The 57,671-nt window shown below is 48.7% G+C and carries 53 protein-coding genes; 31 read left to right on the top strand and 22 right to left on the bottom strand.

Annotated elements, in window-relative coordinates; genetic code table 11:
- Positions 1–110: 110 nt before the first annotated feature.
- Both hflK and hflC read left to right on the top strand, forming a co-directional pair.
- Positions 111–1,217: an FtsH protease activity modulator HflK gene (gene hflK / locus KKE17_06395; GenBank protein ID MBU1709618.1), complete on the top strand. Its 1,107-nt coding sequence runs from the start codon at positions 111–113 to the stop codon at positions 1,215–1,217.
- A 143-nt stretch (positions 1,218–1,360) separates the two neighbouring features.
- Positions 1,361–2,296, top strand: a complete 936-nt coding sequence (gene hflC, locus KKE17_06390; GenBank protein MBU1709617.1) for a protease modulator HflC — start codon at positions 1,361–1,363, stop codon at positions 2,294–2,296.
- A 97-nt stretch (positions 2,297–2,393) separates the two neighbouring features.
- Here hflC and KKE17_06385 read toward each other — a convergent pair whose 3' ends face one another.
- Together KKE17_06385 and thiE are read right to left on the bottom strand one after the other, a co-directional pair.
- Entirely contained in the window at positions 2,394–3,077 is a 684-nt protein-coding gene (locus tag KKE17_06385) for a hypothetical protein (protein MBU1709616.1), read from the bottom strand.
- Between the two features lie 130 nt (positions 3,078–3,207).
- Positions 3,208–3,891: a thiamine phosphate synthase gene (gene thiE, locus KKE17_06380; protein MBU1709615.1), complete on the bottom strand. Its 684-nt coding sequence runs from the start codon at positions 3,889–3,891 to the stop codon at positions 3,208–3,210.
- A 199-nt stretch (positions 3,892–4,090) separates the two neighbouring features.
- On the opposite strand from thiE, the gene KKE17_06375 reads away from it, so the two are divergent.
- Both KKE17_06375 and KKE17_06370 read left to right on the top strand, forming a co-directional pair.
- Positions 4,091–5,407, top strand: coding sequence for a citrate synthase (locus KKE17_06375; protein ID MBU1709614.1), 1,317 nt, complete (start codon positions 4,091–4,093; stop codon positions 5,405–5,407).
- 247 nt (positions 5,408–5,654) lie between these two features.
- Entirely contained in the window at positions 5,655–6,605 is a 951-nt protein-coding gene (locus KKE17_06370; GenBank protein MBU1709613.1) for a hypothetical protein, read from the top strand.
- A 34-nt stretch (positions 6,606–6,639) separates the two neighbouring features.
- Here the strand turns inward: KKE17_06370 and KKE17_06365 are convergent, their stop codons facing one another.
- Entirely contained in the window at positions 6,640–6,843 is a 204-nt protein-coding gene (locus tag KKE17_06365; protein MBU1709612.1) for a hypothetical protein, read from the bottom strand.
- 586 nt (positions 6,844–7,429) lie between these two features.
- On the opposite strand from KKE17_06365, the gene KKE17_06360 reads away from it, so the two are divergent.
- Positions 7,430–8,734 (top strand): pyridoxal phosphate-dependent aminotransferase, encoded by a 1,305-nt coding sequence (locus tag KKE17_06360; protein ID MBU1709611.1) that lies wholly within the window; start codon positions 7,430–7,432, stop codon positions 8,732–8,734.
- A gap of 93 nt (positions 8,735–8,827) precedes the next feature.
- On the opposite strand, the gene KKE17_06355 is transcribed toward KKE17_06360, so the two are convergent.
- On the bottom strand, positions 8,828–9,658 hold the full coding sequence (locus tag KKE17_06355) for a carbonic anhydrase (GenBank protein ID MBU1709610.1): 831 nt from the start codon (positions 9,656–9,658) through the stop codon (positions 8,828–8,830).
- Between the two features lie 311 nt (positions 9,659–9,969).
- On the opposite strand from KKE17_06355, the gene KKE17_06350 reads away from it, so the two are divergent.
- From KKE17_06350 to trpS, 3 genes are all read left to right on the top strand, one after another.
- On the top strand, positions 9,970–10,524 hold the full coding sequence (locus KKE17_06350) for a nucleotide exchange factor GrpE (GenBank protein MBU1709609.1): 555 nt from the start codon (positions 9,970–9,972) through the stop codon (positions 10,522–10,524).
- Positions 10,525–10,652: 128 nt separating this feature from the next.
- Positions 10,653–12,566 (top strand): molecular chaperone DnaK, encoded by a 1,914-nt coding sequence (gene dnaK / locus KKE17_06345; GenBank protein MBU1709608.1) that lies wholly within the window; start codon positions 10,653–10,655, stop codon positions 12,564–12,566.
- A gap of 353 nt (positions 12,567–12,919) precedes the next feature.
- Positions 12,920–13,885: a tryptophan--tRNA ligase gene (trpS, locus tag KKE17_06340; GenBank protein ID MBU1709607.1), complete on the top strand. Its 966-nt coding sequence runs from the start codon at positions 12,920–12,922 to the stop codon at positions 13,883–13,885.
- Positions 13,886–14,015: 130 nt separating this feature from the next.
- Here trpS and KKE17_06335 read toward each other — a convergent pair whose 3' ends face one another.
- Positions 14,016–14,906, bottom strand: coding sequence for a LysR family transcriptional regulator (locus KKE17_06335; GenBank protein ID MBU1709606.1), 891 nt, complete (start codon positions 14,904–14,906; stop codon positions 14,016–14,018).
- Between the two features lie 180 nt (positions 14,907–15,086).
- Here KKE17_06335 and leuB point away from each other — a divergent pair, with 180 nt between their 5' ends.
- Positions 15,087–16,199: a 3-isopropylmalate dehydrogenase gene (gene leuB / locus KKE17_06330; protein ID MBU1709605.1), complete on the top strand. Its 1,113-nt coding sequence runs from the start codon at positions 15,087–15,089 to the stop codon at positions 16,197–16,199.
- 35 nt (positions 16,200–16,234) lie between these two features.
- Positions 16,235–16,789, top strand: coding sequence for a YbhB/YbcL family Raf kinase inhibitor-like protein (locus KKE17_06325; protein MBU1709604.1), 555 nt, complete (start codon positions 16,235–16,237; stop codon positions 16,787–16,789).
- A 73-nt stretch (positions 16,790–16,862) separates the two neighbouring features.
- Here the strand turns inward: KKE17_06325 and msrB are convergent, their stop codons facing one another.
- Positions 16,863–17,912: a peptide-methionine (R)-S-oxide reductase MsrB gene (msrB, locus tag KKE17_06320; GenBank protein MBU1709603.1), complete on the bottom strand. Its 1,050-nt coding sequence runs from the start codon at positions 17,910–17,912 to the stop codon at positions 16,863–16,865.
- Positions 17,913–18,414: 502 nt separating this feature from the next.
- On the opposite strand from msrB, the gene KKE17_06315 reads away from it, so the two are divergent.
- Positions 18,415–20,454 carry a PAS domain S-box protein gene (locus KKE17_06315; protein ID MBU1709602.1) on the top strand — a complete coding sequence of 680 codons (2,040 nt, stop codon included), beginning with the start codon at positions 18,415–18,417 and terminating at the stop codon, positions 20,452–20,454.
- Positions 20,455–20,488: 34 nt separating this feature from the next.
- Here the strand turns inward: KKE17_06315 and dinB are convergent, their stop codons facing one another.
- Positions 20,489–21,667: a DNA polymerase IV gene (gene dinB, locus KKE17_06310; GenBank protein ID MBU1709601.1), complete on the bottom strand. Its 1,179-nt coding sequence runs from the start codon at positions 21,665–21,667 to the stop codon at positions 20,489–20,491.
- Between the two features lie 479 nt (positions 21,668–22,146).
- Between dinB and KKE17_06305 the strand changes: the two genes are divergently transcribed.
- Together KKE17_06305 and KKE17_06300 are read left to right on the top strand one after the other, a co-directional pair.
- On the top strand, positions 22,147–23,121 hold the full coding sequence (locus KKE17_06305; GenBank protein MBU1709600.1) for a GGDEF domain-containing protein: 975 nt from the start codon (positions 22,147–22,149) through the stop codon (positions 23,119–23,121).
- A 318-nt stretch (positions 23,122–23,439) separates the two neighbouring features.
- The gene (locus KKE17_06300) at positions 23,440–24,627 is read left to right on the top strand and encodes a 3-phosphoglycerate dehydrogenase (GenBank protein MBU1709599.1); all 1,188 of its coding nucleotides are present in this window, start codon (positions 23,440–23,442) and stop codon (positions 24,625–24,627) included.
- An 11-nt stretch (positions 24,628–24,638) separates the two neighbouring features.
- Here KKE17_06300 and KKE17_06295 read toward each other — a convergent pair whose 3' ends face one another.
- Positions 24,639–25,784, bottom strand: coding sequence for a DUF3365 domain-containing protein (locus tag KKE17_06295; protein MBU1709598.1), 1,146 nt, complete (start codon positions 25,782–25,784; stop codon positions 24,639–24,641).
- Positions 25,785–25,979: 195 nt separating this feature from the next.
- Entirely contained in the window at positions 25,980–26,291 is a 312-nt protein-coding gene (locus KKE17_06290) for a septum formation initiator family protein (GenBank protein ID MBU1709597.1), read from the bottom strand.
- Between the two features lie 134 nt (positions 26,292–26,425).
- On the opposite strand from KKE17_06290, the gene KKE17_06285 reads away from it, so the two are divergent.
- On the top strand, positions 26,426–26,848 hold the full coding sequence (locus KKE17_06285; GenBank protein MBU1709596.1) for a DUF523 domain-containing protein: 423 nt from the start codon (positions 26,426–26,428) through the stop codon (positions 26,846–26,848).
- On the opposite strand, the gene KKE17_06280 is transcribed toward KKE17_06285, so the two are convergent.
- The 6 genes from KKE17_06280 to secD form a co-directional block, all read right to left on the bottom strand.
- On the bottom strand, positions 26,849–27,331 hold the full coding sequence (locus KKE17_06280) for a hypothetical protein (protein MBU1709595.1): 483 nt from the start codon (positions 27,329–27,331) through the stop codon (positions 26,849–26,851).
- An 83-nt stretch (positions 27,332–27,414) separates the two neighbouring features.
- Entirely contained in the window at positions 27,415–28,110 is a 696-nt protein-coding gene (locus tag KKE17_06275) for a twin-arginine translocase subunit TatC (GenBank protein MBU1709594.1), read from the bottom strand.
- 99 nt (positions 28,111–28,209) lie between these two features.
- Positions 28,210–29,037 (bottom strand): phosphoribosylformylglycinamidine synthase subunit PurQ, encoded by an 828-nt coding sequence (locus KKE17_06270; GenBank protein MBU1709593.1) that lies wholly within the window; start codon positions 29,035–29,037, stop codon positions 28,210–28,212.
- Positions 29,038–29,061: 24 nt separating this feature from the next.
- Positions 29,062–29,715, bottom strand: a complete 654-nt coding sequence (locus tag KKE17_06265; GenBank protein ID MBU1709592.1) for an HD domain-containing protein — start codon at positions 29,713–29,715, stop codon at positions 29,062–29,064.
- 79 nt (positions 29,716–29,794) lie between these two features.
- A complete protein-coding gene (locus tag KKE17_06260; protein ID MBU1709591.1) occupies positions 29,795–30,517 on the bottom strand; it encodes a YkgJ family cysteine cluster protein in 723 nt (240 codons plus the stop codon).
- A gap of 8 nt (positions 30,518–30,525) precedes the next feature.
- Positions 30,526–33,114, bottom strand: a complete 2,589-nt coding sequence (gene secD / locus KKE17_06255) for a protein translocase subunit SecD (GenBank protein ID MBU1709590.1) — start codon at positions 33,112–33,114, stop codon at positions 30,526–30,528.
- 512 nt (positions 33,115–33,626) lie between these two features.
- Here secD and KKE17_06250 point away from each other — a divergent pair.
- From KKE17_06250 to KKE17_06240, 3 genes are all read left to right on the top strand, one after another.
- On the top strand, positions 33,627–34,775 hold the full coding sequence (locus tag KKE17_06250) for a PilZ domain-containing protein (GenBank protein MBU1709589.1): 1,149 nt from the start codon (positions 33,627–33,629) through the stop codon (positions 34,773–34,775).
- 306 nt (positions 34,776–35,081) lie between these two features.
- Positions 35,082–35,543, top strand: coding sequence for a hemerythrin domain-containing protein (locus KKE17_06245; GenBank protein ID MBU1709588.1), 462 nt, complete (start codon positions 35,082–35,084; stop codon positions 35,541–35,543).
- A 108-nt stretch (positions 35,544–35,651) separates the two neighbouring features.
- Positions 35,652–35,966 carry a hypothetical protein gene (locus KKE17_06240; GenBank protein ID MBU1709587.1) on the top strand — a complete coding sequence of 105 codons (315 nt, stop codon included), beginning with the start codon at positions 35,652–35,654 and terminating at the stop codon, positions 35,964–35,966.
- Positions 35,967–36,003: 37 nt separating this feature from the next.
- Here KKE17_06240 and KKE17_06235 read toward each other — a convergent pair whose 3' ends face one another.
- Positions 36,004–36,687 (bottom strand): PAS domain S-box protein, encoded by a 684-nt coding sequence (locus tag KKE17_06235; protein ID MBU1709586.1) that lies wholly within the window; start codon positions 36,685–36,687, stop codon positions 36,004–36,006.
- Between the two features lie 220 nt (positions 36,688–36,907).
- On the opposite strand from KKE17_06235, the gene KKE17_06230 reads away from it, so the two are divergent.
- On the top strand, positions 36,908–37,822 hold the full coding sequence (locus KKE17_06230; protein ID MBU1709585.1) for a pirin family protein: 915 nt from the start codon (positions 36,908–36,910) through the stop codon (positions 37,820–37,822).
- A 61-nt stretch (positions 37,823–37,883) separates the two neighbouring features.
- A complete protein-coding gene (locus tag KKE17_06225) occupies positions 37,884–38,426 on the top strand; it encodes a hypothetical protein (protein MBU1709584.1) in 543 nt (180 codons plus the stop codon).
- Between the two features lie 100 nt (positions 38,427–38,526).
- Here KKE17_06225 and KKE17_06220 read toward each other — a convergent pair whose 3' ends face one another.
- The gene (locus KKE17_06220) at positions 38,527–39,774 is read right to left on the bottom strand and encodes a nucleoside:proton symporter (GenBank protein MBU1709583.1); all 1,248 of its coding nucleotides are present in this window, start codon (positions 39,772–39,774) and stop codon (positions 38,527–38,529) included.
- Positions 39,775–40,012: 238 nt separating this feature from the next.
- Between KKE17_06220 and rsfS the strand changes: the two genes are divergently transcribed.
- From rsfS to KKE17_06190, 6 genes are all read left to right on the top strand, one after another.
- Positions 40,013–40,420 carry a ribosome silencing factor gene (gene rsfS, locus KKE17_06215; GenBank protein ID MBU1709582.1) on the top strand — a complete coding sequence of 136 codons (408 nt, stop codon included), beginning with the start codon at positions 40,013–40,015 and terminating at the stop codon, positions 40,418–40,420.
- Positions 40,417–41,967: a 2,3-bisphosphoglycerate-independent phosphoglycerate mutase gene (gene gpmI, locus KKE17_06210; protein MBU1709581.1), complete on the top strand. Its 1,551-nt coding sequence runs from the start codon at positions 40,417–40,419 to the stop codon at positions 41,965–41,967. The genes rsfS and gpmI overlap by 4 nt, the downstream gene beginning before the upstream one ends.
- A gap of 131 nt (positions 41,968–42,098) precedes the next feature.
- Complete coding sequence (locus tag KKE17_06205; protein MBU1709580.1) at positions 42,099–43,490, top strand: threonine synthase; 1,392 nt, start codon at positions 42,099–42,101, stop codon at positions 43,488–43,490.
- A gap of 33 nt (positions 43,491–43,523) precedes the next feature.
- Complete coding sequence (locus KKE17_06200; GenBank protein ID MBU1709579.1) at positions 43,524–44,594, top strand: cyclic nucleotide-binding domain-containing protein; 1,071 nt, start codon at positions 43,524–43,526, stop codon at positions 44,592–44,594.
- A gap of 57 nt (positions 44,595–44,651) precedes the next feature.
- Entirely contained in the window at positions 44,652–45,482 is an 831-nt protein-coding gene (locus KKE17_06195) for a purine-nucleoside phosphorylase (protein ID MBU1709578.1), read from the top strand.
- A 268-nt stretch (positions 45,483–45,750) separates the two neighbouring features.
- Positions 45,751–47,160: a diadenylate cyclase gene (locus KKE17_06190; protein ID MBU1709577.1), complete on the top strand. Its 1,410-nt coding sequence runs from the start codon at positions 45,751–45,753 to the stop codon at positions 47,158–47,160.
- A 76-nt stretch (positions 47,161–47,236) separates the two neighbouring features.
- Here the strand turns inward: KKE17_06190 and KKE17_06185 are convergent, their stop codons facing one another.
- The 4 genes from KKE17_06185 to KKE17_06170 all read right to left on the bottom strand — a co-directional run bounded on the left by KKE17_06185 (position 47,237) and on the right by KKE17_06170 (position 49,260).
- Positions 47,237–47,770 carry an adenine phosphoribosyltransferase gene (locus tag KKE17_06185; protein MBU1709576.1) on the bottom strand — a complete coding sequence of 178 codons (534 nt, stop codon included), beginning with the start codon at positions 47,768–47,770 and terminating at the stop codon, positions 47,237–47,239.
- 14 nt (positions 47,771–47,784) lie between these two features.
- Positions 47,785–48,549 carry an S-methyl-5'-thioadenosine phosphorylase gene (mtnP, locus tag KKE17_06180; GenBank protein ID MBU1709575.1) on the bottom strand — a complete coding sequence of 255 codons (765 nt, stop codon included), beginning with the start codon at positions 48,547–48,549 and terminating at the stop codon, positions 47,785–47,787.
- Positions 48,550–48,792: 243 nt separating this feature from the next.
- Positions 48,793–48,975, bottom strand: a complete 183-nt coding sequence (locus KKE17_06175; GenBank protein ID MBU1709574.1) for a Rho termination factor N-terminal domain-containing protein — start codon at positions 48,973–48,975, stop codon at positions 48,793–48,795.
- Between the two features lie 45 nt (positions 48,976–49,020).
- Positions 49,021–49,260, bottom strand: coding sequence for a hypothetical protein (locus KKE17_06170; GenBank protein ID MBU1709573.1), 240 nt, complete (start codon positions 49,258–49,260; stop codon positions 49,021–49,023).
- A gap of 249 nt (positions 49,261–49,509) precedes the next feature.
- Between KKE17_06170 and clpB the strand changes: the two genes are divergently transcribed.
- The 3 genes from clpB to KKE17_06155 all read left to right on the top strand — a co-directional run bounded on the left by clpB (position 49,510) and on the right by KKE17_06155 (position 53,467).
- On the top strand, positions 49,510–52,101 hold the full coding sequence (gene clpB, locus KKE17_06165; protein MBU1709572.1) for an ATP-dependent chaperone ClpB: 2,592 nt from the start codon (positions 49,510–49,512) through the stop codon (positions 52,099–52,101).
- Positions 52,102–52,184: 83 nt separating this feature from the next.
- Positions 52,185–52,730: a C-GCAxxG-C-C family protein gene (locus tag KKE17_06160; GenBank protein ID MBU1709571.1), complete on the top strand. Its 546-nt coding sequence runs from the start codon at positions 52,185–52,187 to the stop codon at positions 52,728–52,730.
- Between the two features lie 260 nt (positions 52,731–52,990).
- A complete protein-coding gene (locus KKE17_06155; GenBank protein MBU1709570.1) occupies positions 52,991–53,467 on the top strand; it encodes a PilZ domain-containing protein in 477 nt (158 codons plus the stop codon).
- Positions 53,468–53,480: 13 nt separating this feature from the next.
- Here the strand turns inward: KKE17_06155 and asnS are convergent, their stop codons facing one another.
- Complete coding sequence (gene asnS / locus KKE17_06150) at positions 53,481–54,872, bottom strand: asparagine--tRNA ligase (GenBank protein ID MBU1709569.1); 1,392 nt, start codon at positions 54,870–54,872, stop codon at positions 53,481–53,483.
- Between the two features lie 156 nt (positions 54,873–55,028).
- Here asnS and KKE17_06145 point away from each other — a divergent pair, with 156 nt between their 5' ends.
- The 3 genes from KKE17_06145 to KKE17_06135 form a co-directional block, all read left to right on the top strand.
- On the top strand, positions 55,029–55,592 hold the full coding sequence (locus KKE17_06145) for an isochorismatase family protein (GenBank protein ID MBU1709568.1): 564 nt from the start codon (positions 55,029–55,031) through the stop codon (positions 55,590–55,592).
- A 196-nt stretch (positions 55,593–55,788) separates the two neighbouring features.
- The gene (locus KKE17_06140) at positions 55,789–56,841 is read left to right on the top strand and encodes a flagellar motor protein MotB (GenBank protein MBU1709567.1); all 1,053 of its coding nucleotides are present in this window, start codon (positions 55,789–55,791) and stop codon (positions 56,839–56,841) included.
- 23 nt (positions 56,842–56,864) lie between these two features.
- Positions 56,865–57,671, top strand: an 807-nt coding sequence (locus tag KKE17_06135) for a MotA/TolQ/ExbB proton channel family protein (protein MBU1709566.1), incomplete at its 3' end; no start/stop codon positions are given.

Below are 57,671 nucleotides of genomic sequence, written 5' to 3'. Positions count from 1 at the left end.
TATTTTCCGTCTAACCTAAGCGGACCGTTTGCGAAGTATACATTAATAATTTGCAGGACAGGTTCGATACAGAGAAATTTACATGAAATTTAATAAAAGAGGAAAAAGAAATGGCTTGGGATGACCAGAAAACACCATGGGATAAGAAGAGGCCCTCTTCTCCCGAAGACTTGATCGCGGCCCTGATCAAGAAGGTTAAAGACGCCTTTGACGGCGGCGGACAAGGCGGCGACGGCGGTGTGGGCGGTGGTTCGGACAACTCCGGAGGAGGCTCTCCTGCAGGTTTCATGGGCGACATCAAAAAAGTTATTGCTGTAGTGGTGGCTGTCTTATTGCTCTATGGGGTGTATGCCTGTTTTTATAAAATTGAGACGGGCTGGGAGGGTGTGGTCCTGCGTTTCGGCAAGTACAACCGCACCGCCTCTCCGGGGTTGAATTTCAAGCTGCCGATGATTGATACGCTGATCAAGGTGAATGTCGACAATGTCCGCAAGGAGGAATTCGGATTCCGTACCAGGACACCGGGCCAGAAGACCGTGTATGAGAAAAAAGGCTATGACATGGAATCCCTGATGCTTACCGGGGATAAAAACGTCATCGATGTGGAATGGATTGTTCAATACAAGGTGATGGATCCGGTCAACTTTATATTCAAGGTTCGCGATGTCCGGCAGGCGGTCCGCGATGCATCTGAGCAGGCGATCCGCCGGATTGTCGGCAATCAGGATTTTGATTATGTGCTCAGTAACCGAGTCATACTTGAGGCGGCCACCGCCAAAGAACTCCAGGGAGTGCTGGATCGTTATGAAAGCGGTGTGTATATCATGGAAGTGAAATTGCAGGACGTTAATCCCCCTGAGACGGTCAAACCCGCTTTCAACGAGGTGAATGAAGCGGATCAGGACATGAAGCGCCTGGTCAATGAAGCCGAGGAGACCTATAACCGGGTGATTCCCAAGGCGCGGGGCAGTGCAAAACAGACAATTGAGGAATCCTACGGATACTCGGTGGAGCGGGTGAATCGCGCCAAGGGCGAGACTGCCAGGTTTCTGGATATACTCAAGGAGTACACCGCTGCCAAGGACGTGACCCGGAAAAGGATGTATCTTGAAACCATGGTTGAAGTGATGCCGACGCTATCGGAAGTATATGTCATTGATGAAGACCAGAAATCTCTTTTGCCGCTTATGGATCTGACCGGCAAAAAAGCTAAATAGTGATGAAATCGTAATAAGACAGATTTCATCGACTTGCCTTGTAACCTGTTGATTTTGTCTGGTGGACCTTTTGCTGCAGCGACTTTTTACGAGTCCATTAAATAAGCTGTTAACAAGATTTAGTCAAAAAAGAGGATTAGCCTGTGAATAACATTTTTCGATATATAATTATTGCTCTGGTGATTGGTGTGGGAATGACGGTCTTGGACGGGTTTTACATTTTACCCGAAGGCATGCAGGCCGTGGTCACGGAATTCGGCAAACCTGTCGGGGAGCCAGCCACCGAGGCCGGCTTGAAATTCAAGACACCGCTTATTCAGAAAGTTACCTATTATGAAAAGAAAATACTTATCTGGGATGGTGATCCAAACCAGATACCGACAAACGATAAGACCTTTGTCTATCTTGATGTCACCGCAAGATGGCGGATTGCCGACCCCCTGAAGTTTCTCCAGGCGGTTAACAATGAGACCCGTGCGCAGACCATTCTTGATGATGTTATCGACTCTACGGTGCGGGGTCTGGTGAACAAGAACAACCTTGTTGAAATAATCAGGAGTTCGGATTGGGAACAGGGTGAAGCGGCCCAGAACAGGGTAGTGCGCGAGGAAGAAATTGAAACAATCACTCTGGGACGCGATAAAATTGCCAAAATGATCCATGAAGATGCATCAAAGGTGACGCCGAATTACGGCATCGAGCTTGTCGATGTCATGTTCAAGCGGGTGAATTACATTGATAGCGTCCGGCTTAAGGTTTATGAAAGAATGATTTCCGAGCGCAAAAGAATCGCTGCCGAGAAAAGGTCGTTGGGCGAGGGGCAGAAGGCGGAGATTCTCGGCAAGGTTGACCGCGAGCTCAAGGACATTACCTCCACTGCCAGTCGTGAGGCCTTGGAAATCAAGGGCAAGGCGGATGCCGGGGCGGCCCGCATTTATGCCGACGCGTATAATAAAGATCCGGAATTCTACGCGTTTTATAAATCCATGGAGAGCTATAAAACTGCGCTAGGTCCGAATACCAAGGTCATACTTACATCGGATTCAGAGTTCTACAAATATTTCAAGTCGATGAAATAAGCGGGTATTGTCTGTTGCGTCCAAAGTGCCTCAACGGAAGAATTTGCACGCAACAGGCGCCTCCATCCTGATACACTTTAGTAAGGTGAAAAAGCTGTCATTCTATTTCCGGAAGCTGTCCCGGATCTTTGATATAGGTCGGGTTCTGGTTTTTTGGATCAAAAACCACCCGGCCTTTTTCTTTGAGTTTTTCCAGCAACCGCTCAAGTTGCTGGTCTCCGGTCAGTAGATTCGTTCCCAGCGTTTCAAAACGGCAATTACATATGGTGAGCTGGCTGCCGCACCAGGGACAGACCTCCACCGGGCAGCCGAAAAAATGTAATTCACCTTCAGCCGTGTGGCATACCGGACAGAGCGCCTGATTCATGTATGCGGGGGTATATTCCGGAAATTTGCCTGTATCATGGTGTTTATCTAAAAAGGTCTGCCTGCTCTCATAACCGAAAAAGTCGAGCACCTCCTGGTCCCAGATTCCTTCTGAAAGGGAACCCAGGTATTCCGCTTGTTCACTGGTGGTTACATAAAAATATTGCGCATGAATTGTTTCGGCGCAGATCAGAAATGTGCCTTGTTTGCGGGCCATAATTCTGAAGCGTCTGATGGCGTCATCTTTTGCATCGGGCAGGTAGCTGTAAAAAGCATGAAAAATGTTGAGTGCAATAATGTCTGTTTCGAAGCGCTGGACAAACTCCATCGCTTCTTCAGAATATTCCTCGGGAACTGCATATTTCATGAGCAGCTTGATGTGCTTCAGTTGTTCTGTTAATGATTTGGTCGTCATAGTTTTCATTAATAAGAAAGGCTGTAGGTGTTTAGGTTAAAGGCTGTTAGGCTTGGGTATTGATCGCCGAAGACTCCTGGTGTTGTTTTTTTGTTGCAGAATCCCAGCGCTAAGGCACTAAACAATCCGGTTATTTTTGTTGTGCGGATTTGATCCGATTTATCCATTTCCTGGTTTCATTTTCAACATCTTCCGCCTGGGTGAGGGCGGTTACCACGGCGATTCTTCTGGCGCCTTTTGCCGCAAGTTCCTCGACGTGGTCGAGTTTGATGCCGCCCATGACCGAATAGGGCAGGTCGCAGACCGATGAAAAGTCAGCAATCGCCTCGGACCCAAGGAAGGTAGAAAGCCCCTGTTTGGTGCCGGTGTGAAAAAGAGGGCCTATATTAAAGTACGAGGCGCCCCTGGCTTTAGCGCTGGCAGCCTGTTCTCTGGTGTTGCAGGAAACCCCGATAATCAATTCAGGGGCCAGTCTTCTTGCTTCCTGGGTCGGGATGTCGGAGTTTCCAAGATGGATGCCGTCGGCGTCCGACAACAAGGCGATATCCAGCCGGTTGTTGACAATGAATAACGCCCCTGCTTCACGGGATTTCCGGCGGAAATAATGCGCTTTTTCAAGCAGGGTTCTATCGTCGGATAACTTGTCCCGCAGCTGCACGATCCGCGCGCCACCGGCAAGCACCTTGTCAATCCACTGGCGATCGGTCCTGCCGTTGGATAATTTTTCACAGGAAACCGGGTATATTGTTACTTCGTTGATAAATATCGACAGGCGTTTCTGGTAGGAAGGGCTTGTTTCCCAGTCTTGACTCATAAGTTCGTAAACCTTAATCTCTTGAATATTCCCGGGCTTTTTTCTATAATAGCCCGTTTTGATGTTTCTTCTCCATGACCGACAGGCTGGATTTTTACAGGAAGAGTTATTTCCCCTTGTGCCGGGGCAGGTCTTGATTATACATAGAGATTCTGTTTACAGTAAGGCACGATTAAATAATATACAAGGATTCATAACTATGCCGGACCATAAATTTAATAATGAATATGCCGAGGTAATGATTGAGGGGAAAAAGTTTCAATTACCGATCATTGAAGGCACTGAAGGAGAAAAGGCAATTGATATCAGATCATTAAGGTCCCAGACGGGCTACATTACTTTTGACAGCGGTTTTATGAATACGGGTTCCTGCAGCAGTGATATCACTTTTCTCGATGGAGAAAAAGGGATTCTCAGTTACCGGGGTTATGGTATTGAGGAGCTTGCTGAAAACTGTACCTTTGTGGAAGTTGCCTATCTTCTGGTTCATGGAAACCTGCCCACCCGCGAGGAATTGTCGAAATTCAGCCAGATGCTTGGCAGATTCGCTCTCATTCATGAAGACATGATTCATTTTTTTGATAGTTTTCCTCCTGGCGCCCCGCCCATGGCTATTCTTTCAACCATGGTCAATTCGCTGTGCAGCTTTTATCCGGAAATGACCGATAATCCATTTGAAAATATTGATAAGATGGCTGCCAGGCTGATTTCCAAGGTACGGACGGTTGCGGCGTTTTCCTATAAGAAATCAAAGGGCCATCCACTGGTTTACCCGCGGCATGATCTTTCTTATTGCGCCAATTTTCTGCATATGATGTTTGATTCACCGGTGCAGCCCTACGATATAAATAACACGGTTGTTGATGCTTTAAACAAGCTTCTTATTCTGCATGGAGATCATGAACAGAATTGTTCCACCTCCACGGTGAGACTGGTCGGCAGCGCCAGGGTGAATTTATATGCTTCTATTTCTGCGGGGATCAGCGCCCTGTGGGGGCCTCTGCACGGCGGCGCCAACCAGGCGGTTGTTGAAATGCTTGAAGAGGTTTACCGATCCGGTGGGGATTATAAGAAATTTATTGCAAGGGCCAAGGATCCCAACGACCCGTTGCGGCTTTCCGGTTTCGGGCATAGAGTCTATAAAACCTTTGACCCCAGATCGCGGATAGTCAAAAATGTCTGCGATAAGATGCTCGGCGAACTCAATCTCAGCGACCCGCTGCTTGACATCGCCAAGGAGATAGAGGGAGTCGTCCTGAAGGACGATTATTTTGTGGAAAGACATCTCTACCCGAATGTGGATTTTTACAGCGGGATCATATATCGGGCCATCGGTATACCCACTGATATGTTTACCGTAATGTTCGCCCTGGGTCGCCTGCCGGGCTGGATTGCTCATTGGAAGGAGATGTGGGATGATCCGAACTGGAGGATAGGCCGGCCAAGGCAGATTTATGTCGGCCCGAAGAGGCGTAGCTTTGTGCCCATTGATCAGAGGATTGCGGGAGCCTCATGACTTCCGGGAGTATGATTATTTTACCCTTGTGCGGAAAGTCAAAATTGTCTACAGCGTTAACAGCAGGAGGCGTATGCCGTAATTAACTTGTTGATATTATGAAAGGCGATAACTCAGGCTTGAACTTTTTGTTGAGCCATCAAAATTGCTGCCTTGACTTTTATTATTGTATTGTAATATTGTTTAAATATCAGTTGTTCCTTTCTCCTTCGTTCAGCTCAACTTTCACCCCGGAGGTGAGACCGGCATGAAGGAAATTCAGTTCATAAGTTCTTCTCACACCGGAAAACTCCGCAGTCCAGATACCGGTATGTCCTCTGCCGGAACCCCCATCAATAATAGCCCGGGAACTGTATCTCCGGAGGCCTTTAACCTGGGGCCGAGCCGCTTGAATAGTGCGGTTCCATTGGAGAAGGGCACAAAAAGCTGCTCCTGCGGAAATTGTGGGGCATGCGCTGCCCGCGCCTATGCCGCGCAGGCGGGCACCACCGGCCAGGGCGCAGCACAAGGTGTACCCCTGTCTACTGGTGACGACATCACCGGTGAAAAGGTGCCTGTTCAGGAAAATCAGTCAGAGGCTTCTCCCCTGGCTCCAAAGGGGAGCGACGGGCAACCGCTTTCGCGGTCTGAACAGCTGATGATTAGCGAATTGAAACAAATTGATAAAGCGGTCCGTGCCCATGAAAGGGCTCATCTCTCCGCCGCCGGCCCCTATGCACGGGGAAAGGCCAATTTTCAATACGAAAAAGGTCCTGACGGCGGCACTTATGCGGTTGCAGGCGAGGTGAGGATTGACACCTCTGCTGAGGCTAGTCCAAAGGCCACAATAACCAAAATGAATGTTGTCCGGGCCGCAGCTCTTGCTCCGGTTGATCCTTCTCCTCAGGATAGAAGTGTTGCGTCAGAGGCCTCCTCAAAAATATTGCAGGCAAGTGATGAGTTGCGGGTTCTCAGAATGAAGCAAGTTCAGGCCCGTGCTCAAACCCGGGAAAAGGAAAATGATGATTCCGAGGATGTAACTCCGATACAGAGTGAAAGCGGCCAGGAAATGACCGAGGCGCAGCAGATGCTGGATCTGGTGGGTGTTACTCTTGAATCCAGCGAATCGTTGAATACAACCCCTCTCCATTCATCGCGATCAGTTGTTTATCTCAAGCCTTACAACTCCTCCGGGTTTGAGATCAATATCAGAGTCTAATGGCCGAGTCGGCCTTCAATATCCAGCGTCAAAATTACAGACAACCGCACATGGTTTCATAATTCTCACATTCCTGCCTGTTGACAAAAGGGCAGGGAGATATTTTGAACCAATGCATTTTGGGGCACCAGTATCTGTCTTTGAAGGGTTCATTGCAACCCTGGGCAGTGATTCTGCTTCTTTCATGGTTGCCGTGCCTTACCGTGTCTTCCTCTATTGAAAAACGCCATATAGCCATCCGGACCCTCCATCTTAATGGGTGTCGAAAAGCTACTGCGCAGAGATCGGGGTATTCGAGTCGGCTCGGGAATGCGCGACTCCGAGAGATCGGGTAGTCTTGGGCAGGATCTGTTTGCCCGCCTTATTCGACCTGTTACTGTCTGCGCTGGCGGCATTTTTCAACACCCTTGGGAAATGCAGCTGTTTTTTCCGAGGTTGTTTCGCCGGTTATGAAATTCTTATCGGCAGAAAGAGTTACAAAATGAAGAGATATTGACTATAATCCGGACCTGTGTTAATTAGTCCCTGTCCATAAAAGGTCTTTATGGAAGTATCTCTGCGTCTTGCTCAAAAAAATAATGCTCGGAGGTAAGCGAGTCTACGAGACTCCGATATCATGCATATGCCGGCGCTTATTTTTTTCGCAGTCCTGGATCTCCATCCAAAAGCCTCATTTCTGGACAGACACTAATCTATAAGATTCTATTGGTTATCAGTGAGGCGGTCGCTTCATTTGTCATTTTGCTGATGAACGGATTCTCCCGTGAAGCACGTGTTATTTGCTTAACTGGAATGTTTCAATACCTTTGAGGAGTTTGAGATATATGCGCACGAATATTGTCCATCCTGGGGCTGGTGAACTTACTTATGAAATCAGGAATATAGTCAGTGTCGGGGAACGCCTGCAGGAGTTCGGCATTAAAACCTATTGGGAAAATATCGGTGATCCGATTGCCAAGGGCGAGAAGATACCGGAATGGATGAAAAAGATTGTTGCGGACTTTGCCTTGGAAGATTCCTCCTATGCCTATTGCCCTACAAAAGGCATCCTCGAAACCCGCAAATTTCTTGCCGAAAGGACCAATAAGCGGGGTGGCGCCCAGATAACCGCCGAAGATATCATTTTCTTTAACGGACTTGGGGATGCGATCAGTAAAGTTTTCAAGATGCTCAAGGAAACAGCCCGGGTGGTTGTGCCTTCTCCCAGTTACACGACGCATTCGTCGGCAGAAGCGGCCCATGCCGGCGACCGGCCGGTCTGTTACCGGCTGGATCCTCATAATCACTGGTATCCCGATCTGGATGATCTTGAAAAACGCATAAAATATAATCCGCAGGTTGCCGGCATTCTGATAATCAATCCGGATAATCCCACTGGTGCGGTATATCCTGAAGAGATCCTCAGGGGTATGATTGCACTTGTTAAGAAATATGATCTCTTCATTATCTGCGACGAGGTCTACCTGAATATTATTTATAACGGCAAACATACGGTGCCGATTTCCGATATTATTGGTGAGGTGCCGGCAATTGCCATGCGGGGGATTTCCAAGGAAATGCCCTGGCCCGGGTCCCGATGTGGGTGGATTGAAGTATACAACGGTCACAAAGACCCGATGTTCGAGCAATTCGTCCAGTCGGTTCTTAATGCCAAAATGCTTGAGGTCTGTTCCACAACCCTTCCGCAGAAATGCATCCCGGCGTTACTCAGCCATCCGAAATATGATGCGTATCTCGAAGAGCGGGTTCGGCGCTATGAGAAATTTTCAAATATTGCCTATGATTGCCTCAAGAATATTAAAGGGGTGCTGGCCAACTGCACCAACGGCGCTTTTTATATGAGCGTTGCCTTTGAGGACGGCGTCTTGAATCACAAGCAGACCTTGCCCATTGCAAACGCATCGGTGCAAAAGCAGGTGGAGGCGCTGGTCAGCGGCGAGAATGTTCAGCCGGATAAACGGTTTGTCTACTATATGCTCGGCGCAACCGGTGTATGTGTCGTCCCTCTGTCTTCTTTTGCAACGGAGATGCAGGGGTTTCGCGTCACGCTGCTTGAAAGGGACGAAGACCGGTTCAGGAAGATTTTCAAGATAATCGCCGATTCGATCGAGCAGTATATCAAGTCCTGACCCGAAAAATTCGATCCAGAGATTTCTTGATCGTTATTTTCAGGAGAGTCCTCAAAGCCATCTCTTGCCGCAAGAAGTATTGAGGCAAGAGGTCTAATGATTGATTCGAGCAGGTTCCCTTGCCGGGTTCCGGTGCCGTTTTTGTTGGCGTTCGCGGCCAACATACGAATTAACCAGCTCCGGAGGGATCTGGGTCATTATCTGCATTTTATGCAAACCCTCGGCGTTTGTTTCTCCATTGACATTTATGAGGATCAGCCTGCCTTCCCCTCTGCCGTATTGATTATCCAGATCAAGTATGCTTCCCACCACGACTAATCTTCCGGTAACTATTCTCTTTTCATAACGGCTAATCGCCTGGGCGACTTGAAAATCAATATTTTTTTCAATATTTGTCAAAAGTTGCTCGTCAAAATCTGCAGTTTTCCCCTCTTTGAATTTTCCCGGTTCACCAAGCGCATTTTTCAGGCCTTCGAACTGCGTCTGGGCCTCCGGGGAAAGCTGCTGGTAGCCGGTCATGAACTGACTCACAGATTGATTGTCGGTATTACTGGTTATCATCAATACCGGGGTATGCATGCTGAGAATGCCGTAATCAACCGCTCCGGAAGACAACTCAAGCTGGTTGCCGATATTGCGCACCGTATATATTTTTCCATCGTTGGAAGAAAGAAGAAAATGCGGCTGGATGCTCGCGTCCGTGTCGGTGAGCCATGTAAAAAATGGTGCGTTGTTTCTCTTTTTTGATCGTTTCGATTCTTGGTGTACGGCCTTTTGATTGGATTGTATGATCTTTCCAATAACACTGAATGGCGGGATGCCGGCGCGGATTTTTTTAACCGGGCGCATTTCAGCATGAACCTGGAAGTTCCAAAGAACGGTGACAATGATCAATGGCAGAAAACAAAGGATGTTTTTCCTCATGATGGACCCCAGGTGTAAAAGCAAGTTTTAGGTTAAATTCCGGCAAGTTGTGGCTGGATTCATTGGGATGGATGCTTTCTGGATGATCTGGCATCAAATCCGGAATGTCGCCTTGACAATGCCGGGGAGCATACTTAATGTTCATCTGAAATTACGGTTTAATTTAATAAAACCTTTAATATTAAATAAATAAAACGATTTCTCTGAAATTCTGAAATAGTTTTTTCGGGTTGTTTTCGGAAGGGAAAGAGTAAGAAGGGGGGACATTGTCCAGCAAAAAGAAAGTCGAAGAGGTTGCCCCGAAGGAAGTCATGGACGATGAAGCAATCGATTCTTCCGATGAGGTAAAACAGGAAGGTGACGGATTTTCGGAAGCGGAGCAGGCAGGGGATGACGAACGTTTGAGCCCCCTTGAGGCTGCTCAGGAACAGGCCCGCGAAAATCATGATAAGATGCTGCGGATGGCTGCAGAATTTGAAAACTCCAAGAAAAGATTGATCCGCGAGCGTGAGGCTGCGGTGAAATATGCTGAAGAATATATTTTAAAGGAGCTTCTGCCCACTATCGATAACCTGCAAAGGGCTATGGAGCAGGGTCAGAAAACCAATGAAGCCTCGGCCTTGCTTGAGGGTGTCGAAATGACCTTCAAAGGAATGATTGCCACCCTTGAAAGGTTTGGTTTAAAGCCGATTGTGGGAAAGGGAGAGCTGTTTGATCCTAATTTTCATGAGGCCCTTGCCATGGAGGCGAGCAGTGAGGTTCCGGAGAATGTAATTCTTCAGGAATATGAAAAAGGATATATGTTTAAGGACCGACTGCTGCGAGCAACCAAAGTTGTCGTTTCAAAAGGTGATAAGACTGATTAACCCGGAAACAGGAACAGCAAGCGTATTCCCCGCCTCAAAGGCAATGGCTTACTGCGGCGGGGAGCTTCAATTATAACGAGTAGGCAGACTTAAAATATGAAGCTTACACTATTTAAGGAGATAACAAGATGGGAAAGATTATAGGCATTGATCTCGGTACGACAAATTCATGCGTTGCGGTGATGGAAGGCGGCGATCCCAAGGTCATTACCAACGTCGAGGGGAACCGGACCACGCCGTCGGTTGTGGCGTTTTCCGATAACGGCGAACGTCCTGTGGGCCAGGTTGCAAAGCGTCAGGCTGTGACCAACCCTACAAAAACCCTTTATGCGATTAAAAGATTGATCGGCCGGAAATTCACCGATCCAGAAGTGTCTAAGAGCATTGATATCAGCCCGTTTAAGATCGTCAAAGGCAATGATGGCGATGCGGTGGTTGAAATTGAGGGGAAAACTTATACCTCAGCTGAAATTTCAGCAATGATTCTGACCAAAATGAAACAGACCGCTGAAGAATATCTCGGAGAGACCGTTACCGAGGCGGTAATCACCGTGCCTGCCTATTTTAACGACAGCCAGCGACAGGCGACAAAGGATGCCGGCAAGATTGCCGGATTGAATGTTCAGCGGATAATCAATGAGCCCACCGCAGCCGCACTCGCTTATGGATTGGATAAGAAAAAAGAGGAGAAGATTGCCGTATTTGATCTTGGTGGCGGAACCTTTGATATCTCGATCCTTGAAATCGGCGATGGCGTTTTTGAAGTAAAGTCCACCAACGGCGACACGTTCCTCGGTGGGGAAGATTTCGATATGCGGATTGTTTCCTGGCTTGCCGACGAATTCAAGCGTGATCAGGGAATCGATCTGCGGCAGGATAAAATGGCGCTGCAGCGCCTTAAAGAGGAAGCTGAAAAGGCCAAGATGGAATTATCCACCACCATGGAAACCGACATCAATCTTCCCTTTATAACCGCCGATGCATCAGGGCCGAAACATCTGAATATAAAATTAAGTCGCGCCAAGCTTGAAAGTCTGGTGGGAGATCTTATCGAACGCACCATTGGACCATGCAAAATGGCCATGAAAGATGCGGGAATTTCCCCATCGGAGATTGATGAAGTCATTCTGGTCGGCGGCATGACCCGTATGCCGAAAGTGCAGCAGAAGGTCAAGGAGATTTTCGGCAAAGACCCTCATAAGGGGGTTAACCCTGACGAGGTTGTGGCCATTGGTGCAGCGATTCAGGGCGGTGTTCTGCAGGGAGACGTCAAGGATGTTCTGCTCCTTGATGTTACGCCGTTGTCTCTTGGGATCGAAACCCTGGGCGGCGTCTCAACGAAACTCATCGAAAAGAATACAACGATCCCCACCAAGAAGAGCCAGGTTTTTTCAACTGCTGCTGATAACCAGCCGGCGGTATCCATTCATGTCCTTCAGGGTGAAAGGGAGATGGCTGCCGGTAATAAGAGCATCGGCCGATTCGAGTTGACCTCTATTCCGCCGGCACCCCGGGGTGTCCCGCAGGTTGAAGTAACCTTTGATCTTGATGCCAACGGCATTCTTCATGTATCTGCCAAGGATCTTGGAACCGGCAAGCAGCAGTCTATCAAGATAACCGCATCAAGCGGTCTTTCCGAGGCAGAGATCGAAAAGATGAAGCAGGATGCCGAAGCCCATGCTGATGAGGATAAGAAGCGCAAAGAGACGGTTGAAGCGAGAAACCATGCGGATTCGATGATGTACGCAACGGAAAAAAGCCTCAAGGATCTGGGCGACAAGGTTGATGCCGAGACCAAGGGTAATGTGCAGAAAGAAATTGATAAATTAAAAAAAGCCCTTGAAGGCGATGATATTGAAGCAATCAAGAAGGGAACCGAGGATTTGACTCAGGCCTCCCATAAGCTTGCTGAAATCATGTATACCCAATCAACCAAAGAGCAGACAGCCGGAGGCGCCGGCGCCTCAGCAGACGGCGGAGCCGGATCAGGGGCGAAAGCCGACGATGACGTGGTTGATGCCGATTTTGAGGAAGTGAAATAAAGATTCAACCATTTTACAGGTGGCGGGATCTAAGGATACAGCGGATACAACGCGTCACGGTTTACTCCACGCTTGTTACTTATATATAAATTTAGGGGGATGCAGAAAAAGGTTGCCTGTATCCCCCTATTTTTTTAACATCACATCCGTAATACCGTTCACATTCAAATTCTAACTTCGTTGCCTGCGTCGTCGGCTTCCTCAACGTACTACTTGTACGTTTCCGGGGCCTCCTTCTTGCCGCCTCGTAACCTCTTTGAATGTGAAGGGTATTAAATCAGCAGATTTTTTGTGACTTCTGTGAGAACAGTTAGGTTCTGTAAATTTAAAGGTTATAAAGAACAGGTGTACGAATGAGGATTCTTTCCGGCATACAGCCTTCCGGGCAGCTTCATATTGGTAATTATTTCGGTATGATGCGCCCGATGATTGATAATATGGATACAGCTGAACTGTATGCGTTTATCGTCAATTTTCACGCCCTGACATCAGTTCATAATAAAGAAAACCTGGTCAGGGACACCATTGGCGCTGCTGCTGATTTTCTCGCCCTGGGACTTGATCCGGACCGCTGTATATTCTGGGTACAGTCCGATGTGCCGGAAGTCACTGAGCTGACCTGGGTGCTTACGACCTTCACCCCCATGGGTCTTCTCGAACGCTGCCATTCGTATAAAGATAAAATAGCCAAGGGAGCTGCTCCCAGTCACGGCCTGTTTTCCTATCCGGTTCTCATGGCCGCAGACATCCTGCTCTATCAGGCGGAGCAGGTTCCGGTGGGCAAAGACCAGAAACAGCATATTGAGGTGGCGCGGGACATTGCGCAGAAATTCAATAACAGCTTCGGCGAGACATTTGTGATTCCGGAGCCGGTGATCAATGACAACCTGGCCACGGTTCCCGGTCTTGACGGCCAGAAGATGTCAAAATCCTACGGCAATACCATTGGTATTTTTCTCGATGCCAAGGCGCTGAAAAAAAGTGTCATGAGTATTGTGACGGATGCTGCCTCGGTTGAAGCGTCCAAAGACCCGGAAAAGTGCAATCTCTATAATATTTATAAACTCTTTGCCCCGGCGGACAGATGTGAAGAGGTACACGGCCTCTATGTCAACGGCGGTGCGATGTACGGTAAAATCAAGCTGGAGCTGGTGGACATTCTCTGGGAATATTTCCGTGAGGCCCGCGAAAAAAGAGAGCAGCTGATGAAGGACCCCGGACAGATCAGAGACATTCTCAAACAAGGCGCAGAAAAGGCCAGGGCAAAAGCCTCGGTTACCCTTGATCTTGTTCGGGAAAAAGTCGGCCTTAAATACTAATTAACCTCTCAGCTTTTTAGGCTATAGGCTGAAGGCTGTTAGTTTTGGTGTTTCGGCATATGATGCCAAGATTCTTGTTGTTTCTTTTCTTCCTAAACACCTTCAGCCTAAATAGCTATAGCCTAATTCCCTAAACCCCTTCTTCCCCAAGCATATCAATCATCGCCCGCCCTGCATTGGAAAGCGTCCGGGCCGAATGGCGTATGACCCCCAGGGACCGGCGCGGTCGGATCCCTTCCACATCAAGTGATATTAACTCTTCCGCATTGATCATCGATTCAGGCAGGATGCTCCATCCCAGTCCTACGGTCACCAGCATCTTGATGGTTTCAAGGTAGTTGGTGGATATCTTTACTGTAAGCGAAACACCCTGTTTCAGAAAATCCGAATCAATGATATCCCTGGTAAATGTGCCGGAGCCGGGCAGGATCGCTGGATGTCCTGCAAGTGTCAGGGGGGTGAGTGGTGCTTTGCTGTGTTTTGTTTCGGCTGCCAAGGGGTGACCCTTGCCGATGACAACCTGCAGGGGGTCATCCCAGATATGGGTCTGAAGCAGATTGCTTTTTTGAATATTCGGCATGGTGATCAGGGCCATTTCAAGGTTTCCATGCTCCACCGCGTCGCAGGCGGTTTCCGAACCCAGGAATTGAATATCGAGCTCCACTTGAGGATAGACTTTGCTGTAGGCGCTCAAAATCGGCGGCAGCCGATGCAGGCCGATGTGATGACTGGTGCCGAATGAAAGTCTCCCCGTGACATTTCCTGATAAATTATTGATTGCCCGGCGGCTGTCTTCCAGCTCAAGCAGAATCCGTTTTGCACGGGGATAGAGTTCTTTCCCCGCCTCGGTGAGAATAATTTTTTTGCCGATCCTGTCAAAAAGCCTGAATCCAAGAATTTCCTCGAGAGCGGCGATGCGTTTGCTCACTGCCGGTTGAGTCAGATAAAGGACGTCGGCAGCTTTTGAGAAACTCCTGGATTCGGTTACAGCCACAAAGGTATGAATTGACAAAGTATCCATTAGTATTCCTTTTAGTTATGATTATTATAAATATAATGAATTTGTGTTATGCGTGTCAAGGATGTTATAAACAGATCATAAATTTTGAGTATCCATGACCAATGGTTTTTTTGAGGAATAAATGCCTTCAGGCTATGGAGCTACACAGCAATTATTGCGCACATTTTAAGGAGTCACATGATGTCACATAAAGTTCTCGTTCTTCCCGGAGATGGAATCGGTGGGGAAGTTGTTGCCGAAGCGTTGAAGGTTTTAAAGGTGCTGGAAGAAGATCAAGGCTTGAAAATTGTCCTTGAGGAAGCATTGGTGGGCGGCTGCGCCTATGATGATTGCGGCAAGCCGCTGCCGGAGGAAACATTGCGCCTTGCCCGGGAAGCCGATGCCGTGCTTCTGGGAGCGGTGGGTGGACCGAAATGGGAGCCCTTACATATTTCTGTACGTCCGGAAAAAGCCTTGCTGGGATTGCGTTCCGAGCTTGAACTTTTTGCCAATCTTCGCCCGGTGAAATGTTATCCTGCCCTTGAGGCGAAATCTCCGCTGAACACAGAGCTTGTCAGTGGCCTTGATATGATGATTGTCCGGGAACTCACCGGTGGTATTTATTTCGGGCAGCCCCGCGGCGTGCGGATCCTTGAAAATGGCGAACGTCAGGGCTACAATACGCTGGTGTATTCCGAGTCGGAGATCAGACGGATCGGGCGCACGGCCTTTGAAATCGCCATGAAACGCGATAAGCGTGTTGTTTCTGTGGACAAGGCAAATGTTTTGGAATGTACTGAATTATGGCGTGAGGTTATGGCCGAAGTGGCACAGGACTATCCCGAGGTTGTGTTGAAGAACATGTATGTGGACAATGCCGCAATGCAGATTGTCTGCGCGCCGAAACAGTTTGATGTAATGGTCACGACAAATCTGTTCGGGGACATACTCTCAGATTGCGCCTCTGTCGCCTCAGGATCCATTGGCATGCTGCCGTCTGCTTCGCTTGACGCCAACAATAAGGGGATGTATGAACCTATTCACGGGTCGGCGCCGGATATTGCAGGCAAACAGATTGCCAATCCCCTGGCGACAATTTTATCGGCGGCCATGATGTTGCGATATTCTTTTAATCAGGAGTTCATGGCCGGTCTGATTGAGCAGGCGGTCACCAGGACCCTTACGGAAGGCTATCGCACCGGGGACATCTATTCAGCAGGATGCAAAAAGGTCAGCACTGGTGAAATGGGTGACGCGGTGGTCGTTGCCCTGCGAAATCAGTCGACGGAATATTTACAGGCCGGCAACAGTTGATGGTTTACTGCTAACAGATAAACAAGGAGGGTATTATGAAGAAAATGTATGGAATGATAATTTGCTGTGTTTTCTTTTTTGTGCAAAACTCTTTTGCGGGCGATTTTACACTTTCAAGCCCCCAGCTGATCCCTGATGGGAGGATGAGCCATGATCAGGTGTATTCAGGTTTTGGTTGTGACGGGAAAAATATCTCACCGGAACTGAACTGGAAAAATGCGCCTGCAAATACAAAAAGTTTTGCGGTGAACGTCTATGACCCGGATGCACCCACCGGAAGCGGCTGGTGGCACTGGGTGGTCTTCAATGTTCCTGGTGATGTCAATCAGCTCAAGGAAGATGCCGGCAATGTAGCGAAAGGGCTGGCGCCAGCCGGAAGTATCCAGAGCCGGACGGATTATGGGCAGCCCGGTTATGGAGGCGCCTGTCCGCCGGCGGGAGACAAACCCCATCGTTATCATTTTACGGTGTATGCCCTGGATGTTGTCAGTCTTCCCTTGAATGTCGATTCTTCCGCTGCTTTGGTGGGGTTTTATCTGAACAGCCATGCTATTGATAAGGCACGGCTTACCGTACATTATTCGCGATAGCATTTTCATGGGTCAAAAGAAAGGGGCTGCCCTTATTGGGACAGCCCCTTTTCAGTGGTCTTCTTGTTATTTATTATTTTTCAAAGAGTTTTTTAAATTCGCCGTAGCCTTCCTTTTCAAGATTCTCTGCCGGGATAAAGCGCAGTGCAGCGGAATTGATACAATACCGCAGATTGGTTGGCGCCGGGCCGTCGTCAAAGACATGCCCGAGATGCGAGTCAGCGCCGGTGCTTCGGACTTCGGTTCTGGTTTGGAAAAATTTACGGTCAACATGGTCGGTGATATTTTCAGGGACCAGCGGTTTGCTGAAGCTCGGCCATCCTGTACCGGATTTGTATTTGTCGGTTGAGCTGAAAAGAGCTTCTCCTGAAACGATATCCACATAGATCCCCGGTTTTTTATTATCCCAGTATTCGTTGTCAAAGGCGGGTTCGGTGCCCTCTTCCTGAGTGACCCGATACTGCAACGGGGTGAGTTTCTTCTTCAGTTCTTCCTTGCTCGTCGTATTTGTTTTTTCTTTATCCCATACTCCGGCTAAAAATTTATCGCGTCCAGAGCCGTATCGGTAGACCTTGTATCGTAGCGGGTTGGTTTTGTAGTAATCCTGATGATAGTCCTCTGCCTTGTAGAAAGTTGTTGCAGGTTTGATCGGCGTTACAATGGACTTTTCGAAAATCTTTTTCCCGGCGAGATCGGCCTTGGATTGTTCGGCAAGTTGTTTCTGCTCTTCATCGTGATAGAAGATTCCGGTAGTGTAGGCATTGCCCCGGTCGGCAAACTGGCCGCCACCATCGGTGGGGTCGATCTGACGCCAGAACACATCAAGAAGTTTCTGATAATTGACAATTGCCGGGTCGTAGTCAATTTCAATTACTTCAATGTGCCCTCCATTGGAATAATTCTCATAGGTTGGGTTTTGCGTGGTGCCTCCCATATAACCCGATATCACTGAATTTACGCCGGGCAACTGTTCAAAGGGTTTTTCCATACACCAGAAGCAACCGCCGGCGAAAGTTGCTTTTTGGGATTTAACAGTTCCTGCCTGGGCAAACTGGCCCAACAGCATGACCGCAAAAAAAACACCGACAAGCAATGGCAGCAGTACTGATAAATTATCTTTCATAATATTTCCTCCCCTGCATAATGCAGTCGTGATTGGTTCTTTTCTGAATCAGTAGGTATTTCTATTAATAGTAATCATTCTTGAAAGCAAGTAAAGGTTTGACGAGCAAGCTGAAATCCATACCCCGCGGCCAGAAGCCGTTGTTTTCCCTTCGGAGGGTTTTTCAATAACTTCATGCAATCTATAAAAAGTTCTGGGTCTGATTGGCGAACAAAAAAGCGAGAGAAAGGATTGCAGTTGAATGACCGGCAGCGGCAAGATCCTCATCGCCGTAGTTATTCGTTACTGGGTATCGATAGAATAATTTCTTCTATCATAGCATTTATGACTAATGCAAATGATTTACCTTTGTCCGGATGCCTCACTGAAATCTTCCGTGTCATGCAAGATAAATTTTTGTGCACAACCAATAGCTGGACTTTGAAAAGAAAATTAATTAAAATATCATCTTGATTTTATTAAACTTTTACCTATCTCTTAATAAGAGTTTGAGGTGTGTTAATTGGCTGCAAAAAATACCTGCGAAGATCTGGAACAAAAGATCAAAGAACTCGAGGCTGAAGTTCTTTCATGTAAACAAAAGAATGCATCTCTTGAAAAAAAAGGGAAGTATCTCCAGGCATTTCTCGACAATACCAACCTGCCGATTTATCTGAAAACAGCTGATTATAAGTACATGCTCATTAATAGAGAATATGAGCGATTGGCGCATATTACCAATGAAGAGATAATCGGCAAAACGGATTTTGAGATCTTTCCCGAGTCCGTCGCCGAGCTGTTTCGTTCTCAGGATATCCTGGTCAAAAAAAGCAAAAAAAACGTCGAGTTTCGTGAAACCATCCCCCTTGCAGATGGCATACACACCTTTATTACCTCCAAGTTTCCCCTGTATGATGATAATGATCAAATCTGCGCGGTGGGCGGTGTTTGCACCGATATTACTGAAATCAATCAGATCAAGGAGGATTTGAAGGAGAGCGAAGAAAAATATCGTAAACTCTTCACCAATGAGATTGATGCTATTGCCATCTTCGATATAGAGACCAGGAAGATTCTAGATGTAAACTGCGCTTTTTTGAAACTCTACGGTTATGGCCGTAAGGAGGCATTAAGTCTTACTGCCGATGATATAAGCGCCGAATCTGAAAAAACCAGGCAGGCCATTCACCAGGCTGCGGTTGTCGGGGAAGATACGCTGATCCTGAGAAGACGCCACCGAACAAAAGACGGCACTGAGATTATTGTGACTCTTTCAGCCGGATCATTTGTCTGGAAGGGCCGGGATGTCATGTTTTCGATAATCCGCGATATCTCCGCCCATGTGAAGGCAGACGAAGAAAAAGCAGCGCTTGAAACACAGCTCCGGCAGGTTTATAAAATGGAGGCGATTGGCACCATGGCCGGGGGTATTGCCCATGATTTCAATAATATCCTGACGATCATTGTCGGCAATGCGGATCTTGCCAGATACACAATCGGTGAAAATGATCCGGCCAGGATAAATATTGAAAATATTATCGGAGCATCCAGTCGCGCCAGGGAAATTGTCCGTCAAATACTTACCTTCAGCAGCCAGGCGAAACAGAATTTTATTCCGGTAAATCCGGCGCTGATTTTTAATGAAGCCATGCAGCTGCTTCGTTCTACCATCCCCGCAACCATTGAAATCAACCAGCAGATTGATGCAAACTGCAAAACCATTAATGCGGATTCAACCCAGCTTAATCAGGTATTGATCAACCTGTGCAGCAATGCGGTATCCGCCATGGATGAAAATGGTTGCCTCGAATTGAGCTTGAAGGAAGTCAACCTGAAAGCCAAAGACCTCGGCCGACGGCTTGGCATGAAGCCCGGGAAATTCATCAGGCTTTCGGTGAGGGATAACGGTCCGGGAATCAATCCGGAGAATCAGGAGCGGATTTTTGACCCCTTCTTTACTACAAAGGAGGCGGGGAAAGGCACGGGAATGGGGTTGTCGGTGGTGCATGGTATTGTTACCAATCACGGCGGCATGATCATTGTTGAAAGTGAACCGGGTGCGGGCGCAACATTTCATGTGTATTTCCCGGTTATCGCAGAAAAAACCGGTGTGCCGAAAGATGAGTCTGAAAAAGTGTCTTCAGGCGTCGAGCACATCATGTTTGTCGATGATGAAGAGGCCCTTGTGGCCATCGGCACCCAAATGCTTGAGCTGCAGGGATACCGGGTTTCAGCCATGACCAGCAGTATCGAGGCCCTTGAGGCTTTCAAGGCTGCCCCTCACGCTGTAGATCTGGTGATCACCGACCAGACAATGCCCAATATGACAGGGGCTCAACTGGCCACGGCACTTCTTAAGGTCCGGGCTGATATCCCCATCATCCTCTGCACCGGATACAGCTCCAAAATTTCAGAGGAAAAAGCAAAAGCGCTTGGCGTCCGCGATTTTTTCATGAAGCCGTTTAACATGAAGCAATTGAGTCAGTTAGTAAGGAAAACTCTGGACAGTAGTGAAAATGATATTGCTGCAAAGCTGAACGCTACGAGATTAGAGACAATTTGATGCAATTGCCGGTCTAACCGCCTGCAACCAATAGCTATTGTTTTTCTTTTTTCATCAGGGCGCCTGGAATGATTGTCGAGGTGCCGAATTTTTCTTCGATATTGTCAATCGCCTGGTGAAGCCGTTTTCTTTTGCCGGTCCTTTCATCCGTGCCAAAAAGATTCATCTGATACGCTTCCTGGTTCGACTCCAGATTTGAGAGAGAAACCCCAAGCAGACGCACCGGCTTTTCGCAGGCCCTTGTTTTGGCGAGCAAGCTGCAGATTTCTCTGTAAATCGTCATATTGTCGTCGGTTGCAATCTTTAATGTTGCCGCGCGGCTCACCTGTTGGAAATCATTATATTTCACTTTGAGGGATATGGTTTTTCCCAGGAGATGGTTTCCTCTGAGACGCTTTCCGACGCGAATTGATAATTCCAGAAGTTGCCGATAGATGATTTCCTGATTGATGAGATCGGTTTCAAATGTTTCTTCATGGCCGATTGATTTAATCAGCCGTTCGGTATCCACCGGTCTGGTGTCAATACCGAGGGATGACTGAAGCATCATGCCCCCCATCTTGCCGAACTTATTGATCAGCAATTCTTCGGGAAGCCGGGAAAGATCGCCGATGGTATGCACCCCAAGGAGAATTAGTTTGCTTCTGGTGGTTTTCCCCACACCCCAGAGTTTTTCAATGGGAAGACCGGCAAGAAATGTTTGTTCATTCCCCGCAGGGACCATGGTGAGCCCGTCAGGTTTTTTTATATCAGAGGCGATTTTGGCAATGAGTTTTGAAGATGCCACACCGGCTGAGGCTGTGAGCCCGGTTTCCTGTTTTATTAATTTTCTGATTGCCTCGGCAATCTCATGACCTGATCCGAAATGTTTTGATGCAGTGACATCGAGAAAGGCCTCATCAAGGGAGATGGGCTCGACCAACGGCGTAAATCTCGTAAATAAGTCCTGAATGATATCTGAAACCTCCTTGTATCGATGCATGCGCACCGGCAGAAAAACACCGCCCGGACAGAGTTTTCTTGCCGTGAGGATGGGCAGGGCCGAGTGGACACCGTAAGTTCTGGCCTCATAAGAAGCTGCCGAAACAACGCCTCGATTGCCCGAGCCGCCGACGATTACCGGCTTTCCCTTGAATTCTGGATTATCATGAACTTCAATGGAGGCGTAAAACGCATCCATGTCTATGTGAATGATTGTGCGCTGATTTTGCATAGAAAAAGTATTGAAGCTCCCTGCTCCAGGAAAGCTATGATCCCAAACTGCGAAAAATGCACTCGCTGTTGATGTTCAAAAAAAATGAATTAGTTTTTATACAGGTCAGTCGGAAAAGGTTTTGTCATCTTTAGGTGTATACATTAATTCCCATAAGAAATAAATTCCCGGAAAAAAGTGTTATATATTTGACGGTTTTTGAAATTATCGTTTTGCGAACGCATGAACTTTGTACCGACAAGGTATCCTGGTCAATCTCCAGGCGAGATAATTTTGTATTTTATTTCAGCGTGTTAGGTTGTTTTCGGCAGTATTTTTTTACAGCGGTATATATTTATTCCTGAGGGCATTTTGGTCTGGCACAAAAATAGCATAATGACGGAGCAGTACATTTTTCGCAAAGAAATCTGCACCGGAGAAAACAAAATATGAATACAGCGGTTAGCCTGGCTTATAATGTAAAACATGGTGGTGAAGGAATGACCGATCTTAATGTCGACTCCCTGATGGGGGAACTTCATCGATACCGGCAGCAATCAGAACGGTTGATGCGGATTAATGAATTACACAGTCGTCTTGCTGGAGCTGTAGACTTAACGGCGATGATCGAAGCCTATTCCGTCTGGCTTACACCGGCTTTAAATCATGAACTTATCGCTTATAACGACAGGGAAAAAGGGCATGTGCATATGTTCTGCTCCAGCCACGGACCTGATCGTCGTCTGCGCATGCATGAAGCGCAAAAGGCTTTGAGCTGTTTTTCGGAAATTGAAGACTCCGCCTGCTTTACAAACAATGGATTTTTTGTCCGCACCTGGCAGGTGGAAATGAATAACAGTGATGGATTTCTCCTGCTTATGAGACCGGATAAGGAGTTTGCCCCGGAAGAAGCAAAAATGGTGGACGATTCCCTGGATATCTTGAGTGATTCTCTGTTTCGGGCCATCGGCTATGAGGACCTTTTCATCCAGGCCAGACATGATGCGCTGACCGGTCTTGCCAACCGCCGGGTTTTTGAAGAACGCCTTGTCCCGATGCTTGATAATGCCAGCCGTCACGGGCATCCTTTGAGCCTTGCAAGTATGGATCTTGATAATTTCAAACAGGTTAATGATGCTCTTGGACATGCTAAAGGCGACGAAGCCTTAAAAGCCGTAGCCCGAGCCTTATCCAAGAAGGTGAGGAGCAGCGACCTCCTGGTTCGCATGGGAGGCGATGAATTCATGCTGGCATTGCCGGATACCGAAATACAGGCAGCCCAATTGCTTGCCAATCGTCTCTGTGAAACGGTGGAAAACCTGAATATTCAGGTTCCCGGGGGAGGCAAACTCGGTATAAGCATCGGGCTTGTCCAGTGGAACAAGGATTTCAGCAGCGAAGAATGGCTGCAGCGCACGGATGAAGCGTTATATCAGGCCAAGGCTGCCGGCCGGTCAAGAGTCTGCCTCGGATAAGCCGTATTAATCATACAATGCGGTAGTTGTTTTGCTGTGCTTCTCCTCCTCAACCAGGGTGTTGTTTCGAAGGGCCCCCGCTGCTTCTGCAACACTCTGGTTGCGGATTTTTTTATTTTCATTACTATATCACTGATGTTGATGCATGATTTGATTTTTTGCGGCAGTGATCCTCTCCCGTTCCCGAGATTCAGGGTTCATTTACAAAAGACATCTTTCGCTCTATGGTTAATTACTGAGGCGAGTCCTCAACCCCGAATTTTTCATGAACAGTTTTGAATAATTCTGGCTCATTTGAAACAGAGGAGACCGGGAAAGATGGAACCAATCAGGATCAAGACCATAAATAAAATAGCCCAGGAAGGCCTGGTCCTTTTTGGCGATGCCTACAGCGTGGGTCCGGATCAGGAAGACCCGCAGGGCATAATTGTCCGCAGTTCGCAACTGGATACTGATGTCTATCCGAACCTGCTGGCGGTTGCCAGGGCCGGCGCCGGGGTAAACAATATTACCGTTGATAAGGCAACGGCCAAGGGGATTTGTGTTTTTAATACTCCGGGGGCCAATGCCAATGCAGTTGCCGAACTTGTTTTTATCATGCTGGGGATTGAAGCAAGAAACATTCGGCAGGGGGTTGATTTCTGCCGCAGTCTCTCAGATTTGTCCGATGAAAAAATAACAAAGGAAGTTGAAAAGAAAAAAGCCGCCTTCCGCGGTTTTGAACTTGCCGGGAAAACTCTCGGCGTCCTCGGGCTCGGTAAGATCGGCGTCAGGGTGGCAAACGGCGGCGCTCTGCGGGGCATGAAGGTTATCGGCTTCGACCCCTCTCCGGCAATCGAAAACATTCATCAATTATCTCCGGAAGTGGTGATTTCACGCTCCATTGATGAAGTGATCAGCAACGCAAACATTCTGAGCATCCATGTGCCGCTTTCGGACAAAACGTCCCGATTGGTAAATGGGGAACTTATCAGTCGTTTGCCGGACGACGCGACCATCGTTAACTATGCCCGGGCACCCATTGTCGATGAAGATGCGGTGCTTGCGGCCCTTGATTCAGGGAAATTGAGCGGCTATCTGACGGATTTTCCAACCAGCAAAAGTCTTAATCATCCGAAGGTTCTGGTCTCGCCTCACCTGGGAGCAAGTACGGAAGAATCCGAAGAGCAATGCGCCTGCATGGCGGTAAGTGAAATAAAATCATACTTCGAATACGGCACCGTGATCCACAGTGTCAATTTTCCGACAGTCGAATCCATCCCCTCCGGGAATGTTCATACGCGGTTGATCATGATTAATCGGGATATACCGGGAATGATCGGTTTTGCATCACACACCATCGGCTCACACGGGATCAATATCAACAGTTATCTCAACTCGAGCAATGGGGCAATCGGCTATAATATCATTGATCTGGAGCAGGCTATTTCAAAAGATCAGCTGGCGGCCATTGATGCCAATCCGGATGTCATCCGCACCCGGACAATTGTCTACAGGAAAAGCTGATACCAGCGGTTTCAGGTATCAGAATCGGTTTTTTTGGGATACATCGTATCGTAAAATTCCGGATATAATTCCTGCGCACAGTCCGGGCAGATGCTGTGACTGAATTCCGCTTCCGAATGGTCGCGGACATACGTTTCAATCTGGTTCCAATACCCTTTATCGTCGCGGATTTTCTTACATGATGCGCAGATGGGCAGGAAGCCGCTTAAGGTTTTCACCTTGTCAAGGGCTTGCCGAAGAGCTTTGGTGCGTTCTGCCACCTTTCCTTCAAGCTGGTCCATGTTGCGGCGCAACTCTTTGGACATGGTATTGAAGGCGGTTGTCATCTCCTGAAGCTCTTTGCCGTCTGGAAGGGGGATTTCTTCGCCAAGCGGGGTTTCTTTATTGGCGATTTTGAGAGCCTTATCTTTTATGCGCAGAATCGGTTTGATGATCTGTTTTTTATTTATCTGAATGATCAGGAAATACAGCAGGAAAAGAACCCCGAGAAGTATTGCGCCGAGTTGGATAGTAATCTTATTGGCATTTGCGTAGGCACGATCCAGGGGTATCCTGATTGATACCGCGGAAACCACTTCGTCAAGTTCCCGGTTGAAACTTCTTTCCGGACCGTAATATTTGACCAGGTCGGCCGGGGCCTGATCAGGAGTGGTGTGACATCTGAGGCAGGATTGCTCCATGGATTCGCCGCGGCGTAACACTACAAAGAAGGGGACCTCATCGATTATCCGGATGCTTGTCTGGTTTGTAAGCTCGGGCTTGCTGTTAAGTTCGGAGATAAAGGCTTTTTCAAATGCGTCCGCCTCATTTAAGGGGCTTCGAGCGTTGATGGCGCATTCCTTATAGTAATATTCTTCGGTGGAGATCGGTTCGAATAATTTGGTTATCTGTCTGATTGCATAGGTGGAGGACATCCATGCAGGTTCAAAATATTCAGCAGGCCTGAAAGGATCGGAAAACTCAAAAAGCTTTGGCTTTAATTCATGGGAATAAAAGGAGTGGATTGCAAGATTGTGGTTGAGAATTATCATTGCCTTTGATTCGGCCTCGATCAGGGCCTGGTGGCGCATATGATAATTCACCAGGAGAATAATAATAATTCCCGCGGCAAAAAAAAGGCTGCTTATGGTGATGGAAAATCGTGTGCTTATTGACATGAGATTACTATATTGGCAGTTAATTTTGGGCTGCGATGTTTAGAAAAATCCCTTTATTATGGGCAATATTGATTTCGTGTTTAAAGGGAATTGTCTCACAGGGTAGGCCTGATTACAATAATAACTGTCAACTTTTTTACCGTGGTTTCATGAAAAAGCAGTCAGGCCTTTATCCGGATCGAAAGAGATGGCGGGTTATTGTTTTATCTTCTGTTTTTTGAAATCAAATAGGATTTCATTTTCCTTTATAAGCCCGTATTGTTCGCGGGCAACTTTTTCTATGTATGACGGATCGTTGGTGAGCCTGTTGATTTCTTCCTGCAGCCCTTTAATTTCATTCTGCAATCGCGAGTTGTCGACTGTGATATTCTGGAGATCGTTTTGCAGGCGGGTATATCTGAGGATCCCAAAGGGGGAAAAAATCACGAAAAGAGCCACAATGATGAGGGCAACAGTGCTTAAAAGCAGCAGCCGTTTTTTTTCTGTTTTTGTTAGGTTTTGTGCCATGGCCTGTTTTTCGATCAATCTTTTTTGTACAGAAGCATTTCATAGCATGGATGTTTATTCGTCGCAATCTGTTATGTGAACAAAGAGGTCATATTCCGTAGCTCAACAAGTGGAAACGGATTATAACTACTCCGATGGCAATAGTATATCCCAAAACAATATATCTTGTCAGTGCCTGCCTGGTGGGCTTAAGAACCCGCCACGATGGCTGCGCAAATGATAATGCCGCCTGCCTTGCGGCGTTGTCCGGAAGTTACTGGGTGCCGGTTTGCCCGGAACAGCTGGGCGGGCTCTCCACGCCCCGGGTTGCGGCTGACCTTGCCGGCGGCAATGGGCATGATGTGCTGGCGGGCAAGGCAAGAGTTGTTACCCGGCAGGGAGATGATGTCACAAAAGCTTTTGTGACGGGTGCCCAGCAGGTTCTGAAAATTGCTCAGATGCTCGCCGTTTCAGGGGTTTTTTTTAAAGCCCGAAGTCCTTCCTGTGGTGTTTCAACAAATATCGGAGTGACTGCCGCATTGCTGGAGAAAAACGGTTTTTCAGTCAGAGAGTTCTGATCAGGAGCGGGGTATGAAAGAATCTATTTCTCTGCCGAATCCACTATTATCGACAAAATAGCATTCCACATGGTTGCCGCGGACAAGCCTGACAATGGCATTTTTCTGGACTTTATTATGGGTTGGTTTTTCAAGGGTGAAATCGATCTTGAGTTTATCCCCTCGTTGAACGGTGGTAAACGACGTAGTGTTGAAGGTGATGCTTTTCTTGGTCACATGAATATTCTGTATTTTCCCTCTGGCATAATTCCTGGTTAAATTAACAAACTCACCGTTAAGACTGGTAAGCTGCTGTCTGAGCCTGACAAAATCAAGTTTTATGAAAAATTCTTTCTTGCAGCTGCATTTTACCTTGATTGTCCCCTGAATATTTTTGAACCGGGTGACGGAAGTAGTCCTGAATTTATCGCAGAAAGGGCAGGTAATCACCGTTGAAGCCGGGCTTTCGACAAAAATTCTGATTATTTTTTTATCTTCTTCCACGGACCTTTACCGGAGAATGGATTGTCTGGTCCTGCCAACCATTGTCAATTGAGCAGTTGGTTTTAAAAAGAAAGAAACCGGAGTCATTTTATCCGGAGCACCTTGAGGACAAGAATCCCTATCTCATAGAGTAAATATAACGGGCCGCCCATGAGCAGCATGTTCACCACATCAGGAGTCGGTGTGAGAAGCGCGGCAACGATACAGATTGCCAGCACCGCATACCGTCTGTTTTTTTCAAAGACCTGGCGCGGACACAGGCCGGTTTTGGCGCTGAATATCATGAAAACCGGCAGTTGGAAAATGATCCCGAAGGCAAGGATGAACATCGTCACAAAGGTTACGAATTTTTCCACCGAGATAATTGGTTTCAGCTGGGTTGACTGGAAACCGAGGAGGAATTTCACCCCAAAGGGCAAGGTGATGAAATAGCAGAAGCTTGCGCCGCTGTAAAACAACAGGCAGGTGAAAATTATAAACCAGTTCCGGGTGCCGTTACTGAGCCCGAAGGGTTTTGCCAGGGCTTTCCAGAAGCAGTAAAGGGTAAATGGCATTACAACAAAAAGGGTCACGAAAAATGCAAGTTTCGCCTGGGACAGAAAAGGTTCTGCCACCGAGAAAAAGGCAAGTTGCTGATTGAGGTGGCCCTGCAGATTATGAAGGAGAACCGGGGAGATAAGGTAGAAGCCGATGCTGCCGCAGAGTATCAGGATACCCAGGGCGAGGATGGACTTTCGTAATTCATTAACAAAACTCAGTATCCGTTGGTGGGCTTCCAAGTTCTTAACCTGATGGCGCTATGATGGATTTATCTGGCCGTGCCCTTCTGACCATTTTTTTGCTTCATTGATCCTGCCCAAGAAGGGCACGGCGATCAGTTACAGAAGATTTTCCCTGATAAAATCAACGGCGTTTCTGAAAAGTACCACTCCCTGGCCTTCCTCGGGGAGGTCCTCCCGTGTCCAGCGCGGATGATTGGTCCGGTGCAGAAAGGCTTCCGGGTGCGGCATGAGTCCGAAAAGTCTGCCGCTGGGGTCACAGATGCCGGCAATTGAATCCGGAGAACCGTTAGGATTCAAGGGATAGCTCATGGTCGGCTGGTTAGTTTCAGGGTCGGCATAACGCAGTGCAATAAGCCCTTTATCCTGGATTCTTTTCAGGGTGTCGGCATCCCTGGTGACGAATTTTCCTTCGCCGTGCCGGATTGGGTAATAAAGTTTTTTCAGCCCTTTAGTGAAAATACAGGGAGAATTTTCATTCACCTGCAAGGTCACCCAGCGGTCTTCAAAGCGACCGGAATCGTTATATGTAAGACTCAGCTCCTGATTATCATAGTTGTTGTCAAAGCCGGGCAGCAGGCCGGTTTTGACCATGAGCTGGAAACCGTTGCAGACCCCGATGATCAGCTTGCCGTCTTTGATAAAGCGGACGAGTTGGTCCTGGAGTTTTTCTCCGGTTTTCAGGACCTTTGCGTACTTTAAGCGATGGGCGCCGGCTTTTCCTGCGCCGAGATCGTCGCCATCCAGAAAACCGCCCGGCAGATTAAGGAAATGGTAGTCATCAAGGGAATATTCCCCGTGGATAAGTTCGCTCATGTGAACGATATCGACCTGGTCGGCGCCTCCGAGTTTGCAGGCATGAGCCATTTCGACCTCGCAGTTGGTGCCGTAGCCGGTAATAACGATGGCCTTTACTTTGTTACTCATAACCGGATTTCTCCATCAACAATTTCATTTATTGGATAATGTCTTTTTGTCATGGCCGTAAATTTCACGCTCCAGGCGGTTGAAAAAGATATCCATGAATTCATGCCGTTCTGTCGCCAGTTTTCTGCCGATGGGAGTCAGCATGCGATCTTTGATTTTACACATCTTGACCTTGAACTCCCTGTATGCCGTATCCTCAACCGAATACGCCCGGGTGCCCTCGATACTGCTGTTATGGTTGTGCAATCGCGCGCCTACCTGACCTGCAAAAAGAAACGCCCTGCCAATGCCGATTGCGCCGATGGAATCCAGTTTGTCGGCGTCAAAAATAATTTTCGCCTCAAGGGATTCAGGAATATTTTCCCCCCGGTACCGGTGTGTAGTGATACAGTGGAGGATGGCGTCGATTGTCTCTTCTGGAAAATTGAAATCCTCAAGTATTTTCGTTGCCATTTCAGCGCCCTTTTCAGCATGGCACGTTTTGCCGCGGTTTGCTGTTTCATGGATTCTGCCGATATCGTGAAGAAGCGCTGCGGCGCTTAAGACGTCCATCCTGGCGCCCATTTTCCGGCCGATAAACAGGGCGACCCGGTGGACACGTTCGGTATGATCCGGACCGTGGCATCCACCCTTGCCATCGCAATATTCCTCTGAGATTTTCATGAGCCTTTCGGTCATTTCCGGGCCCAGAGGATAGGCCTCTGCCGTTGTGCTTTTTTGCTGCGGATCAGGGATAGACGCAATGAAACCCGGTTTATCATTCTCCAAGGAGTTCATTGTACAACCAGTGTATTCCTGCTTTGAGCAATTCTGCATCGTCATCTCTGTCGAATGTCACTGGACCAAGCTTGACGCCGGTTTCAGGATGTCCTGCCCAAATCCTGAATCCTTCGAGATTGTATAAAGCAAGCATGAAAGAATCAATCTGCTTTTTGTCGAGGGTGATGGTTTTGGCTTTTTTATCAAGAAGGATAGTGAGCACGAGATCATTAAAAGCATTGTAGGAGATCAATCCCTGTTCTTCGTTCCATTGGTCCACGGTCTGTTGCTCCGGCTGGGTAAAGCCTTTGCAATGCGGCTCGGTGAGCAACACATGAAAACTATGACTCACCCGGTCCGGGGTTTGAAAGGCGGCACGGCCCAGAGGATAGGTGCGGCAGGCGCCGGGGCGATCCTGGTAAACGCTGCAGCCGTCCGGTCCGACAAAGGGACAGCTGCCACGGCCGTCGTCAACCATGCCAAGGTAAATCTGTGGAAACGGCGATTCCGGGTTTTGCTCGACCAGGCAATACCGGTCAAGGAATTGCTCGGATGTGAGCCCGAGATTATTTTTGAGCCGTAAAACGTCATACGGGGTAAGCGCCAGCTCAAGCTCCCTGCAGCACTCGGTAAAACAAGGGACCCCTGCATGGCAGCGGAATTTGAACGCCGTGCCCTCCTCCAGACTGTGGACATGTTCGGGAATGATATCTTGAAGCATGGCAGGACTTACGCCTCCTTGTCCTTACGCCAGAGATAAAGCAGCGGGCTGGCAATAAATATCGAGGAATAGGTGCCCACCAGGATGCCGATCAGCAGGGCGAAGGAGAAATCGTGGATGACCTTGCCGCCGAAGAAATAGAGGGCGATCAAAGCCAGCGACGTAGTCAACGAAGCTATAATCGTCCGCCCGAGAACATCGTTGACGCTGCCGTTGATGATCCGCACAAGATCAAGGCCGCCGGATTTTTTGAGATTTTCTCTGATTCTGTCGAAAACAACCACCGTGTCGTTCAGGGAGTAACCGGCAAGGGTCAAAAGAGCGGTGACCATCAACAGGGTTATCTCGATATCCAGAATCCAGCAGATTCCCAGGACCACAAGGACATCGTGGAAGGTTGCCACTGCCGCGGCAAATCCGAAACGCAGGTCGAAGCGCAGCGCAAGATAGCAGATAACGCCGAACAGGGAAATGGCGATGGCCTGGAGCGCCTTATTCCTGAGTGTATCACTCACCGATGAGCCGATTTCCGACTGGCTTTCAAGTTCGAATTTTTTGTCGGCAAGATTTTCATTCAGGATTGTATTGGTCTGATCGGTGAGCTGGCCGACAACATCTTCTGATTTTTTGATTTTTACAATGAGCTGGTTCTCGTTTTCAACCAGCTGCAGATCTGCGTCCAGATTGTTTTGGGTAAAGGCGGTGCGCACCTCTTTTAATGAGAATGGTTGAGCTGCCTTATACTGCAGCAAGGTGCCGCCGGCGAAATCAACACCGAGATTCGCCTGCCCCCGCAGGATCTGTACAAAAGCGAGGAGGCCGACAAGTACCAATACTCCCGAGATGCAGAAGGTTATTTTCCGGATGCTCATGTAGTCAAGGTTGGGCCTTTTGATGAATTGGTAGAAATTGAGGGGTTTGAGTTTTTTCATGCTGTGCAGGGTGTCGTACACAATCCTGGTGGCGAATAATGTGGTGAACAGGTTGAAAATGACGCCCAGGCTCAAGGTTACTGCAAAACCCTTGATCGGCCCGGTGCCGAAGAGAAACAGCGCTAAAGAGGTGATCAGGGTGGTCACCTGGGAGTCGATGATTGTCGACAGGGCATTGTCGTAACCGCCTTCAACCCCGGATTTGACGGATTTTCCCAGGGCGAATTCCTCCCGCATTCGTTCAAAGATCAGAACGTTGGAATCAACCGCCATGCCTATGGCGAGGATGATACCGGCAATGCCGGGCAGGGTCAGGGTGGCATTCATCGTGGCAAGGCCTGCAAAAAGCAGCAGGATATTAAAGACCAGCGCCGCATTGGCAATTACCCCGGAAAGCCGGTAATAAAAAACCATGAAAAGCATTACCAGGAGGGTACCCAGCAGACCGGACATCAATCCTTTTTTTATGGAGTCATGGCCAAGGGAGGCGCCCACCGTGAGATTCTGGACAATTTCCACCGGTGCCGGAAGGGCGCCGACGCGCAGGACAATGGCCAGATCGGTGGCGTCTTCAAAGGTGAAACTGCCGGTGATCTGGGCACTGCCGCCGAGAATTTTCTCCTGAATACGCGGCGCTGACCGCACGACATTATCAAGTACAATCGCCAGGCGTTTTTTGACGTTTTTTTCGGTAATCTGGCCGAATACTTTGCCGCCGCGGCCGGTGAGGTCAAGGCTGACATAGGGTTCATTAAAGGTGCCGCCAACTCGTACCTGCGCATCCTTGACCATTTCACCGGTCATCAGGGTCTGGGTCTTGATCAGCATCGGGATGCGTCTTTCGATGAGGGTCTGGCGTTCGATATCCTTCTCAAAATATACCGCGGTGCCTGCAGGTAATTGAGATTGCAGGATCTGGTTGAGTTTACGGGTGTTTTCATTCCATGATTGTTTGGGGTTCCAGGACCATTGGCCGGAAGCCTCGGCCTGACCGATAAGGTTGAAAATGTCCACGCCGCCGGTTTCGTCCACCAGTTTGAATTCGAGCTGGGCGGTCTGGCCGATCAGGGCAAGGGCCCGTTCTGGGTCCTTGACGCCGGGAAGCTGGATGATGATTTCGTTATGTCCCTGCTTGACAATCACCGGTTCGGCAACACCGAACTGGTCAATGCGGTTTCTGATGATTTCAAGGGATTGGTTGACGGCGTTTTTATTAATGAAACTTATTTTTTCTTTATTAAGGGTCAAAATTATGCGCGGGAAGGATCCTTCCTCTGACATGACTTCAATGTCAAGATCGTCGGAAAAATCGCCCTTGACTGTTTCTTCAACGGTGCTCAAGGCGCCGGTGTTCGGCAGGGTGAAAACAACCTTATGGGGGTCCCCGGAATCGGTGCGGACCACGGAAATCTGTTTGTCAAGCAATGCCTCTTTTAAATCCTGGGCCGCGAAATTCAGGGTGTTTGCCGCTGCCTTGTCCAGGTCGACCCGCATTACGAGATGCATGCCGCCCTGGAGGTCCAGGCCAAGCCGTAGCCCTTCAGGCGCCAGGTACTTTTGCCACCAGTCCGGAAGGTTTTTATTAAAAGACGGCATGACGACGGCACCGCAGAAAAGGATAACCGAAATAAGAAAAATTAATTTCCATTTAAGGCTTCTGTTCATCTAGAGACTCCTTAGAGTTTTTATGTATTGCTCGTTTTTTTTCACATGCATGAGCAGATTGCTGATGTTATCGCTGTTTCTGTCAGGGAAACAGCATGTCTTTGTGCCGCGCAAGTATAACCGACATGAGGCAGAAATAAAACCGCAAAACTTTGTTTTATCAGGAAAATAATGCGGTTTTTTGGTTCCGGCCAGGGGCATGTCGGGCTCATGGGAGAAGAAACGAACGGCGCCGGCTTGAAGCACGGGAGATTACCGGAAATGGTCCTTTATGGCAAGCGCCCCCTGCAATGCAGGTGAAAAAAATTGAAATAGCCGGTAATTAATGATTACATGGAACAGGAAGTTCACCTAAAGGGAATAAACGAGCAGATCTGAAGGACTTCGTTTATCCGGAGAGGTTCCCCAGCCCCAAGCGTTGGAGCCATGGGAGTTTCAACCGGCTTGATACCTGGTCAATAACCTCGAGGACAGAAGAAAAACAAAGCTTCTGGTGAAAAAGACCGACCGACATGACAGCAAATGAATCACGTACTCCTTATAAGAATATTATCGGCTGCATATCATCATTGCTCGCCGATCTGTCGAACCAGATAAAAGACCTGGTGGTTTTTTTGCAGAAGGAGACAGAGAACGGTAAGAAGGATTTGCCGTCCCTGCCTGATAAATCCTTGAGAACCGCGATTATCAGCATGCAGTTCAATTTTCTTGAAGCCCTGGCCAATGCTTTGGCGGTTATAGCCCTTGAAGCCAACAGAAAGACCGCGGGCGCCCCTGGAATCAAGGAGCCGCTTTCGCAGATCGAAATCGAGTTCCTTGCGGAAAAGAGAAGTTTTCTCGATAGTAAAACCGCTACCCTGATGACCGCGACAATGCCTCTGGTGCCGGCTATTGACCGGTTGGGCACCATACCTGTGCTTCTCGCCAAAACTTTTGGCATCAGCTTTCAAATTAATAAGATCCATGCCGGCTGGCAGAAGATCGTCAAGCTTAAAAATATGCGCGACAAGCTTACGCATTCCTTTATCGCCGGTGCTTTTTCCCCGGGCAAAGAGCAGCGGACGGACGGCAGAAATTATCTGAACCTATTTATCGCCATCCAGAATCGCCACCTGTTTGAAGGGAGTGAGGCCATCAGGTGGTATATACAGCGGGTCATCATGCTCCTTAAACAGGCATCGGTGAGCGAGCATCAGCAATTGCTCAATATCTTGTCCGCAGCTGATTATTCCCACTGGCTCATTCAGCTGGCTCTCTATAAAAGTTGCGGTATTTCAGACAAGGATTTCAACAGGACATATCAGAACACCTTTGAATCGAAACTGCGGCGCTATGATCGGCTTGATACCCTGAATCTGCTTGAGTTTGTTGTGCTGGATGATCAGGATTATCCGGTCACCAGAGGCATGGGCCGGACGCTCAATATCAGTGAAAAAGGGGTCCTGATGGAGACCTTCATGCCTTTTGCCCTTGGGCAATCCCTGATTGTCGCAGTTGGGTTGAATGAGCAGATAATAAATCTCAAGGGCAGCGTGGTTCGGATACATGATTCAGTGGAAGATGTATATAAGACCGGCATGGAATTCATGGATATTAATCCAGCGGATGAAGCCAGGCTGCATAAATATCTGCAGGATGTACCGTCAATGGATTTCAACTGATTGCGCTTTAATTTGGAGATTCCGGATTTCTGGCTGCGTCATGCTTATCTTTTCAAAACATGCCGGATCTCTGGCGTAATCAGCGACAAATACATCAAACTATCGTCAACCCTCAGGAGGTGTCATGAAAAAAACAGTGATTGTCTTGATGAGTATGGTTTTGTTTTTTTCGGCGCTTAATTTTATCGGGTGTACCTCCATTGATGAACGCCAGGAAATGGGGCATGACCACTGCGCGGAATGAAATTGTAGAGGGCTTCCTCGTAATTTGAGCTTTTCTATGGAAGATGACCAAGGGAGGAGGTAATGGCAAATCTCTGGCGAGACGAATATCGGCTGAATCTCAAGATCATTGATGACCAGCATAAAGGTTTTTTCGAATTAAACGACAGCCTTTCGCAACTTCTTGAAAAGTCGGAACAAGGAAAGGTAAACCTGCCAAAAATTATAAAGGTCATCCTGGAATTTCGTGCCTACGCCCTCTACCATTTCCATACGGAAGAAAAGCTGATGCTTGCCAACAGTTATCCGGGATTTTTTGATCACATCAACCAGCATAATGAATATGTGCGAAAGATTCTGGATATGGAGGAGGACATATTCAAGACCTATCACGAAATTAACATTAATTACCTTGATCCGAAAATACTGGCCGATAAAGCCAGGGGGATCAATGAGTATATCGTCAACTGGTATGTCAAGCATATCATGCAGGCTGACAAGCAATATGCCGACCATATGTCAAAAAAAATGGCCCGGAAGAAGTAATGTATTTTTTTTGAGGAACGCTGCGGCTTAATTGTGCTTTTATTTTGTGTAATACTGGGCTAATAGTAAAGATTACTTTTTGAATAATAATATTTTTGAGGCTATTTGATGGACAAGAAAAGTAATTGCTGGGAGTTTAAAAAATGCGGTCGTGAATCGGGAGGAGCAAAAGCCTCCGAGCTGGGCGTCTGCGCCGCTGCGACTGAAAAGAGACTTGATGGCGTTCACGGCGGCATCAACGCCGGGCGGGCATGCTGGGTTGTTGCAGGTACCTTTTGCGGTGGCAAGGTTCAGGGTTTATTTGCCAGGAAATATGACACCTGCAAGGAATGTGATTTTTATAAACTGGTTATCAAGGAAAATTTCGATAGTTTTGAAGTAACCCTTTCGTTGATGAATAAACTCCGAAAAAAAAAGAAATAATCGTTAAACCTGGTCGCTTGATTAAACTTAGAATCCTTTAATCTTCGTCAATTATGTCAATATCCGGATAATGTTCAGTAACGCATTCCGGACAGATCCCGTGGGAAAAATCCATCTGCGAATGTTCTCTCAAATAGACCTCAACCTGCTTCCAGAATCCTTGATCATCCCTGATTTTTTTACAGTAAGAGCAGATGGGCAGGATTTCCCGTAAGGTGTGTACTTCATCAAGGGCCGAATGCAATTCGCTGGTCCGCTCTTTGACTAATTCTTCAAGGTCCAGGCGATAGGATTCAAGCTGTCTTTCCGTTTGTTTGCGGGCGCGGATATCGCGAAGAATAGCCCCGATATAGAACTCTTCAGCCTTTAAAGGCACAATAAAGCCTCGGGCTTCTATGGCAATAAAGTGGGCGTTTTTGTGAAGCAGGCGGATATCCCTGGGAGCCACATCTTTTCCTGATAATGCCTGGCCCATATCTTCTTTGATTATTTCCTGGTCATCCGGGTGGATGAGGTCCAGGGCAGGTATGTTTTTGATTTCCTCAGGAGAGTACCCGAGAATTCTTTCGGTTGCCGGGTTAGCATAAACGATTCGCCCCTGGGAATCGTTGAGATGGATCATGTCGCTGGTGGTTTCGGTGATTGCGCGGAAGTATGTATCATTCATGGCCAGAGCTGCAGATCTGTGGATGCATGCGGTTTTGGCGGGTCGTTTGTCCATGGTGAAATCTCTGTGTTGGGAAGGATAAATAGGAAAATACTATAAGTGTTGTATAGAGGATTTTACAAGGCCTGTCTACCAGATAGTTCAGAAAAGATGAGCCGACTGTTTTTTTTCAAAATCGCATAATGCGTATTTGACAGGGGTTCGGGAATTATCTAGTCTGAGAGAAAGGGATGCAGCGGTTTATATATTTCATCATGAAACCGTGAGGGACGGGATGATCAATCCGCGAAGAATCAAGAAGATAATCAAAAGCAAGCCGACCCTGGAAGGGGCCGGGGTGCACCTGAAAAGGGTGTTCGGATTCAACCAGGAGGCCTTGTTTGATCCTTTCCTTTTGTTGGACGATTTCCGGTCGGATAATCCAGCCCATTTTGTCAAGGGTTTCCCGTGGCACCCGCATCGGGGCATCGAGACCATAACCTATGTGCTTAAAGGGGATGTGGAACACGGCGACAGTATGGGAAATGAGGGGATAATTTCTTCAGGGGATGTTCAGTGGATGACTGCAGGAAGCGGTATCATCCATCAGGAAATGCCCAAAGGAGATCCCGAGGGGCGTATGTATGGGTTCCAGCTCTGGGCCAATCTGCCGCGCAAGCAAAAGATGATGGGGCCGCGCTACCGGGATGTGAAGGCGGCAACGATTCCCGAGGTCACACTCGCTAACGGCACAAAGATAAGGGTGATCAGCGGCAGAGTCGGTGATACGGTGGGTCCTGTACAGGACATTGTTATTGATCCTGAGTATCTTGATATTACCGTTCCACCTCGTGCGGTTTATGAACATCCCACCAAGAAGGGCCACACGGTTTTTGCCTACGTGATCGGTGGGAATGGGGTTTTCTGTCAGGATAAGGAGTCGTTCACCTATGCAATACAAGGTGGGAAAGGTTTTGATATGCAAAGTAAGCCTTTTGTGGAAAATGAGTCCCTTGTCCTGTTTGATGATGGTGATGCGGTGATTGTCTCAACCGGAGATCAGGAAGTGCGTTTCCTGCTTATATCCGGGAAACCCATAGGCGAGCCGGTTGCCTGGCGCGGTCCTATTGTGATGAACACCCGGGAAGAGCTTGAAATTGCTTTTGACGAATACCAGAAGGGTACATTCATTAAACAGGAAGGCTCTTAGCATCAAAAGATATCCTTTATTTTGATTAAGTTGTGAATAATTACTAACCCGGGGCATAACAATGTTTTTACGATTTTTAGCTGTGACGCTTTGTTCGTCGGTTTTCTTTTTTGCCAGCTGTACGGCAAGTTTCGTGGTGGGGGTAAATATTCTAACCAGCATGGATGAATGCGATATCGCTGCAGGAGATGCCCCCCCGGATTTTTTTACGGTGCTCGCCCAATCTCCTTATGAAAAATTGCCCTTGAGGGTGACTTTTGCTGATATGGAGACGTTTAAGGAAATGAAGGAGCATTACAGCTTTTTGCTTGCTGAACCGGAGGGAGAATTAGTGTATTCCGATTTGTTGAGGGTGGAATTTTCTGCAGAAAATATATCTCCTGAAGAGCAGATGATCACCCTGAATTATTTTGGCGACGATTTCAGTGCGGTGATGAAATACCGGGCAACGGATAAGCAGGTGATACCGGTTTATTCAAAATTGTTTCAACCCAGTAACATCTTAATCGCCTTGCCACTTGCCTTTGGAATTGCTTATTCCATGCGTTTTTTCGGAAAATCTATTAAACGGAAAACCGAGGAAACGCCTGGTGACGGCCAGTAGTTGTGTCGGACTCGCAGATGTGAGAGTGTCGAGACTTCGAGGTAAGCGAGCTCTGCCAGACTTTAGAAAGCACACGTCGGAAGCGTATTCCGCTCCCTGTTCAGAAATAAAAAATACCCGCAATCGCACCGGTCATCATCGTTGCCAGGGTGCCGGAGATGATCGACCTGATTCCCAGGGAGACTACTTCGTTTTTACGTTCCGGCGCCATTGAGCCCAGGCCGCCGATCATAATCCCCAGGCTTCCCAGATTGGCAAACCCGCACATGGCGTAGGTCATGATCATCATGCTTCGCGGGCTTAAGGTGTTTTCCGGGAGTCTGGCGAGCTCCAGATAAGCGAGAAGTTCGTTCATGACGGTCTTGGTGCCCATGAGGACTCCTGCGATTTTTGCCTCGGCCCAGGGGATTCCCATGAGCCAGACCACCGGCGCCATGATCAGCCCGACCATGCGCTGCAGGGTGATGGGTTTCCCTGCCAGATCCGGCGCCAGGCCGAGAATTATATTTGCCAGGTGCACCAGGGCCACCAGAACGATGAGCATGGCGGTTATATTGATCAGGAAATGAAGGCCGTCGGCAGTCCCCTTGGTAACTGCATCCATGGAGCTGGTGGCATTCTGCGCCGGCACCACATCTCCCGCGGTCAGGGTATTTGTTTCGGGGATCATGATTCGTGCAACGGTAAGCGCTGCAGGCGCGCTGATAATCGACGCCACCAGGATATGCCCCATGGCGCCGGGGATCACCTTATCCAGAATGCTTGCGTAAAGCACCATGACGGTGCCGGCGATGGTCGCCATGCCGCAGGTCATCACCGCAAAGAGTTCGCTTCTGGTCAGTTTACTGAGATAGGGACGGATGAAAAGGGGGGCTTCGATCATCCCCACAAAGATGTTGGCGGCAGCCCCAACGCCCAAAGCGCCGCCTATCGAGAGGGTTTTCTGCAGCGTCCAGGAAAAGCCTTTGACGATCATCGGCATGATTCGCCAGTAGAAAAGCAGGGAAGACAGGGCGCTGACCACAAGGATTAAAGGCAGGGCGCGGAAGGCGAGGATGAAACTTGCGCCGGGAAAATTTTCAGCAAAAGGCAGATCTCCGCCGCCAAGATAGCCGAAGACAAAGGAGGTGCCGGCATCCGTTGCGGTCTGCAAGGCGGAAACGCCTTGATTGAGCAACAGAAAAAAATCCTTGCACCAGGGGAGTTTAAGCAGCAGCAGGGCAAGAAGCAGCTGCACGGCAAGCCCTGCACATACGGTCTTGAGCGGCACGGCCTTGCGGTTTTCGCTGATCAGCCATGCAAGGGCGGTGAGGGCCAGCAGGCCAAGAATGCTGTGTAGAATGTTCATCCAGGTCTCCATGGTTGGATAGATAAATCTGAAAGGTAGCATACCCAAGCATTGGAGTGGAAACAACCTAAAAAATCTCACTTGAGAATTCGATCATCAGCCTCCTTGAAGCGCATGGAGCGGTCAGGTGTTTTTTTGAAACAGTCCATTCTCCGGTTGTCATATCCGGCGCTTGGATATATGATGGTCGACATTACGCGAAGATCGCGTCATAGGAATAAATAACCACGGAGTTTTCATGAAAAAAATAAAGAAAGTACTTAGAGACAAAACCAGCCTTGAGCTGGCAGAAGTCATCAGCAGTGCCGCCCTTGATAACAAGGCGGAACAACTCGTAATCCTTGATGTCCGGGGGATTTCATCCTTTGCCGATTATTTTGTGATCATGACCGGACGGTCTACCCGCCATGTGCAGGGGCTCGCTGATGCCGTGGACGGTGCGGCAAGAGACAAGCGGATAAAAAGTGCAAACACCGAGGGCCTGTCTGAAGGGTATTGGGTGCTGTTGGATTACAATGATGTCATTGTCCATATTTTTTATAGCGAGGCCAGGGAGTTCTATGACCTTGAAGGGCTCTGGCACGATGCGCCCAGGGTCGAGCTGGAGTCTGATGCACCAGCTGAGAAGAAAAAGAGAAAGAAATGAACAAAAAAGCACCTTTGCTGCTGGCGATTCTTGACGGCTGGGGATCAGGCGCTGAAATTGCAACCAATGCCGTTTATGTCGCCGACACCCCGAACATGGACAAGTGGTCGGAGGAATTTCCGATGACCACCCTTGTTGCCCATAACGGCGCGGTGGGGCTGCCTGAAGGGCAGATGGGGAATTCCGAGGTCGGACACCTCAATATCGGCGCCGGCCGCATTGTCTACCAGGATTTTACCCGGATAAACAAGGCCATCGATACCGGCGAGTTTTTTGCCAATGAAGTCCTGACCAAGGTTATGGATCATATCTCCAGCTGCAATGAGGCCTTGCATCTTCTCGGTCTGCTGTCAGACGGCGGCGTTCACAGTCATATCAGGCATCTTGTCGCGCTGGTGAGGATGGCAAAGGATAAGGGTATTGAAAAAATCTTCATCCATGCGTTCATGGACGGCCGGGATACGCCTCCTGAAGGCGGCGCGGCTTATATGGAGCAGCTCCAGCAGGCTCTGGCTGAAATCGGCGCAGGCAGAGTGGCAACGGTAACCGGCAGATATTATGCAATGGACCGCGACAAGCGCTGGGATCGTCTACAGATGGCCTGGCAATGTCTGGTGGACGGCCACGGTGTTCAGGCGGATGATCCGGTGCAGGCGGTGCGGGATGCATATGAGCGCGGCGAGACTGATGAATTTATTAAACCGATGGTTATCACGGATACATCCGGCACACCCGTGGCGAGAATCACTGATAACGATGCAGTGATCTTTTTTAATTTCCGGGCTGATCGGGTCAGACAACTCACCCATGCCCTCACCGACAAGGTTTTTGATGAGTTTAGCTGTGCGCACCGCCCGAAACTGGCCGATTGTGTCACCTTTACGCAATATGAAAAGGATTTTGATCTGCCGGTGGCATTCCCGCCGCAGGAACTCAGGCGAATTCTTGGCGAGGAGGTGAGCCGGCAGGGGCTCAGGCAGCTGCGGATTGCCGAAACCGAGAAATACGCCCACGTCACCTATTTTTTCAACGGCGGCATCGAAGAGCCGTTTCCCGGCGAAGACCGGGTGCTCATCCCGTCACCCAAGGAGGTTGCCACCTACGATCTGAAGCCTGAAATGAGCGCCTATCTGGTGACTGAAGAATTGCTGAAGCGGCTGAAAAACGAGGATTACAGCCTGATCATCCTGAATTTTGCCAACGGTGACATGGTGGGCCACTCCGGGAAAATCGCCGCGGCGGTGAAGGCCTGTGAAGCGGTTGATCAATGTCTGGGGAAACTCTATACCGAGATAATCCAGCAAGGCGGCACCATGCTGATCACTTCCGACCACGGTAATGCCGAACTCATGGAAGACCCTGAAACCGGCGAACCTTTTACGGCGCATACCCTGAATCCGGTACCCTTTCTGGTTGTCGGCGAACGTTTGCGGGATTGTACCCTGCGGAATGATGGCACCCTGGTTGATATTGCTCCGACTATCCTTAATATTCTAGAAATTCCGGTGCCGGATGAGATGGGAGGCAGAAATCTCATTGAGTGCTGAGGTGATAGTGCTGAACTGATAGTGCTGAGTGCTGAGTGAGGAGAGAGGGGTGAGGAGGTAGGTGTTAAAAACTCGTCACTATTTACTTGATAGATAATTTAAAAACGAACTTGAGGGAATAGACTCCAAGCATGAAATACATCAGTACCAGAGGAAAAATTGCGCCGGTGTCGTTTACCGAAGCGGTGATGATGGGCCTGGCTACCGACGGTGGCCTGTTGCTTCCCGAATCCATTCCAGCGGTTGACCATGCAACTCTTGAAAGCTGGGGCAGGCTTTCGTATCAGGAACTGGCTTTTGAGGTCTTATCCCTGTTTATCAAGGATATTCCGGCTAATGATCTGCGGGAGCTGATCAATCGTTCATACAGTACCTTCACCCATCCTGAAATCTGCCCGGTGGTGAAAAAGGGCGAAGTATACATCCTTGAACTGTTCCACGGCCCCACCCTGGCTTTCAAGGACGTGGCTTTGCAGTTCCTGGGAAATGTTTTCGAGTATCTGCTCAAAAAAAGTGGCGGCAGGATGAATATCCTGGGTGCAACGTCCGGGGACACCGGCAGTGCGGCAATCTATGGAGTGCGCGGCAAGGACCGGATAAATATTTTCATCCTCCACCCCCATAAACGAGTCAGCGCCATCCAGGAACTGCAGATGACCACGGTTACCGACCCCAATGTTTACAACATTGCGATCCGCGGTACCTTTGATGACGGACAATCCATTGTAAAGAGCATTTTTAATGATATCGCCTTTAAAGACGCCTACCAACTGGGGGCGGTGAATTCCATCAACTGGGCGCGGATTGTCGCCCAGGTCGTCTATTATGTCTTTGCCTATCTGCGGGTTTCTAAAGAAACCGGCGCAAAGGCTGTTGATTTTTCAGTGCCCACCGGAAATTTCGGTGACATCTTTGCAGGCTTTGTGGCCGGGCGCCTCATGCCGGGCAAAGTTCGACGGCTGATTCTTGCCACCAATGAAAATGACCTGCTCTCCCGCTTCATAGATCAAGGCGAATATTCACTGGGTAAGGTTGTTCAGACCTCCAGTCCGTCCATGGATATTCAGGTGGCAAGTAATTTTGAGCGCTACCTCTATTATCTGAACAGCGAGGATGCCGACAAAACCCGTGAGGATATGGAAAATTTTGCCAAAACCGGCAAGCTTGCCTTTTCCTCCGAACTCAAGCAACAGGTGCAAAAGGATTTTCTATCAAAGCGGGTTGACGAAAACCAGACTATTGCAACGATCAATGAGTTTTACGCCGCCCACGGCTATGTTCTTGATCCGCACACCGCAGTGGGCGTCAATGCCGGCCATATGTACGTTGAGGCGGATGTCCCGATGGTCTGTCTTTCAACCGCCCATCCGGCAAAATTCGGCGAGGCCGTGCACCGGGCAATCGGTCGGGATCCGGTTATGCCGGCAAGTCTTGCGGGCCTTGCCGACCGGAAGAGCCGCTGCGAGGTGCTTGAGGCGGATGTTGAGGTTATAAAGGCGTTTGTTCAAGAAAATGCTTTATAGTTGGTGGTTTTAATCCTAACTTGAACCAAAACCATGAATACTGAAGAACGGGTACAATGTCTTAAAAACATCGATTTGTTTTCGTCATTTACCGATGCCGAATTAAAGGGTTTTGCGAAGAACATTTCAGAGGTGCAGTGCGCGCCCGGCGATATACTCTTTCAGGAAGGCGACCCTGGAAATGAGATGTACATCCTCTTGGAGGGAGAGCTTAAAGTCTTCAAGGAAAGCAGGGAGATTACGATTATCTCGCCCATGGATTATGTCGGGGAGATGTCGCTTATCGAGGATAAACCCCGCTCCGCAACCGTACAGGCTGACGAGCCCTGCCTTTTGTTGAAAATTGCCTCCGAACAGTTTCAGTACGTGGTGCGCCAGCACAGTTCCATGCTGACGATGATGAAGGCTCTGAGTCAGAGGATCAGGCGGGATACGGAAATTATCGCCGGTGAGTTTGAAAAGGCGAATATCATGATCCATGATATGAAAAACATCCTTTCGCCTTTTGTGGTCCTTGATTCCATCAGGAAAAAAGTTACTGACACAACGGTGCAGACCTATCTTGGTCATTTGCAGGATGCCAGAAGAAATCTTCTGTTCATGATGGAAGAAGCGTTGGCCAACGCCAAACGGCTTCATAAACCATCACCGGTTACCACCGGCGCCCTCCATACCCTTATTGAAGAACTTCAGGCATCATATTTTTCGATTCATCCTGAAATCCGTGATAAAACGGTTGTGGTCACTGTTAAAGATATATTGCCGTTGCTAGCCTTTTGCAAGCTGGAAATTCAACGGGTCATAACCAATATTGTCTTGAATGCCGCCCAGGCCAGCAAGCCTGGAGACCAGATCGAAATAATCCTGGATTCGGACGGGAAAAGCGCTATTGTCCGTGTTCAAGATCACGGCACAGGCATTCCTGCAGGGCTTGGGAAACGGATTTTTGAGTCGCATTTTTCAACAAAATCATCCGGCGCCGGATTCGGTCTTGCATCCTGTAAGCAGATCATCGAAAAAAAGCATGGCGGCACAATTTCCTATACTTCCACACCGGGCAAAGGCACAATCTTTACCCTTACGCTGCCCTTATCTCCTGAATAAAAAGTTTGATTTTTGTTTTTTCGCTCCTGATAACCTGTGGAACCCTGTGAACAGCCTATGGAAAATGATCAATTCATAACACAGGTTGATCAAGCCCTGGTCTTTCTCAAGGAGAGATTAACGGGCCTGCCTGAAATTATTCTTGTTCTGGGAACCGGCCTTGGAAGTTTCGGAGAAGTAATTGAAGCCAAGCAGGTTATTCCCTATGAAGATATTCCGCATTTTCCCCGGTCCACCGTTGCCACCCATGCAGGCAATCTCGTCTGCGGGACTCTTTGCGGCAAAAATATCGCAGTTCTGCAGGGGAGATTTCATTTTTACGAAGGATACAGCACCCGGCGGTTGACTCTGCCGGTACGGGTATTGGCATTGCTGGGCGCCAGGATTTTTATTGCCACCAATGTCGCAGGCGGCCTGGATCTGACCTTAAAGCCCGGATCAATGATGATTATCAGGGACCATCTCAATTTTATCCCGGATAATCCATTGCGGGGGCCCAATGTTGAGGCCTGGGGCCCGCGTTTCCCTGATATGTCGGAAGTGTATGACCAGGGGTTGATTGACGCTGCTTTGCGGTGTGCGGAGAAGATTGGTCTTAAACATGTGATGACCGGTATTTATGTGGCAATTCCCGGGCCCAGCCTTGAAACCCCTGCCGAAACAAGGTGGCTCAAAAATTGCGGCGCTGATGCAGTGGGCATGTCAACCGTGCCGGAGGTAATCGTTGCCAGACATGCAGGACTGAAAATCCTGGGGATTTCACTGATCGCCAACGTCAATGATCCTGACGATTTCAAACCCATCCTTTTTGAAGAGGTTATTGCCCAGGCAAAAAAAGCGGAAAGGGATTTTCTGCAATTAGTCGTTGAAGTGTTAAAAGAGATTTGATGCCGGTTTCCTGAATCTGCTACCCTCGAGGTTTGTGAGAAAAGCGGGTTAGCCCGAAGTTTTGCGCTTATCTTTCGCGGGGAGCTTGAATGATCATGTTCTGAAGCCGGTTTCAGGATGTTCTTTACCGGATTAACAGGAGTTGACATCGGGCCAGGGCGGTGATAACTTGTTTTAGGTATTTCACTTCCACTGAATTTTTTTTATGAACCGCTGAAAAGCGATTTCTTTTCACTTATCTCTTCCATAACTCGTCCATCGGTTTCCCATGCACTATCTTCTTGACTGGAGAATGGTTCTCGACATCCTCCTCATCACCCTGCTTATTTATTCCATCTTTCGGACCCTGCGGGCCACGGGCACCTGGAAAATCGCTGTCGGGCTGACATTCACCGCCTGTGTGGCTGTCGTGGCGCGTCTTCTTGATCTACAGGGACTTGAATGGTTTTTTTCCAATTTCAGCCAGATTGCCCTGCTTGCCCTGCTCATTATTTTTCAACCGGAAATCCGGCGGATTCTTGAGCGGTCTTTTTCCATGGGGATTTCCCGCGGCGCAGAAGCGGAACAGATTCCGGAAATCGTCGACCAGGCCCTGTTTGATCTTGCTGAAAAAAAATGGGGCGGACTTGTCGTATTCCATGGAGAAGTACCCTTGCAGCAATGGATCACCGAAGGTACCCGGATCGATGCGCTTCCCAGCGTTCCTGCCCTGTTGAGTCTCTTTGACCCGAACTCACCGGGGCACGACGGCGCAATTCTGTTTGAAGGCAACCGCATTAACCGTTTCGGTGTTCATCTGCCGTTGTCAGGGAGTAATCGGCTCTCCAATGAGTACGGCACCCGGCATCATGCAGCCCTTGGCCTGGCGGAAAAAACCGATTCCCTTATTCTGGCGGTGAGCGAGGAAAGAGGAATCGTTACCGCCTTTCATGACGGAGATTACCAAAAGCTTGAGGCGCGGGGAAAAGCGGCTGGCATTATCCGGGATCATCTGGGCCGCAACAGATCTCTTACCACGACACCGGGACGGATCAAGCAGGATTTCTTCCTCAATTTCGGCCAGATTGTCGGCAGTCTCTTTCTCGCTATGATCCTGTGGGTTACCGTGATTCAATCACGGACCGAAATCAGAGAAATGTTTTTCACTGTTCCCATCGAATACAGCAAAACCGATAAAAATATCCATATTGCTGACAAGCAGTCGGATGTCCGCTTGCTTATCGAGGGTTCGCTGGCCAATCTGCGGGGCATAGATTCTTCCATGCTTCGTGTTCAGGTTGATCTGTCTTCCCTGGCACCGGGAAGACACCGGATCAATCTTTCGGAGGCCAATATCAGTGTTCCCGGTAAACTGCGGGTAAAGGAAATCCAACCGGATTCTTTTGACCTGAAAATCAGGAAAATCCTTTCACGGGATATCCCTGTCAAGCCGCAACTTATCGGCAAACTTCCTGAAGGATACCGCCTCGACAGATTCGAAGTCAAGCCATCCGTAGTCACGATTACTGCTGATATTCCCGAGATCAAAGGAGTTGCGACGACTCCTATCTTCATCCATGAGTTGCGTGAGACAACTTCAGTCCAGTGCAAGATCATTGTGCCTGCAAAACTCCAGGAGAGCGGTCGAACCTTGCCGGATGTTGAAGTTCTGCTGGTTATTTCAAAGATGAAAAAATGACAGGTTGATGCAGCAATAAGCCGCTTTTAGCTCGGGAACAGGGCAGAATTGAATTCTGTCCCCCTCGAAAAATAGATTACTCACCCTCGAATTCGGTAAGTGAATAGGTTTTATACCCTTTGTCCTCAAGCTTTTTCTGACCGCCGACATCCGGCAGATTGACGATAAACGCCATCTCGGTAATCACCCCGCCCAGTTTTTCAATAAGCGCTGCTGCGGCAAGAGCGGTGCCGCCGGTTGCAAGAAGGTCGTCGATTACAAGAATTTTTGTGCCTTTTCCAAAGGCGTCCTTGTGAATCTCAACCTGATCGGTGCCGTACTCCAGGGCGTATTCCTGGCTGATCACCTCGGCCGGCAGTTTGCCTTTCTTGCGGATCGGCACAAAACCCTTTCCCAGGGTATAGGCCAGCGCCCCGCCGAGAATGAAACCGCGGGCTTCAATACCAACAATGAGGTCAAAACCAACATCACCGGAGAGGTATCGCTGGGTGAGATTATCGATCACCAGCCTGAATCCCACCGGATCCTTGATAAGCGTGGTGATGTCGCGGAACATTATTCCCTTTTTGGGGTAATCGGGGATGGAGCGGATTTTTGATTTGATCGACATGTTTTCTCCTTATTTTAATCAACACAGATATCGTTATATTCTTTAATCAGCGGAATGGTTTTCAGGAAAAGACTGATAACATTACCGGCATTTTTTTTCATGGTGGCCACAATCATTTCCCAGGTCACTGGTTCTTCGTCTTCGTGCCAGCAGTCGTAATCCGTTGACATGGCAACCGCGGCATAATGCATCTTTTTTTCTCTGGCAAGGTTCACTTCAGGAACCGTGCTCATATTGATCACATCAGCGTTAAATCCCCTGAACATGTGGCTTTCGGCCCTGGTGGAAAACCGCGGGCCTTCAATGGTAATCACTGTTTTATTTTGATGAAAGGAAAGTCCGAGCCCGGTCGCGGATTCGGCAAGCAGTTGTCTTAGGTTCGGGCAGAAAGGTTCGGCCATGGGGGTATGCACTACGGTGTCCTGGTCGAAAAAAGTTGTTTCTCTTTTTCTGGTGAAATCGATGAACTGGTCCGGGAATACCAGATGCCCGGGGGCGATTTCTTCGCGAAGTGAACCAACCGCGGTGGCAGCGAGGATATGGGTACAGCCGTATTTTTTCAGGGCGTGAATATTTGCCCTGAAATTCACCTTGCCGGGCATGATGGAGTGTGAATTTCCGTGCCGGGCGATTATGGCGATATCAACGCCTGCAATTGAGCCGCAGGTAAGGGCTGATGAGGGTCTGCCGTAGGGAGTGTTTATTTCTCGTTCCTGAGGGTTATCCAGTATATCAGGATTGTCGAGTCCGGAACCGCCGATGATGCCGATTTTGATCATGATTGTTGCCATCCGCTTCTTGGATTAGGTCAAGTATTCTAGAATAGAAAAAACTGATTATCAGCAAAAGATGGTTACAACAGGAATGAATAATCTGTCAAGGGGAAATACCGCTATACAGGGGGAGGAAAGTCCGGGAATGGGGCAGGGTTTCAGGCCGAGGGAACCACCGTGAAAATTCTCTGTCATGCCCGGATCAAATTACCGGACATGACAGAGTTGTGATGATATGTGGGTTTTGTATCAGGTTGCCAGGCAGTCATTTCTCCAGGAGCATTCCAGCTGATCGCAGTGGTTGCTGGGTGTCCCGAAACAGGGGAAATTCCCTTCCTCAACCTGGATGGACCGGATGAGATCGCCTTTCTTCATCTTGCCGACCTTGATTCCCATTTGTTGAGCTTTTTGTTTTATTTCGTTCATCGTCATGTGGTGCCTCCTCTCCTTAATTGGAGAATAAAAGAAATGGTGTGCCTAATTGTCTATGTGTTTGATTATTCTCTTCCAGATGGCAAGAAAACCTTCGGATCCGAAAATAAGCTGTACCAGTTCCCAGCCTGCCGTGCCTTTTTCATTCAGGATTTCATTTACAAGCCGGGTCTGGCTTTCAGGGACCTGGCCCAGGCTGCATTCTCCTGATTCCGTACAATAATACACAAGCTCTTTTGAAGATTCCAAAGAATGCTTGGTAATGTCGTATTCGTATAAATCCATATTCATGTTTCGGATGGTTTTCAGAAGAGAATGAAAAAGTGACCTCCCCAGGGACACTATCATGATTATTCGTTGAGTTCCATTTTGATGTCAAGAAAAAAACGCAAAGTATTTTTTGATAATTTCCGCCTCGCTTGACAGATTCCGGACGCGCTCTTACCGTTTGTAAACGACAAGGCTGGTAGATAAAAAAGCTTACATTATTGAATGGTTGTAAATCGATAAAATTACCGTGAAACGGAGGAACATATGCAGTTTGACAAGTTTACCTTGAAATCCCAGGAAGCTATCCAGGCAGCCCAGAATCTTGCTGAAAGCAAAGGGCATCAGGAAATTTATCCGGAGCATCTTCTGCTGGTCCTGTTGCAGCAGACGGAAGGGGTGATTGTTCCGGTGCTGCAGAAAATGGGCATTGATCCGGCGCAGCTTGCTGCCGGCGTCGAGGCGATCATTCAGCGAAAACCGCAGGTGAGCGGCTCGGGTTTTGGCCAGGTGTATGCCTCGCCGCGTCTGAAGAAAATCCTGGATGATGCGTTTAAAGTCGCCAAGGAAATGCAGGATGATTATGTCAGTCAGGAGCATTTCTTTCTGGCTCTCCTCGGAGAGAAGGATCCGGGGATTTCGGCGCTGTTCAGCAAGAGCGGCGTTAGCCGCGACGGTTTTCTGAAAGCACTTGTTTCGGTGCGCGGCAATCAACGGGTCACTGACCCGAATCCTGAAGAAAAATATCAGGCCCTTGAGAAATACGCCCGAAACCTAACCGACCTTGCCCGCCAGGGAAAGATCGATCCGGTGATCGGCAGGGATGACGAGGTGAGACGGGTGGTGCAGGTCCTTTCGCGGCGAACCAAGAACAACCCGGTGCTGATCGGCGAGCCCGGCGTCGGTAAAACCGCGATTGTCGAAGGACTTGCGCAGCGCATCGTCAATGGTGATATCCCTGAGACCCTGAAGAATAAACAGGTTGTTGCCCTTGATATGGGCGCGCTTATTGCCGGCGCCAAATATCGCGGCGAATTTGAAGACCGTCTGAAGGCGGTGCTTAAAGAAGTGCAGAAACGCGAAGGCGAGATCATTCTGTTCATCGACGAGATTCACACCCTGGTGGGTGCGGGCGCCGCCGAAGGCGCCATGGATGCGTCGAACATGCTCAAACCCGCGCTGGCCCGCGGCGAACTGCATTGTGTCGGCGCAACCACCTTAAACGAGTATCGCACCATTGAAAAGGACGCGGCCCTTGAACGTCGTTTCCAGCAGGTCCTGGTGCGGGAACCCTCGGTTGAAGACACCATTGCCATTCTCCGGGGCATCAAGGAAAAATATGAAGTGCATCACGGGGTGCGGATTACCGATTCGGCTACCGTTGCGGCGGCTACCCTTTCCAATCGTTACATTACCGATCGTTTCCTGCCGGATAAGGCCATTGATCTGATTGACGAAGCTGCCTCGAAATTGCGGATTGAAATTGACAGCATGCCCACCGAAATTGATGAAGTGGACAGAAAGCGGATCAAACTTGAGATTGAAAAGGAGGCGCTGAAAAAGGAAAGGGACAAGGCCTCCAAGGAGCGCCTGAACAAAATCGAAGCCGAACTTGCGGACATTAACGAATCGCTGCGCAGTATGAAGGGGCATTGGAATCTGGAGCGGGACATTATCCAGAAAATCAGGGATATCAAGGCAAGAATCGAAGAGGCGGGGGTTGCCGAGCAACAGGCCCAGCGCCTGGGAGATCTGAGCAAGGTAGCCGAGATCCGCTACGGAAAGATCGCTGACCTTGAGAAACAACTTGAACAGGAAAAGGCGCATCTTGCCGAGATTCAGAAAGACCGGAAGATGCTCAAGGAAGAGGTAGACGAAGAAGACATTGCAAGCGTTATTGCCAAGTGGACCGGAATCCCGGTTGACCGGCTGCTCACCGGGGAGAAGGAAAAACTGGTCCACGCCGATGAAAATCTTGCAAAAAGGGTGGTGGGGCAGAGTGAAGCCATTGCGGCGGTTGCCAATGCAGTACGGCGATCACGGGCCGGGCTTCAGGATCCGAACCGACCGCTTGGCTCATTTATTTTTCTCGGGCCAACCGGTGTGGGAAAGACCGAGCTTGCCCGGAGTCTTGCGGAGTTTCTCTTTGACAGCGAACGGGCCATGGTGCGTCTTGATATGTCGGAGTACATGGAAAAGCATTCCGTTGCCCGGCTGATCGGCGCGCCTCCGGGCTATGTCGGCTACGAGGAGGGCGGTTATCTTACCGAGGCGGTACGCCGGAAGCCGTATGCGGTTATTCTTTTTGATGAGATTGAAAAGGCGCACCCGGATGTGTTCAATGTCCTGCTGCAGATCCTTGACGACGGCAGAATGACCGACGGCAAAGGCCGCACGGTTGATTTCAAGAATACCATTCTTATCATGACCTCCAATCTCGGCAGCCAATTTATCATGGAAATGGGACAGGGTAATCCTGCAGAGATGAAGACGAGGATTGATGAGATCCTGCATCAGCAGTTCCGGCCGGAATTTTTGAACAGAATCGATGAAATTATCATTTTCCACGGCCTTACCAGGGAGGATCTTACCCGGATCATTGATCTTCAGGTTGATCTGCTCACCAAACGTCTTGCCGAGCAGAAATTCGCCGTGGACTTGACCGAAGCTGCAAAACATTTTCTTATTGAAGCAGGCTATGATCCGGCTTATGGCGCGCGACCGCTGAAACGGGCAATTCAGCGATATATTCTGGATTCCCTGGCCATGCGGATCCTCGACGGAACATTCATCGAAGGCGATACGATCCTCATAGATTCTGAACCGGGCGAAGAGGCGCTGCGTTTTTCAAAAAAATAAGGGAAAGAGAGTTTCGAAGCCGACGGAGTTATGATAGTCTGTTTTGCTCGGCATGAATTTTTTTAGGGGAAAAATAAAGACAGATGAATTATTCCAGCGAAATAAGTGAAAATGATGAAATAGCGGAGCAGGTGCGTCTGCGGGCGGAAAACTGTTTTTCCGCCCGCAGGATATGCTGCTCCGAAGCGGTTTTTTATGTATTGAATAAAGCTTTCGGCGGCGAAGTTGACCCTGCACTGTCCATACGGCTGGCTTCCGGGTTCTGTCACGGTCTCGGGGGAGCGGAAAATTTATGCGGCGCCATATCCGGCGCAAGTATCGGCCTTGGGCTTTTTCTGGGCCCTGATTCCCCCGGCGGGATGAAGCGGAAGGATTTCAGGAAAACCGTCAAGGAGTTTCATGATCGTTTTATCGAACAGACCGGGTCGGCCAGTTGCAAGGTTCTTCTTGAGCATGTCAAGGATGATACAAAGGCAAAGTTAAAGAATTGCCAAGGATTGACCGGGACCGGCGCATTTCTCGCAGCTAAAGTTCTTCTTGAAAAAAAGCCGAAACTTAAAGAAAAACTTGATAGGGAGTTTCTGGCTGAAAGGGAAAATAAACTCACCGGGATGTTTAAGAAGTTTTGAGGTGATTTCCTGATTTATTTGTTTAATCCGTATGATAAACAGATAGAGAGAGTAATGATTCGACAAATTTTTCATTGACGCATCGAAAACAACTCAGTATTAAGGTCAAATAACATAAACAGTTAGGCTGTGTTTGTGAACAGAATCAGCAAGTTTTTTTTGCCCTTAGGGTGCATCCCTGTCGCCCTGAATCTATATGTATACCCGAAGGGTGCGTATCTGTTGCGGGGAACGCCAATTCTTGAAAAACGGTTTTAAAAATGGAAGATATTCAGAAAGTTTTTGTCAATAAGAACAACACAACAACCATCAAATGCCCCGAGTGTGGCGATATCAGGACTGTCGATGTAAGTAAATTCAAGGGAAATACGCACGTTCTCAAGGCGAAATGTCCTTGTAAAGCCGTGTTCAACGTCCGACTCGATTTCAGGAAAACCTATCGGAAGTCTGTAAACTTCAATGGCAATATCAAGAGTCTGAAAGGCAATAGCGGCTGGATAAGCGTCAGGATTCTGAATGTATCCAAGGGCGGAATCGGTCTCAAGATACCCGCGAAAATCGGTCTTCAGGTGGGCGATCAGTTTGAATTGAAATTCGCTCTGGATGACCCCCATAAAACCATAATCGACAGAAAGGTAGTTGTTAAACTTATTGAGAAATGCTATGTCGGCTGCGAATTTGCGGAACCCGCCATGCACGATCAGGAAAAGGCCCTTGGTTTCTTTCTGATGCCTTGATGGGGCATCGGGGCTAGAACCTGGCTGATCCGGGAGTCCTGGGAAAAGGAATTACTTCGCGGATATTTTTCATGCCGGTGACAAACTGCACCATCCGCTCAAATCCCAATCCGAACCCTGCATGCGGGGCGCTTCCATACCTGCGGAGATCAAGATACCAGTCATATTCCTCTTTGCTTAAATTCAGTTCGTCCATTCGCTTTTCAAGAATATCCAGGCGCTCTTCGCGCTGACTGCCGCCGATTATTTCACCGATTCCTGGGAACAGGATGTCCATGGCGGCAACGGTTCTGTTATCGTCGTTTACCCGCATGTAAAAGGGTTTGATGGATTTGGGATAATCAATGATCACCACCGGGCATTTGAAGACTTCTTCGGTGAGATACCGTTCATGTTCCGACTGCAGATCAATGCCCCACTCAACTTTATAATCAAAGGTTCTGCCGGATTTATGCAGGCGTTCAACTGCCTCGGTGTAGGTGATGCGGACGAATTCATGGGCAACCACATTGCTCAGGCGGGCCATCAGCTCTTTGTCGATAAACTGGTTGAAAAGCGCCAGATCCTCCGCGCAATTCTCTAAAATATACCGCACCAGAAATTTGAGCATTGCTTCAGCCAGATCAATATCTTCCTTAAGATCGCAGAAGGCCATTTCCGGCTCGATCATCCAGAATTCAGCCAGGTGCCTGCTGGTATTGGAGTTTTCGGCACGGAATGTCGGGCCGAAGGTGTAGACATTCCCCAACGCCATGGCGTAAATCTCCGCCTCAAGCTGGCCGCTGACTGTGAGCCCTGCCCGGCGGCCGAAGAAATCCCTGTTGAAATCGGTTTTCCCTGAATCCCTGGGCAGATTGTCCAGATCAAAGGCGGTGACCGTAAACATCTCGCCCGCGCCTTCGCAGTTGCTGGTGGTGATGATCGGCGTGTGGACCAGAAAAAACTCACGATCCTGGAAGAATTTGTGGATTGCAAAAGAAAGGGCGTTGCGCACCCGGGCAACGGCGCCCAGGCTGTTGGTGCGCGGCCGGAGATGAGCGATTTCGCGCAGGAATTCAAAGGAATGGCGTTTTTTCTGTAAAGGATATGTCTCTGCCGGCGCCCAGCCCACAACCTCAATGTGTGCGGCAAGGAGTTCCACTTCCTGCCCCTTGGCCGGCGATTCCTTGATTTCACCCCGGACCTTGACCGCGCATCCGGCGGTGAGTTTTCTGATCTCGGTAAGAAAGTTTTCAAGAGATTTGTCGGCGATTACCTGAATATTGGCCAGGCATGATCCGTCATTTATTTCAAGAAAGGAAAAGTCGTTCTTGGAATCTCTGCGGGTCCGGACCCATCCCCGGACTTCAAGGGTTTCGCCAATGTGATTGGCGCTCAGAATATTTCGTATCCGGAGATGCTGCATAAAAAAACTCCTGCAAAAAACAAGGAAAGAATATTTTTCGATTTTTTAATCAGCGGCAAGTATACTCAAAACATTTATTTTTGTCGCTAATCCATCGATTACGTTTTAATCCTGAATAATACTGCTGAGAAAGAAAAGAAAGAGGAGAATAATAAAATGAGTGAAAATCTGACCCATTTGAAGCCTGCGCAATGTGCATTGCTGGTCGTGGATATTCAGGAAAGGATGATGCCGGTGATCCTTGAAAGGGAAAGGGTGATCAGGAATTCCGTGTTGCTGATGAAGACAGCTAATACGTTGAATGTGCCGATTATCGCCACCACCCAGTATGTCGCAAAAATCGGCGCATTGCTCCCTGAAATCCAGGCGGAACTTAACGGGGTGACACCCCTTGATAAATTCGAGTTCGGTTGTTTTGGAAACAAGGCGATTCAGAAAGCCGCGGAAGCTCTGGGGGGCGGAGTAAATACCCTGATCGTTTGCGGAGTTGAGACTCATATCTGCATTTATCAGACCGTGCTCGGCGCGCTAAAAGAAGGGTATAATGTCTGGGTTGCAAGTGACGCGGTTTCATCGAGGGTACCGCATAATTATGAGACAGGTCTTGAAAGGATCAGGCAGATCGGCGGAATTGTCGGCAGCACCGAAATGATCATTTATGATCTGCTCATGAAGGCAGGCACTGATGAATTCCGGGCGCTATTGCCATTCTTGAAATAAGGTTTCCAGTATCCCTGCAAGCATTAACCGAGGTATCCTGTTTGGCATGCACGAGTTATTGCACGCTCAGTCGAACTGCGGGGGAGTTCATTTAATTTTTGAGAAAAATCATAATGATCCGATATGTAGGAAAGAATATGATATGAGGGTGACCATTCTTTAACCGTGCTTATCTATGAATGAGGATTTTTGGAGCATGAGTTCCAACGACAGACCATGGGGTGAAGGGGTTGATAACGGATCTGAAACCGCGCAGGAGATATTGACGCCGGACGCCGCTTTGCTCAGGCCTGAGGCTGAGGCAGCCGGGCATTCGGGAAATCCTCCGGAAGAGCCTGCAATAGAAGCTTCTTTTGGGAGTCCTGCTGACCAGGAAAAGGTCCCTTCTGGAGAGTCGCAGGCAGGCAGCGGGTCTGAAGGCGCTGATGAAAAAAGTGATCAGGAGGATCCTGATGAGCATTTGCCAACCCCTTTTGTCGGCGACGGTTTTCAGACGTCGTTTAATGTCTATGCTGAAGATGATACCTTCTACCGCTCCAGGATGCCTAAACCGTTTCACTGGTCGGTGGTCTGGTCGGACCTGATGATGACCATGTTCATCATGTTTGCGGTTATGTACATTTTTCAGCTTGCAAACCGTGATTTTTTATCCGAGGAAGAGACATCCATCGGCCGTTTCGGCGGACTCGGAGAAAAATCAATAACCGGGCTCGGCGGTGGTGGACCCATCGACCCGTCCGGTCCTCTGGAGGGTTCTATTTCCAAGATGTACGATGTGAGTCGCCAGACCCTTGAAGCTGCCGACCTCAGAGAGTTCGCCTCAGTCGATCTGGCAGCGGACAAGACGCTTCGAATTATCCTCACCGGCGATCTGCTGTTCGAACCGGGCAGGGCGGATCTCAAATCCGAGGCGAAGAAATCCCTTGTCAAGATTGCCGATCTTATCAGGCGGACCTCCTATATGATAAATGTTGTCGGCCATACCGACAGTGTGCCGATCCACACGCCGCAATTTTCCACAAACTGGGAATTGTCGGTGGTGCGCGCCTCTTCGGTGGCAAGATTTCTGATTGAAGAAATGCGGCTGCCCGGGAATCGATTTTTTGTCACCGGGCATTCATATTATCAACCGATCAGTCCCAATGATACACCAAAAAACAGGGCGCTGAACCGGCGGGTCGAAATTATTATCACCCGTGAACCTTCCGAGCCGCTGCCGGTTGGTTTGCGTAATATTTATGAACAATGATGATGGACTCGTAAGGAGCATCAATGAAGTATAAAAACATACTGGGCTTGATAGGTTGCACCGTTATTTTCTTTGGCGGATTTGCAATTCACAGCAATATCTGGCTGTACTTCAATGTTTCCGGGTTGCTGATTGTCGTCGGCGGCACCTTCGGGGCAACGCTTATCAGTTATCGGATGGACCGCCTGAAAATCGCCTTTCAGGTGTTATGGTCATCCTACAGAACAGAAGTCCAGAAGCCGGAAGACATAGTCGGGATTCTGGTGGATCTTTCCGTGAAATCACGCTTCAAAGGGATTCTATCTCTGGAAGAAGAAGAAAAAACCGCGATTCTTTTTTTACGAAGGGCGCTGGGCTGCCTGGTGGATGGATTGAAGCGCGATCAGATCCGGGAAATTCTCAACACTGAAATGTATTTCTTCAAGATGCGGCGGGAGGATTGTGAGCGCGTACTACGGACCATGTCTGATCTGTTCCCGTCCTTCGGTCTGGTGGGCAGTGTGGTGGGGCTCATCGGCATGCTTGCAGGCGTCGGAGATACCTCGATCATTCTAAAAACTATCCCCATTGCGCTGACCTCAACGCTCTACGGGATTATTTTTTCCAATTTCTTTTTTGTTCCCTTTGCGGCGAATCTCCGCGAAAGGACCGACCAGGAGCTTCTGCTCCAGAAAATTATTACCGAGGGTGTTATTGCCATTGAAAGCGAAGTTGACCCCCGGGTCCTTGAAAGGAAGCTCAAATCCTTTCTTACACCCTCCCTCAGAAGGGGGCGTCTCGTGTCTCTCAAGAGAATCCAGGCACGGTTCGGAATCAAACCCGAGAATTTC

Source organism: Pseudomonadota bacterium (assembly GCA_018823135.1).
Lineage (GTDB): Bacteria > Desulfobacterota > Desulfobulbia > Desulfobulbales > CALZHT01 > JAHJJF01.
Note: the sequence above shows the minus strand (reverse complement) of the source record. Positions and strands in the feature narration are given on the sequence as shown.

Excerpts from the sequence above, each read along its gene's own strand:
- KKE17_06140 (MBU1709567.1), top strand. The coding sequence starts at position 55,789 with ATGAGTTCCAACGACAGACCATGGGGTGAAGGGGTTGATAACGGATCT.
- KKE17_06265 (MBU1709592.1), bottom strand. The coding sequence starts at position 29,715 with ATGACCGAAAGGCTCATGAAAATCTCAGAGGAATATTGCGATGGCAAG.
- KKE17_06290 (MBU1709597.1), bottom strand. The coding sequence starts at position 26,291 with ATGGCACAAAACCTAACAAAAACAGAAAAAAAACGGCTGCTGCTTTTA.
- KKE17_06185 (MBU1709576.1), bottom strand. The coding sequence starts at position 47,770 with ATGTCGATCAAATCAAAAATCCGCTCCATCCCCGATTACCCCAAAAAG.
- KKE17_06175 (MBU1709574.1), bottom strand. The coding sequence starts at position 48,975 with ATGACGATGAACGAAATAAAACAAAAAGCTCAACAAATGGGAATCAAG.
- KKE17_06155 (MBU1709570.1), top strand. The coding sequence starts at position 52,991 with ATGGAAGATATTCAGAAAGTTTTTGTCAATAAGAACAACACAACAACC.
- gpmI (MBU1709581.1), top strand. The coding sequence starts at position 40,417 with ATGAACAAAAAAGCACCTTTGCTGCTGGCGATTCTTGACGGCTGGGGA.
- asnS (MBU1709569.1), bottom strand. The coding sequence starts at position 54,872 with ATGCAGCATCTCCGGATACGAAATATTCTGAGCGCCAATCACATTGGC.
- KKE17_06285 (MBU1709596.1), top strand. The coding sequence starts at position 26,426 with ATGGCAATAGTATATCCCAAAACAATATATCTTGTCAGTGCCTGCCTG.
- KKE17_06270 (MBU1709593.1), bottom strand. The coding sequence starts at position 29,037 with ATGAGTAACAAAGTAAAGGCCATCGTTATTACCGGCTACGGCACCAAC.
- KKE17_06240 (MBU1709587.1), top strand. The coding sequence starts at position 35,652 with ATGGACAAGAAAAGTAATTGCTGGGAGTTTAAAAAATGCGGTCGTGAA.
- KKE17_06305 (MBU1709600.1), top strand. The coding sequence starts at position 22,147 with ATGACCGATCTTAATGTCGACTCCCTGATGGGGGAACTTCATCGATAC.
- rsfS (MBU1709582.1), top strand. The coding sequence starts at position 40,013 with ATGAAAAAAATAAAGAAAGTACTTAGAGACAAAACCAGCCTTGAGCTG.
- secD (MBU1709590.1), bottom strand. The coding sequence starts at position 33,114 with ATGAACAGAAGCCTTAAATGGAAATTAATTTTTCTTATTTCGGTTATC.
- KKE17_06145 (MBU1709568.1), top strand. The coding sequence starts at position 55,029 with ATGAGTGAAAATCTGACCCATTTGAAGCCTGCGCAATGTGCATTGCTG.
- KKE17_06370 (MBU1709613.1), top strand. The coding sequence starts at position 5,655 with ATGAAGGAAATTCAGTTCATAAGTTCTTCTCACACCGGAAAACTCCGC.
- msrB (MBU1709603.1), bottom strand. The coding sequence starts at position 17,912 with ATGAAAGATAATTTATCAGTACTGCTGCCATTGCTTGTCGGTGTTTTT.
- hflK (MBU1709618.1), top strand. The coding sequence starts at position 111 with ATGGCTTGGGATGACCAGAAAACACCATGGGATAAGAAGAGGCCCTCT.
- KKE17_06200 (MBU1709579.1), top strand. The coding sequence starts at position 43,524 with ATGAATACTGAAGAACGGGTACAATGTCTTAAAAACATCGATTTGTTT.
- KKE17_06350 (MBU1709609.1), top strand. The coding sequence starts at position 9,970 with ATGGACGATGAAGCAATCGATTCTTCCGATGAGGTAAAACAGGAAGGT.
- KKE17_06205 (MBU1709580.1), top strand. The coding sequence starts at position 42,099 with ATGAAATACATCAGTACCAGAGGAAAAATTGCGCCGGTGTCGTTTACC.
- KKE17_06325 (MBU1709604.1), top strand. The coding sequence starts at position 16,235 with ATGAAGAAAATGTATGGAATGATAATTTGCTGTGTTTTCTTTTTTGTG.
- KKE17_06300 (MBU1709599.1), top strand. The coding sequence starts at position 23,440 with ATGGAACCAATCAGGATCAAGACCATAAATAAAATAGCCCAGGAAGGC.
- dinB (MBU1709601.1), bottom strand. The coding sequence starts at position 21,667 with ATGCAAAATCAGCGCACAATCATTCACATAGACATGGATGCGTTTTAC.
- KKE17_06170 (MBU1709573.1), bottom strand. The coding sequence starts at position 49,260 with ATGGATTTATACGAATACGACATTACCAAGCATTCTTTGGAATCTTCA.
- KKE17_06335 (MBU1709606.1), bottom strand. The coding sequence starts at position 14,906 with ATGGATACTTTGTCAATTCATACCTTTGTGGCTGTAACCGAATCCAGG.
- trpS (MBU1709607.1), top strand. The coding sequence starts at position 12,920 with ATGAGGATTCTTTCCGGCATACAGCCTTCCGGGCAGCTTCATATTGGT.
- thiE (MBU1709615.1), bottom strand. The coding sequence starts at position 3,891 with ATGAGTCAAGACTGGGAAACAAGCCCTTCCTACCAGAAACGCCTGTCG.
- clpB (MBU1709572.1), top strand. The coding sequence starts at position 49,510 with ATGCAGTTTGACAAGTTTACCTTGAAATCCCAGGAAGCTATCCAGGCA.
- leuB (MBU1709605.1), top strand. The coding sequence starts at position 15,087 with ATGTCACATAAAGTTCTCGTTCTTCCCGGAGATGGAATCGGTGGGGAA.
- KKE17_06250 (MBU1709589.1), top strand. The coding sequence starts at position 33,627 with ATGACAGCAAATGAATCACGTACTCCTTATAAGAATATTATCGGCTGC.
- mtnP (MBU1709575.1), bottom strand. The coding sequence starts at position 48,549 with ATGATCAAAATCGGCATCATCGGCGGTTCCGGACTCGACAATCCTGAT.
- KKE17_06245 (MBU1709588.1), top strand. The coding sequence starts at position 35,082 with ATGGCAAATCTCTGGCGAGACGAATATCGGCTGAATCTCAAGATCATT.
- KKE17_06375 (MBU1709614.1), top strand. The coding sequence starts at position 4,091 with ATGCCGGACCATAAATTTAATAATGAATATGCCGAGGTAATGATTGAG.
- KKE17_06195 (MBU1709578.1), top strand. The coding sequence starts at position 44,652 with ATGGAAAATGATCAATTCATAACACAGGTTGATCAAGCCCTGGTCTTT.
- KKE17_06365 (MBU1709612.1), bottom strand. The coding sequence starts at position 6,843 with ATGGCTATATGGCGTTTTTCAATAGAGGAAGACACGGTAAGGCACGGC.
- KKE17_06295 (MBU1709598.1), bottom strand. The coding sequence starts at position 25,784 with ATGTCAATAAGCACACGATTTTCCATCACCATAAGCAGCCTTTTTTTT.
- KKE17_06160 (MBU1709571.1), top strand. The coding sequence starts at position 52,185 with ATGAATTATTCCAGCGAAATAAGTGAAAATGATGAAATAGCGGAGCAG.
- KKE17_06225 (MBU1709584.1), top strand. The coding sequence starts at position 37,884 with ATGTTTTTACGATTTTTAGCTGTGACGCTTTGTTCGTCGGTTTTCTTT.
- KKE17_06355 (MBU1709610.1), bottom strand. The coding sequence starts at position 9,658 with ATGAGGAAAAACATCCTTTGTTTTCTGCCATTGATCATTGTCACCGTT.
- KKE17_06220 (MBU1709583.1), bottom strand. The coding sequence starts at position 39,774 with ATGAACATTCTACACAGCATTCTTGGCCTGCTGGCCCTCACCGCCCTT.
- KKE17_06235 (MBU1709586.1), bottom strand. The coding sequence starts at position 36,687 with ATGGACAAACGACCCGCCAAAACCGCATGCATCCACAGATCTGCAGCT.
- KKE17_06260 (MBU1709591.1), bottom strand. The coding sequence starts at position 30,517 with ATGCTTCAAGATATCATTCCCGAACATGTCCACAGTCTGGAGGAGGGC.
- KKE17_06360 (MBU1709611.1), top strand. The coding sequence starts at position 7,430 with ATGCGCACGAATATTGTCCATCCTGGGGCTGGTGAACTTACTTATGAA.
- KKE17_06230 (MBU1709585.1), top strand. The coding sequence starts at position 36,908 with ATGATCAATCCGCGAAGAATCAAGAAGATAATCAAAAGCAAGCCGACC.
- dnaK (MBU1709608.1), top strand. The coding sequence starts at position 10,653 with ATGGGAAAGATTATAGGCATTGATCTCGGTACGACAAATTCATGCGTT.
- KKE17_06385 (MBU1709616.1), bottom strand. The coding sequence starts at position 3,077 with ATGACGACCAAATCATTAACAGAACAACTGAAGCACATCAAGCTGCTC.
- KKE17_06190 (MBU1709577.1), top strand. The coding sequence starts at position 45,751 with ATGCACTATCTTCTTGACTGGAGAATGGTTCTCGACATCCTCCTCATC.